The sequence below is a fragment of the Microbacterium sp. KUDC0406 genome, assembly GCF_021582875.1.
Taxonomy (GTDB): domain Bacteria; phylum Actinomycetota; class Actinomycetes; order Actinomycetales; family Microbacteriaceae; genus Microbacterium.
Genome location: NZ_CP091138.1, coordinates 3519199 through 3576869 on the forward strand (window position 1 = coordinate 3519199; position 57671 = coordinate 3576869).

47 protein-coding genes and 5 pseudogenes (2 of these 52 only partly in view) are annotated in these 57671 nt (G+C 68.9%); 35 read left to right on the top strand and 17 right to left on the bottom strand.

Going from position 1 to position 57671, the window contains the following annotated elements:
* The 4 genes in view from L2X99_RS17265 to L2X99_RS17280 are tightly spaced (at most 8 nt apart) and all read left to right on the top strand, a layout consistent with a single transcriptional unit that may run on beyond the window.
* A protein-coding gene (locus L2X99_RS17265; protein ID WP_236125679.1) for an ROK family transcriptional regulator crosses the window boundary here: on the top strand, window positions 1–990 show its 3' portion. Its footprint begins 147 nt before the window's first position; only the last 990 of its 1137 coding nucleotides appear in the window; its start codon lies off the left edge, out of view; the stop codon is at window positions 988–990.
* 8 nt (window positions 991–998) lie between these two features.
* Window positions 999–1679: a ChbG/HpnK family deacetylase gene (locus L2X99_RS17270; RefSeq protein ID WP_236125678.1), complete on the top strand. Its 681-nt coding sequence runs from the start codon at window positions 999–1001 to the stop codon at window positions 1677–1679.
* 4 nt (window positions 1680–1683) lie between these two features.
* Window positions 1684–1914 carry a hypothetical protein gene (locus tag L2X99_RS17275; RefSeq protein ID WP_236125677.1) on the top strand — a complete coding sequence of 77 codons (231 nt, stop codon included), beginning with the start codon at window positions 1684–1686 and terminating at the stop codon, window positions 1912–1914.
* Complete coding sequence (locus L2X99_RS17280) at window positions 1911–3254, top strand: MFS transporter (RefSeq protein ID WP_236135452.1); 1344 nt, start codon at window positions 1911–1913, stop codon at window positions 3252–3254. Before L2X99_RS17275 ends, L2X99_RS17280 begins: the two co-directional genes overlap by 4 nt.
* Before the next feature lie 325 nt (window positions 3255–3579).
* Here the strand turns inward: L2X99_RS17280 and L2X99_RS17285 are convergent, their stop codons facing one another.
* The 3 genes from L2X99_RS17285 to galT form a co-directional block, all read right to left on the bottom strand.
* Window positions 3580–4101: a GNAT family N-acetyltransferase gene (locus L2X99_RS17285; protein WP_236125676.1), complete on the bottom strand. Its 522-nt coding sequence runs from the start codon at window positions 4099–4101 to the stop codon at window positions 3580–3582.
* A 248-nt stretch (window positions 4102–4349) separates the two neighbouring features.
* Window positions 4350–5528 (bottom strand): galactokinase, encoded by a 1179-nt coding sequence (gene galK, locus L2X99_RS17290; protein WP_236125675.1) that lies wholly within the window; start codon window positions 5526–5528, stop codon window positions 4350–4352.
* Window positions 5529–5622: 94 nt separating this feature from the next.
* The gene (galT, locus tag L2X99_RS17295; protein ID WP_236125674.1) at window positions 5623–6768 is read right to left on the bottom strand and encodes a galactose-1-phosphate uridylyltransferase; all 1146 of its coding nucleotides are present in this window, start codon (window positions 6766–6768) and stop codon (window positions 5623–5625) included.
* Window positions 6769–6942: 174 nt separating this feature from the next.
* Here galT and L2X99_RS18730 point away from each other — a divergent pair.
* Window positions 6943–7892 (top strand): annotated as a pseudogene (locus L2X99_RS18730) (LacI family DNA-binding transcriptional regulator).
* Between the two features lie 313 nt (window positions 7893–8205).
* Here L2X99_RS18730 and L2X99_RS17315 read toward each other — a convergent pair.
* On the bottom strand, window positions 8206–9228 hold the full coding sequence (locus L2X99_RS17315) for a zinc-binding dehydrogenase (RefSeq protein ID WP_236125672.1): 1023 nt from the start codon (window positions 9226–9228) through the stop codon (window positions 8206–8208).
* Window positions 9229–9449: 221 nt separating this feature from the next.
* On the opposite strand from L2X99_RS17315, the gene L2X99_RS17320 reads away from it, so the two are divergent.
* From L2X99_RS17320 to L2X99_RS17330, 3 genes are read left to right on the top strand one after another with little or no spacing between them, the layout of a single operon-like run.
* Complete coding sequence (locus tag L2X99_RS17320) at window positions 9450–13751, top strand: extracellular solute-binding protein (RefSeq protein ID WP_236135455.1); 4302 nt, start codon at window positions 9450–9452, stop codon at window positions 13749–13751.
* Window positions 13751–14671, top strand: coding sequence for a carbohydrate ABC transporter permease (locus L2X99_RS17325; RefSeq protein ID WP_236125668.1), 921 nt, complete (start codon window positions 13751–13753; stop codon window positions 14669–14671). The genes L2X99_RS17320 and L2X99_RS17325 overlap by 1 nt, the downstream gene beginning before the upstream one ends.
* Window positions 14672–14675: 4 nt before the next feature.
* The gene (locus L2X99_RS17330) at window positions 14676–15359 is read left to right on the top strand and encodes a DUF624 domain-containing protein (protein WP_236125667.1); all 684 of its coding nucleotides are present in this window, start codon (window positions 14676–14678) and stop codon (window positions 15357–15359) included.
* A 163-nt stretch (window positions 15360–15522) separates the two neighbouring features.
* Here the strand turns inward: L2X99_RS17330 and L2X99_RS17335 are convergent, their stop codons facing one another.
* Entirely contained in the window at window positions 15523–16506 is a 984-nt protein-coding gene (locus L2X99_RS17335; RefSeq protein ID WP_236135456.1) for a hydroxyacid dehydrogenase, read from the bottom strand.
* A 171-nt stretch (window positions 16507–16677) separates the two neighbouring features.
* Here L2X99_RS17335 and L2X99_RS17340 point away from each other — a divergent pair, with 171 nt between their 5' ends.
* The 5 genes from L2X99_RS17340 (at window position 16678) to L2X99_RS17360 (ending at window position 22557) form a co-directional block, all read left to right on the top strand.
* Window positions 16678–18612 carry a heparinase II/III family protein gene (locus tag L2X99_RS17340; protein WP_236125665.1) on the top strand — a complete coding sequence of 645 codons (1935 nt, stop codon included), beginning with the start codon at window positions 16678–16680 and terminating at the stop codon, window positions 18610–18612.
* Window positions 18609–19715 carry a substrate-binding domain-containing protein gene (locus L2X99_RS17345; RefSeq protein WP_236125664.1) on the top strand — a complete coding sequence of 369 codons (1107 nt, stop codon included), beginning with the start codon at window positions 18609–18611 and terminating at the stop codon, window positions 19713–19715. Before L2X99_RS17340 ends, L2X99_RS17345 begins: the two co-directional genes overlap by 4 nt.
* Before the next feature lie 93 nt (window positions 19716–19808).
* Entirely contained in the window at window positions 19809–21518 is a 1710-nt protein-coding gene (locus L2X99_RS17350; protein ID WP_236125663.1) for an MDR family MFS transporter, read from the top strand.
* A gap of 1 nt (window position 21519) precedes the next feature.
* The gene (locus L2X99_RS17355) at window positions 21520–21975 is read left to right on the top strand and encodes a MarR family transcriptional regulator (protein WP_236125662.1); all 456 of its coding nucleotides are present in this window, start codon (window positions 21520–21522) and stop codon (window positions 21973–21975) included.
* 123 nt (window positions 21976–22098) lie between these two features.
* Window positions 22099–22557 (top strand): MarR family winged helix-turn-helix transcriptional regulator, encoded by a 459-nt coding sequence (locus L2X99_RS17360; protein ID WP_236125661.1) that lies wholly within the window; start codon window positions 22099–22101, stop codon window positions 22555–22557.
* Window positions 22558–22594: 37 nt separating this feature from the next.
* Here L2X99_RS17360 and L2X99_RS17365 read toward each other — a convergent pair whose 3' ends face one another.
* Complete coding sequence (locus L2X99_RS17365) at window positions 22595–23188, bottom strand: TetR/AcrR family transcriptional regulator (protein ID WP_236135457.1); 594 nt, start codon at window positions 23186–23188, stop codon at window positions 22595–22597.
* Between the two features lie 74 nt (window positions 23189–23262).
* Between L2X99_RS17365 and L2X99_RS17370 the strand changes: the two genes are divergently transcribed.
* From L2X99_RS17370 to L2X99_RS17420, 11 genes and pseudogenes are all read left to right on the top strand, one after another.
* Window positions 23263–24444 carry a hypothetical protein gene (locus L2X99_RS17370; protein WP_236125658.1) on the top strand — a complete coding sequence of 394 codons (1182 nt, stop codon included), beginning with the start codon at window positions 23263–23265 and terminating at the stop codon, window positions 24442–24444.
* Window positions 24445–24639: 195 nt separating this feature from the next.
* Window positions 24640–25791, top strand: a complete 1152-nt coding sequence (locus tag L2X99_RS17375; protein WP_236135458.1) for a Gfo/Idh/MocA family protein — start codon at window positions 24640–24642, stop codon at window positions 25789–25791.
* The gene (locus L2X99_RS17380; protein WP_236125657.1) at window positions 25791–26999 is read left to right on the top strand and encodes a dihydrodipicolinate synthase family protein; all 1209 of its coding nucleotides are present in this window, start codon (window positions 25791–25793) and stop codon (window positions 26997–26999) included. The genes L2X99_RS17375 and L2X99_RS17380 overlap by 1 nt, the downstream gene beginning before the upstream one ends.
* A 90-nt stretch (window positions 27000–27089) precedes the next feature.
* Window positions 27090–27950 carry a sugar phosphate isomerase/epimerase family protein gene (locus L2X99_RS17385; protein ID WP_236125656.1) on the top strand — a complete coding sequence of 287 codons (861 nt, stop codon included), beginning with the start codon at window positions 27090–27092 and terminating at the stop codon, window positions 27948–27950.
* Between the two features lie 79 nt (window positions 27951–28029).
* Window positions 28030–28785: a sugar phosphate isomerase/epimerase family protein gene (locus L2X99_RS17390; RefSeq protein ID WP_236125655.1), complete on the top strand. Its 756-nt coding sequence runs from the start codon at window positions 28030–28032 to the stop codon at window positions 28783–28785.
* A gap of 208 nt (window positions 28786–28993) precedes the next feature.
* Entirely contained in the window at window positions 28994–30019 is a 1026-nt protein-coding gene (locus tag L2X99_RS17395) for a LacI family DNA-binding transcriptional regulator (RefSeq protein ID WP_236135459.1), read from the top strand.
* A pseudogene (locus L2X99_RS17400) lies at window positions 30019–31114 on the top strand (glycerate kinase). Before L2X99_RS17395 ends, L2X99_RS17400 begins: the two are co-directional and overlap by 1 nt.
* Before the next feature lie 101 nt (window positions 31115–31215).
* Window positions 31216–32070 carry an ABC transporter permease gene (locus tag L2X99_RS17405; RefSeq protein ID WP_236125654.1) on the top strand — a complete coding sequence of 285 codons (855 nt, stop codon included), beginning with the start codon at window positions 31216–31218 and terminating at the stop codon, window positions 32068–32070.
* Between the two features lie 35 nt (window positions 32071–32105).
* Window positions 32106–32252: a hypothetical protein gene (locus L2X99_RS17410; RefSeq protein WP_236125653.1), complete on the top strand. Its 147-nt coding sequence runs from the start codon at window positions 32106–32108 to the stop codon at window positions 32250–32252.
* Window positions 32246–33142: an ABC transporter substrate-binding protein gene (locus L2X99_RS17415; protein ID WP_236135460.1), complete on the top strand. Its 897-nt coding sequence runs from the start codon at window positions 32246–32248 to the stop codon at window positions 33140–33142. Before L2X99_RS17410 ends, L2X99_RS17415 begins: the two co-directional genes overlap by 7 nt.
* A gap of 28 nt (window positions 33143–33170) precedes the next feature.
* Complete coding sequence (locus L2X99_RS17420; RefSeq protein WP_236135461.1) at window positions 33171–33956, top strand: ABC transporter ATP-binding protein; 786 nt, start codon at window positions 33171–33173, stop codon at window positions 33954–33956.
* A gap of 118 nt (window positions 33957–34074) precedes the next feature.
* Here the strand turns inward: L2X99_RS17420 and pgm are convergent, their stop codons facing one another.
* Entirely contained in the window at window positions 34075–35745 is a 1671-nt protein-coding gene (gene pgm / locus L2X99_RS17425) for a phosphoglucomutase (alpha-D-glucose-1,6-bisphosphate-dependent) (RefSeq protein WP_236135462.1), read from the bottom strand.
* Window positions 35746–35830: 85 nt separating this feature from the next.
* Here pgm and pheA point away from each other — a divergent pair, with 85 nt between their 5' ends.
* Window positions 35831–36772 (top strand): prephenate dehydratase, encoded by a 942-nt coding sequence (gene pheA, locus L2X99_RS17430; RefSeq protein WP_236125651.1) that lies wholly within the window; start codon window positions 35831–35833, stop codon window positions 36770–36772.
* Between the two features lie 125 nt (window positions 36773–36897).
* Here pheA and L2X99_RS17435 read toward each other — a convergent pair whose 3' ends face one another.
* On the bottom strand, window positions 36898–37827 hold the full coding sequence (locus L2X99_RS17435; protein ID WP_236125650.1) for an endonuclease domain-containing protein: 930 nt from the start codon (window positions 37825–37827) through the stop codon (window positions 36898–36900).
* 237 nt (window positions 37828–38064) lie between these two features.
* Window positions 38065–39108, bottom strand: coding sequence for an LLM class flavin-dependent oxidoreductase (locus L2X99_RS17440; protein WP_236125649.1), 1044 nt, complete (start codon window positions 39106–39108; stop codon window positions 38065–38067).
* Window positions 39109–39500: 392 nt separating this feature from the next.
* Here L2X99_RS17440 and L2X99_RS17445 point away from each other — a divergent pair, with 392 nt between their 5' ends.
* The 3 genes and pseudogenes from L2X99_RS17445 (at window position 39501) to L2X99_RS18060 (ending at window position 41819) form a co-directional block, all read left to right on the top strand.
* Window positions 39501–40022, top strand: coding sequence for a phosphoribosyltransferase (locus tag L2X99_RS17445; protein ID WP_236125648.1), 522 nt, complete (start codon window positions 39501–39503; stop codon window positions 40020–40022).
* Between the two features lie 38 nt (window positions 40023–40060).
* Window positions 40061–40507: pseudogene (locus tag L2X99_RS18055) on the top strand (cation:proton antiporter domain-containing protein); the annotation flags it as partial.
* Between the two features lie 85 nt (window positions 40508–40592).
* Window positions 40593–41819 carry a cation:proton antiporter domain-containing protein gene (locus L2X99_RS18060; RefSeq protein ID WP_268928583.1) on the top strand — a complete coding sequence of 409 codons (1227 nt, stop codon included), beginning with the start codon at window positions 40593–40595 and terminating at the stop codon, window positions 41817–41819.
* 341 nt (window positions 41820–42160) lie between these two features.
* Here the strand turns inward: L2X99_RS18060 and L2X99_RS17460 are convergent.
* The 3 genes and pseudogenes from L2X99_RS17460 to L2X99_RS17470 all read right to left on the bottom strand — a co-directional run.
* Window positions 42161–43560, bottom strand: a pseudogene (locus tag L2X99_RS17460) (dicarboxylate/amino acid:cation symporter); the annotation flags it as partial.
* Window positions 43561–43712: 152 nt separating this feature from the next.
* Window positions 43713–44030, bottom strand: a complete 318-nt coding sequence (locus L2X99_RS17465) for a hypothetical protein (RefSeq protein WP_236125647.1) — start codon at window positions 44028–44030, stop codon at window positions 43713–43715.
* 148 nt (window positions 44031–44178) lie between these two features.
* Entirely contained in the window at window positions 44179–44454 is a 276-nt protein-coding gene (locus tag L2X99_RS17470) for a helix-turn-helix domain-containing protein (RefSeq protein WP_236125646.1), read from the bottom strand.
* Between the two features lie 87 nt (window positions 44455–44541).
* Between L2X99_RS17470 and L2X99_RS17475 the strand changes: the two genes are divergently transcribed.
* Genes L2X99_RS17475 through L2X99_RS17500 form a run of 6 tightly spaced genes read left to right on the top strand, consistent with a single transcriptional unit; the run spans window position 44542 to window position 53979 of the window.
* Window positions 44542–45204: an N-6 DNA methylase gene (locus L2X99_RS17475; RefSeq protein ID WP_236125645.1), complete on the top strand. Its 663-nt coding sequence runs from the start codon at window positions 44542–44544 to the stop codon at window positions 45202–45204.
* Complete coding sequence (locus tag L2X99_RS17480) at window positions 45201–46895, top strand: Eco57I restriction-modification methylase domain-containing protein (RefSeq protein ID WP_236135463.1); 1695 nt, start codon at window positions 45201–45203, stop codon at window positions 46893–46895. The genes L2X99_RS17475 and L2X99_RS17480 overlap by 4 nt, the downstream gene beginning before the upstream one ends.
* A 39-nt stretch (window positions 46896–46934) precedes the next feature.
* Complete coding sequence (locus tag L2X99_RS17485) at window positions 46935–49415, top strand: DEAD/DEAH box helicase family protein (protein ID WP_329608192.1); 2481 nt, start codon at window positions 46935–46937, stop codon at window positions 49413–49415.
* Window positions 49415–50497, top strand: a complete 1083-nt coding sequence (locus L2X99_RS17490) for a TY-Chap2 family putative peptide chaperone (RefSeq protein ID WP_236125641.1) — start codon at window positions 49415–49417, stop codon at window positions 50495–50497. Before L2X99_RS17485 ends, L2X99_RS17490 begins: the two co-directional genes overlap by 1 nt.
* A 45-nt stretch (window positions 50498–50542) precedes the next feature.
* Complete coding sequence (locus tag L2X99_RS17495) at window positions 50543–52750, top strand: GmrSD restriction endonuclease domain-containing protein (protein WP_236125640.1); 2208 nt, start codon at window positions 50543–50545, stop codon at window positions 52748–52750.
* Window positions 52747–53979, top strand: a complete 1233-nt coding sequence (locus tag L2X99_RS17500) for a M20 metallopeptidase family protein (RefSeq protein WP_236135464.1) — start codon at window positions 52747–52749, stop codon at window positions 53977–53979. The genes L2X99_RS17495 and L2X99_RS17500 overlap by 4 nt, the downstream gene beginning before the upstream one ends.
* Before the next feature lie 170 nt (window positions 53980–54149).
* Here the strand turns inward: L2X99_RS17500 and L2X99_RS17505 are convergent, their stop codons facing one another.
* Genes L2X99_RS17505 through L2X99_RS17525 form a run of 5 tightly spaced genes read right to left on the bottom strand, consistent with a single transcriptional unit; the run spans window position 54150 to window position 57076 of the window.
* Window positions 54150–54389 carry a helix-turn-helix domain-containing protein gene (locus tag L2X99_RS17505; protein ID WP_236125638.1) on the bottom strand — a complete coding sequence of 80 codons (240 nt, stop codon included), beginning with the start codon at window positions 54387–54389 and terminating at the stop codon, window positions 54150–54152.
* Window positions 54386–55129 (bottom strand): hypothetical protein, encoded by a 744-nt coding sequence (locus L2X99_RS17510; protein ID WP_236135465.1) that lies wholly within the window; start codon window positions 55127–55129, stop codon window positions 54386–54388. The genes L2X99_RS17505 and L2X99_RS17510 overlap by 4 nt, the downstream gene beginning before the upstream one ends.
* Complete coding sequence (locus L2X99_RS17515) at window positions 55126–55734, bottom strand: hypothetical protein (protein WP_236125636.1); 609 nt, start codon at window positions 55732–55734, stop codon at window positions 55126–55128. Before L2X99_RS17515 ends, L2X99_RS17510 begins: the two co-directional genes overlap by 4 nt.
* Window positions 55734–56465, bottom strand: coding sequence for a hypothetical protein (locus L2X99_RS17520; RefSeq protein ID WP_236135466.1), 732 nt, complete (start codon window positions 56463–56465; stop codon window positions 55734–55736). Before L2X99_RS17520 ends, L2X99_RS17515 begins: the two co-directional genes overlap by 1 nt.
* Window positions 56465–57076, bottom strand: coding sequence for a hypothetical protein (locus L2X99_RS17525; RefSeq protein ID WP_236125634.1), 612 nt, complete (start codon window positions 57074–57076; stop codon window positions 56465–56467). The genes L2X99_RS17520 and L2X99_RS17525 overlap by 1 nt, the downstream gene beginning before the upstream one ends.
* A 192-nt stretch (window positions 57077–57268) precedes the next feature.
* Between L2X99_RS17525 and L2X99_RS17530 the strand changes: the two are divergent.
* Window positions 57269–57671 (top strand): annotated as a pseudogene (locus L2X99_RS17530) (ATP-dependent Clp protease ATP-binding subunit) (it continues 2124 nt past the right edge of the window).

Consider the following 57671-nt stretch of genomic DNA (forward strand, 5'->3'; position numbering starts at 1 on the left):
CTGCGAATGCTGGAGTCGCGCGACGCCGTGGCATCCGCCGGGGTGGACCGGGCGACCAGGGGACCGGTCGCGACGCGTGTCGGGCTGAATCCTCGGCTGGGACTCGCCGCCGCGATCCACGTCGACCATCACGATATCCACGTCGTGCTCCTCGACGCGACCGGGGCGATCAGGGCCGAGGAGCACGGACCGCTGCCTCTGGTCGACGGACGAGCCGAGGCGATCGCAGGGCTGATCGAGCGCTGCCGTTCCTCGGCGGGCGCGCCGGTGCTGGTCGCCACCGTCGCGGTGCCGGGGATCGTGCGCGGCGACGGCGAGATCCGTGATGACCAGGGGCCCGACGGCGGAGCGTTCCGTACCGCGCTCGCCGAGCGGCTCGGCTGCCCGGTGCGCATCGAGAACGACGTGAACCTGGCCGCGCTCGCCGAACTGTCCGGTCCGATCGGCACCGAGCGGCAGGCGTTCGCGCTGCTGCTGCTCGACGACGGGCTCGGTGCCGCATACATCGTCGACGGCGCGCTGCACCGGGGAGTGACCGGCATGGCCGGCGAGGTGAACTACCTGCCGCAGCCGCCGCTGCCGATCGGGGCGCCGGTGCTCGGGCACACGGTCACCGCCGATCTCGCGCTGGTGGCCGGTCGCGACCCCGCACTGCCGCTGCCCGTGCACCTCGATGCCGCCGCCGCAGGCGACGTGAGCGCGCGCGTGATGGCCGCCGAGGCCGCCCGGCGGCTGGTGCTCATCGCCGGGTCGATCACGCTCGTGCTCGACCCGGGACTGATCGTGCTCGCCGGCGACGCCGCGCACCCGGTGCTGTTCGAGGCGGTCGCCGCAGCCGCAGAGGAGTTCGCCGACCAGCTGCCGCTGTCGTTCGCGCGGTCCGCCTTCGGTGCCGAGGCGCCGCTCGTGGGCGCCGTGCACGAGGCGGCGGATGCGCTGCGCGCCACCCTGTTCACCCGCATCCTCACACCCGAATCCAGCAGAACGTAGAGAACACCGTGCCCGTACCCCTCACCGATCGCCTCGGCCTGCCGCCCGGCACCCGCGCGATCATCCTCAACGCCGACGACTTCGGCATGTGCCGTGCTGCGAACCGGGCCATCACCGGCCTGCTCTCGGACGGCCACCTCGACTCGGCCACCCTCATGATGCCGTGCGCCTGGGCTCCGGCCGCCGCCGCGTTCGCAGCATCCCGCACCGACCTCGATGTGGGCGTGCACCTGGTGCTCACCAGCGAGTGGAGCGGATACCGGTGGCGGCCGCTGACCGGCATCCGCTCTTCACTCACCGACGCCGACGGGTACTTCCCGCGCACCTGCCTCGAGGTCGAGCAGAACGCGACGGAGGAGGAGGTCGCGGCGGAGCTCGCCGCACAGCTCGAGGCGGCGCTCGCCGCCGGCATCGACGTCACCCACCTGGACAACCACATGGGCTCGGTGTACGGGCTCGAGACCGGGCGGGACTTCCTCGCCCAGGTGCTGCCGCTCGCCGCGCGGCACGGGCTGCCCTTCCGGCTGCCGCGCCACGGCACCGAGACGGAGCCGGATGCCGCGATGCAGGCGCTGCTCGCGCAGGCGGCGGCCGTCGCGGATGCCGCGGGCGTGGTCATCCCGGATCGCAGCTGGACGCACCCGTTCCCGCTCGCCGGCGAGGGCACCGACGGAAGAGGAGACCTATGAGCAGGTGGTCTCCGGTTTTCTGGATCTGCTGCGCGCGGTCCCCGCCGGGGTGACCGAGATCTTCCTGCATCCGATGGTCTGTGACGACGAGCTGCGGGCCACGGTGGACTTCGGGGCGACCAAGCGCGGTCACGAGCTGCGGCTGCTCACCGACCCTCTCGTCGCGCAGACGATCGCGGATGAGGGCCTGGTGCGTCTCGGATGGCGCGATCTGCGGGATGTGCAGCGGGCATGAGCCTCATCGCCGGCATCCGGAACCGCCGTCTCGACGGCGCGCCGACACGGGCGCAGAGCATCGCCTTCGGGGCATCCGGCTTCCCCATCCAGCTGATGACGCAGACGTTCTCGGCGTTCGTCGTGTACTTCTACGTCGCGCACCTCGGCGTGCCGGCCGGCTGGGTGGCGGGGGCGATGATCGCGCACGGCATCCTGAACGCCGTGCTGAATCCGGTGGTCGGTGCGCTGTCGGACCGGCTGCGCACGCCGTGGGGGCGCCGGGTGCCGTGGATCGGGCTGGGCATCGTGCCGCTCGTGGTCGCGTTCGCGCTGATCTGGATGCCGCCGGCGCTGTCCGCCGGCGGCCTGATCGCGTGGTTCGTCGTGATCGTGGCCGTGTACGACGTGGCCTTCGTCGTCGTGGTGCTGAACATCTCCGCACTGTTCCCCGAGATCTTCCGCACGACCGGGGAGCGGGCCGCCGGCAACGTGCCGCGGCAGATCTTCGGCATCCTCGGGATGGTGCTGGGCACCGCGATCGCGCCGCTGATCTACGGGTCGCTGGGCTGGCCGGCGATGGCTCTCCTCCTGGGTGCCGTGTGCCTGGGTGTGCTCACCTGGTCGCTCGGGGGCGGGATGATCGAGCGGGTCTCGGGGGTCTCCCCATCGGATGCGGCGATGCCGTGGCGCGCGCAGCTGAAGCACACGTTCACGAACCGGGCGTTCGTGCCGTACGTGATCGGGTCGCTGATGGTGCAGACCTCCGTGGCGATCATCATCGCGGCGATCCCGTTCTACGTGCGGTACTCGCTGCACGCGGCGGAGGGGGACGCCAGCATCCTGCTCGGGGCGATCTTCGTGGCCGCGATCCCGTCGATCGTGGGGTGGAGCGCCTTCGTGCGGCGCACCTCGCCGCGCACCGCGGTGCTGACGGGCGTGGCGATCTTCGGGGTCGCGGTGCTCTGCTTCCTGTGGCCCGCATCCGTGCTCGGCGCCGCCCTGGTCGGGCTCGGTGTCGGTGTCGGCGTCGGCGGCCTGCTGCAGCTGCTCGAGATCATGCTCGGACAGATCATCGACGACGACGCGGCGCGCACCGGGCATCAGCGCGAGGGCGTGTACTTCGGCGTGAACGGCTTCATCGTGCGCGGGGCGGTGGTGCTGCAGGCCGTGGTCGCCGCCTGGGTGCTGACGGCGTCGGGCTTCGACGCCTCGCTCGGAGATGCGCAGCCGTCGTCGGTCGACGCGGGTGTGCGGGTGATGCTCGCGGTCGTGCCGCTGGGCTTCACGGCCCTGGCCTGGCTGTGCTTCTGGCTCTACCCGATCCGCACCGCGGACGTCGTGCGGCCAGTCGCCTCCTGACTCTTCGTCGGGCTTGTCCGGATCCGCATGCCTCTCCAGTTCCGGTCTCACTGGTTGTGGGTGTCAGGGCGGGGCGAACCCGCATCCGTTGACATCGGAGTCAGCGATGCAGCCTGCGTGCTGCCAGTGCAGGGCGTTGTGTCATGCGCTCCACACTGGTGCGCACTGGCCTGGTTCGAAGCCGTTCTCCACAGCCTCTTTCGTGGCTCCGGTCTCGACCGATGCGGGTAATACCCGGGGAGCACCCGCAACGAGTGAGACCGGAGCAGAAGAAGGTCCGACTTCTGTGGAGGACGAGTCGCCAGAGGGGATACGAGGCAGACACTCAACCGAACTGCTTGAGGCGGCGGCGCTCGAAGAGGCGCAGGTGCGGGCGCTCCTCGACCTTCGTCGCGCCGTCGGCGATCCAGCCGTGCCGCTCGTAGAACGTCGCGGCGCGCTCGTTGCCGTCCAGCACCCAGAGGTACGCGACCGGATGCCCGGCATCCTGCAGCGACTGCTCGACGGTGCTCATCAGTGCGTGTCCGACGCCGGCCCCGAAGGCATCCGGATGCGCGTAGATGCCCCACAGCTCGCCGGCATCCGCGATCTCGTCCTCGCGCGGATCGCCGAACGACGCCCAGCCCAGGATGCGGTCCTCGTCCTCTGCGACTATCGTGCGGGACGCCGGGCCGTCGCTTCGCCGGTGCGGCTCCAGCAGGCGTCGCCAGCCCTTCGCACGCTCGGTGATCGACAGATCGTCGAGCACCGGCTGCGGCAGCAGCCCGCGGTACGCCGCCTGCCAGGACCGGACGTGCACCACGGCGATGCCGTGCGCGTCGTCGGGTGTGGCGGGGCGGATCAGCATCCCGTCATCCTATGGCCGTCGCCCGGGGCCGCCGAGGCGGGAAGGCGCCGCGAGGCTCCAGTCGCAACGGGTGAGGGTCAGTCACCGGATGCACCCGCGGGGAGCGAGACCGGAGCAGGGAGATGTCCGCTCGACTGGGCGCCGGTCCGTCTCCCCGCCGCTCCGGTCGCAACGGATGCGGGTTATCTGGAGGGAACACCCGCAAGGAGTGAGACCGGAACGGAGGAGCGCCCGGGCGCGCGGGCGGATCAGGCGTCGCGGCGCGGGCCTGCGGACGGGGCGACCGTGAAGATGTGCGGAGCCGCAAAGCCGGCATCCGAGAACGCCCCCTCCACGGCATCCGTCACCGTGGCGACGTCCGCGTGCGCGACCAGCGCGATCGCTGCGCCGCCGAAACCGCCACCGGTCATCCGCGCGCCGATCGCCCCGGCGCGCAGCGCGGCGTCGACGGCGGTGTCGAGCTCGGCGACCGAGATCTCGAAGTCGTCGCGCATCGAGGCGTGCGAGGCGGTGAGCAGGTCGCCGATCGCCTGCGGACCGTCCGTCCGCAGCGCGGCGACCGTGTCGAGCACGCGCTGATTCTCGGTGACGATGTGCCGCACCCGGCGGAAGGTGGTCTCGTCCATCAGCGCGGCCGCCCGCGGCAGGTCCTCGACAGACACATCGCGAAGCGCCGGCGCACCCAGCCGCGCCGCGCCGCGCTCGCAGGCGTCCCTCCGATCGCGGTACCCGCCGGTGGAGTGCGCATGCTTCACACGGGTGTCGATCACGAGCAGTTCGAGTCCGGCATCCGAGAATCCGGTCGGAACGGACTGCGTCTCGAGCGAGCGGCAGTCCAGGAAGGTCGCGGCGTCGGCGACGCCGAGCATCGACGCCATCTGGTCCATGATGCCCGTGGGAGCACCGACCGCCTCATTCTCGGCGCGACGTCCGGCGCGCGCGAGGGTGACGGGGCCGAGGTCCAGGTTCCAGAGATCGTTCAGAGCGGATGCCACGGCGCCCTCGATCGCGGCGGAGGACGACAGCCCGGCGCCGACCGGCACGTCGGAGGCGATCGCAAGATCGACGCCCCGGATGCCGGGAGCCGACGCATCCAGTTCGCGCAGCGCCCAGGCGACCCCGAGCGCGTACGCCGACCACTCGGGCACCCGCAGGTCGCCGTCGGAGGGGAACAGCGAGGACAGATCGTCCAGCGCGACCTCGACCGCCTCGTCGGCGAACGTCGACGCGACCCGGATGCGGTCGTCGTCGCGCCGTCGCGCCGCGGCGTAGGTGCGATGCGGGATGGCGAAGGGCAGCACGAAGCCCTCGTTGTAGTCAGTGTGCTCGCCGATGAGGTTCACCCGGCCCGGCGCCGACCAGATGCCGTCGGGCGCGGTGCCGGTCAGTTCGCCGAGCAGGTCGCGGGCGGCGGACAGTGCGGTCATGTTCTTCTCCTTCGCTCCGAGATCTGCAGAGTTTCCGAGCCGGATGCCGGAGAGCATCCGGGTCTCTGCAGACCTCCGAGATCTTGCGCCGGGGTCAGGGGGCGGGAACAGACGAGATCGCGTCGCGCAGGCGGGCGGCGGCGTCCTCGGGCAGGATCTCGGCGCTCCAGGCGTTCATGCCGGCCTCGGTTCCGGCAAGGAACTTCAGCTTGTCCACGCCGCGGCGCGGACTGATCAGTTCGAGGTGCAGCCGGGCGGTGTCGCGGCCGACGTGCACGGGCGCCTGATGCCAGCCGGCGATGTACGCGGTCGGTGAGTCGTAGAGAGCGTCGACGCCGCCGAGCAGCCGCAGGTACAGCGGCGCGAGCTCGTCGCGCTCGGCGACTGTCAGCTCGGCGAAGTCGGCGGCGTGCCGGTGCGGCACGAGGTGCACCTCGAGCGGCCAGCGTGCGGCGAACGGCACGAACGCGGTCCAGTGCTGGCCCTGCAGCACGACACGGGAGGACGCCTGCTCGAACTCGAGGATGCGGTCGAACAGGCCGGGAGTCCCATGCGCGAGCAGCTGCTGCGTGCGCGGGGTGACGTACGGGTAGGAGTAGATCTGCCCGTGCGGGTGCGGCAGCGAGACGCCGATCGCCTCGCCGCGGTTCTCGAACGGGAACACCTGCTCGATGCCGGGCAGCGCCGAGAGCGCTGAGGTGCGGTCGGCCCACGCCTCGATCACGGTGCGGGCGCGGGTGGGCGAGAGCGTGCCGAACGACCCGGCGTGCTCGGGGCTGAAGCAGACCACCTCGCAGCGACCCACGCTGGTGCGGCTGCGGCCGATTCCCACCCGCGCCATGTCGTCGAGGCCCTGCGGGGGGTCGATCGCGGCGGGGGCGGTGCCGACGGCGGATGCCAGGGCCGGACCGAACGCGGGGGAGCGGTTCTCGAACACGGCGACGTCGTACAGCGACGGCACCTCGGACGGATTCGCCGGAGTCTGCGGGGCGAGCGGATCGGCGTCGGCGCCCGGCATGAGCACCCTGTTCTGACGCTTCGTGGCGAAGGTGATCCAATCGCCGGTGAGCACGTCCTGCCGCATGATCGCGGTCTCGGGCCGCGGGTCGAGGTCGCGGGCGTCGATGCTGCGCTCGACGGGCAGGGTCGTGTCCGAGTCGTCGTAGTAGATCAGCTCGCGGCCGTCTGCGAGGCGTGTGTCGCGGGCGATGACGCCGGCGCCGAGAGTGCGGATGTTCACGTCAACACGGTACCCGCCCTCCGTGGTAACGTCAACATCGGAACACCTGCACGAGTCGGGAACGCGTGCACGACGGAATCCCGGTCTCGGCTGTGCACCTGTTCCGCGGTCGTGCAGCTGTCCCGAGAATCAGGGCGAAGGAGGACCCGGATGCCGCAGCAGGGACGCGTCTCGATGGCCATGGTCGCCGCCCGCGCGGGCGTCTCCGGCCAGACCGTCTCGCGCGTCGCCAACGACAGCCCGAAGGTCGACGCCGAGACCAGGGCCCGCGTGGAGCAGGCCATGGCCGAGCTCGGATACCGACCCAACCGCGCCGCCCGCGCGCTGCGCACCGGCCGCACGCACACCCTGGGGCTGGTCGCGCAGACGCTCGCCACGGTCGGCAACTCGCGGATGCTGCAGGCGGTCGCCGAATCCGGCGGCATCCCGCGGCTACGCCCTCACGGTCGTGACCCTCGGCCCCGGCGGCGACATCGGTGCGGCCTTCGACAGGCTGCACGACCAGGGCGTCGACGGCGCAGTCGTCCTGAACGAAGCCACTGCGCTCGCCCGCGATACGGCATCCGCGGGGCTCCGCCTGGTCGTCGTGGACTCCCCGCCCGACGACCGCTTCACGATCGTCGGCACCGACCACGCCGTCGGTGCCCGCGCTGCGACCGAGCACCTGCTCGCCGCCGGGCACGGGGCCGTGCACCACCTCGCGGGTCCGGTCGGTTCGTATGCGGCTTCCGAGCGCGAGCGGGGCTGGCGCGAGGCACTCGCCGCGGCGGGCATCGAGGCGCCGCCGGTCGTGCGCGGAGACTGGACCGTCGGCATCCGGTCATGAGCAGACTGCACGGCTGACGGACGCGACCGCGATATTCGCCGCCAACGACCAGATGGCACTCGGCGTCCTCCGCGCCCTGGCCGAGGCCGGCCGCCGCGTCCCCGAGGACGTCGCGGTGATCGGCTTCGACGACATCGCGGATGCCGCGGACTACAGCCCTCCGCTCAGCACGGTCCGCCAGGACTTCGACGCGCTCGGCGAGCAGGCTGTGCAGGCTCTCATCGCCGACATCGAAGGCGCCGCGGTGCCCGAACCCGGTCTTACGACGCCGGAGCTGATCCTGCGCACGAGCGCCTGACCCGGGACTCAGACAGCGAGGCCGCGACGTCGTCCGCGCAGCTGCGAGGAGGAGAATGCCGTGGCGCTGGGCCGCCCAGGGGCGTCTTCCTCCTTGCACTGCGGTGCCGTGGGCGGCGGGACGACACGATCCGGATGCAAGGAGGAAAGTGCCGATGCGGTTGGTCGCGCCGCGACGTTTTGCTCCTCGCACGGCACGGCACGGTAGGCACGGCAGGCAGGGCACGGCACGGCACGGTTCGCACGGCACGGCACGGTAGGCACGGCACGGCACGGCACGGCAGGCACGGCACTCCCCGTCCGGGCGGAACGGCTCAGAACTCGAGCAGCACCTTCGTCGCGCGGCGCTCGTCCATCGCGGGGTAGCCCTCGGCGGCATCGTCGAACGAGAGCGTCAGGTCGAAGACCGCGCCGGGGTCGATCCGGTCGCTCATGATCAGGTCGATGAGGTCGGGCAGGAAGCGGCGCACCGGCGCCGGACCGCCGTGCAGATGCACACCGGAGTAGAAGAGCTCGCTGCCGTCCAGCGTCACGCCGTGCGAGACGCCGACGACTCCGACGTGCCCACCGGCGCGCGTCGCACGAATCGCCTGCTCCATGGACTCCTGGGTGCCGACCGCCTCGATCGTGGAGTGCGCGCCGTAGCCGCCGGTCAGCTCCTTGATGCGCGCGACCCCGGCATCGCCGCGCTCCTCGACGATGTCGGTGGCGCCGAAGCTGCGGGCCAGGGCCTGCCGGTCGGCGTGACGCGACATCGCGATGATCCGTTCGGCGCCGAGTTCGCGCGCGGCGAGGATGCCGAGCAGCCCGACCGCCCCGTCCCCGACGACGGCGACGACCTTGCCCGGTCCGGCCTCGGCGGCGACCGCTGCGAACCATCCGGTGCCCAGAACGTCGGATGCCGCCAGCAGGCTGCGCGTCTGGGCATCAGTCGGCGTGCCGTCGACGCGCACGAGCGTTCCGTCCGCCCACGGGATGCGGGCGTACTCGGCCTGCGTGCCGATCGACCCCATGCCCACGACGTGGATGCAGCGCGACTGGTATCCGGCCCGGCAGATCTCGCAGACACCGTCGGAGGCCATGAAAGACCCGACGACGAAGTCGCCGACCCGGATGTCGCGGACGTCCGCGCCGATCTGCTCGACGATCCCGATGTACTCGTGTCCCATGCGGGTCGGCCGCTTCTGCTTCTCGATCCCGCGGTACGGCCACAGGTCCGATCCGCAGATGCAGGATGCCGTGATGCGGATGACGGCATCCGTCGGTTCGACGAGTGACGGCTCGGGGACATCCTCGACACGGACATCGCCTGGGCCGTGCATGATCACTGCGCGCATCGCTGCTCCTTCAGGTCGGTCTCGTTCCAGTCCACCACCGATCGGATGCCGACGACAGGTGCGACGCTGGTCTGGACAACGGTTTCCGCCCCAAATTCCAAAACAAACACAATCGATCACGTTAGAACGCAAATCGCCTTGAATGGAACACATCCCGTTGCTAACCTCCTGATCTAGACGCCCCGTTCAGCCGGGCCGTTACGACGTTCGAAGGAGATCCCGTGACCAGTCCGACATCGCCGTCGAGCAGCGCTCTGCGCAGCGGATCCCGCGATGCGCTGATCGCCTTCGCCGACCGGCTGCTGGACGGTGCCGCAGCCTGGGCGTCGCCGAACTTCGCCCGCATCACCCCGCCCGGAGACGCCGGCGGATACGGCACCGCCGTCGACGGGCTCGAGGGGTTCGCACGCACCTTCCTGCTCGCGGGATTCCGGATCGCCGGCGCACGCGGTGAAGGCGTCGACCATCTCATCCGTGACTACTCCCGGGGCATCGTGGCCGGCGTCGACCCCGAGGCCGAGGACCGCTGGGTGCGTCTCGACGAGCACCCGCAGGCCAAGGTCGAAGCGGCATCCATCGCCGTGATCCTCGATCTGACCCGTCCCTGGATCTGGGACGGCCTCGACGCCGTGACGCAGCGTCGCGTCATCGACTACCTCGCCCCGGCCGTCGGCGACGAGACCTATCCGCGCAACAACTGGCTGTGGTTCCGCATCGTCGTGCAGACCTTCCTGCGCTCGGTCGGCGGTCCGTGGAGCGCCGATGACATCGCCGCCGACCTCGCCCTGCACGAGTCGTTCGTGCGATCGGACGGCTGGCTGTCGGACGGCGACGACCGCGGATACGACCACTACGTCGGGTGGGCACTGCATCTGTATCCCGTGCTGTGGTCGCGGATGCAGGGGGCCGACGAGCTCGGCGCGACCGAGCGCATCGGCGGCGACGTCGCCGCGCTCGACCGCTATCTGCAGGACGCCGTGCACCTGGTCGGCGGGGGCGGCGCACCGCTCTTCGAGGGCCGCAGCCTGATCTACCGCTTCGCCGCCGCCGCGCCGTTCTGGGCCGGCGTGATCGCGGGTGTGCCGTCCACCCGCGCCGGAACGCTGCGCGACACCGCGATGGCCATCGCCGCGCACTTCGAGGAGCACGGCAGCCCCGACGACGACGACCTGCTGACGATGGGCTGGTTCGGTCCCTGGCGCCGCCTGGCCCAGAACTACTCGGGGCCATCATCGCCGTACTGGGCGTCGAAGGGCCTCCTCGGCGTGGCGCTGCCCGCCGACCACCCGGTGTGGTCCGAGTCCGCCCGGCCGCTCCCGGCGACCGTCGCCGACGACCTGCGGGTCGTCGACGCCGCGGGCTGGATCGTCTCCGGAACAGCGGACGACGGGATCGTGCGCGTGATCAACCACGGCACCGACCACGCATCGCCCGGATCGGTGGTGGGCGACTCCCCGCTGTACGCCAGGCTCGGGTACTCCACCGTCACCGCGCCGCTGCACGACGGTCGTGCGTGGTCAGAGCCGCTCGAGCAGTCCGTCGTGCTGGTCGACGCCACCGGCCGCGGCACTCATCGCGCCGGGATGGAGCTGCTCGCCGCTCGGACCGACGGCGAGACCGCGCTCGCCGGATCCGTCGCCCGCGCGCACTGGATCGCCCCGGACGCCGTCCAGGTGCGGCACGGATCGGGCATCACGGGTGAGGTCGTCGTCGCCGGCGGACTCACCACCTGGTCGATCGTCCGCGGCGCCTGGGAGATCCGCATCGCGACCGTGCATGATCTCGAGTCCGGCGCCGATGCCCTCGAGCTGCGCGTCGGCGGATGGGCCGTCGCGGCCGACGTCGTCGACGGGTCCACCGCGGATGCCCGATCCTGGGCGTCCGCCGACGGTGTCGCGAGCACGCTCGTCGCGCTCTCGGCCGACGGCGTCCCCGACCTCGTGCGGCGCGACGGCGCGAGCCCGCTCGGCGCGCAGGCGCTGGTCCCGGTCCTGCGCTTCCCCGTCCGCGTCGGAGAACCCGTCATCACCGCGGTCCACCTCGCGGCCTCGGTCGCGGCATCCGCTCCGGACGTCGTGCTCGACGCGGATCATGCGACCGTCACGTGGCCCGACGGCGCGCGCAGCGCGCACTCCCTCACCGCCGGCATCCGCCGGCTGACACCGGCGCCACGCCGACATCCCGAACCTCGACCCGAACACCGAACACCTCGCGGAACATCCGCCATCGCAAAGGAGCACCACAGCATGAACCGCAAGATCCTCGCCACCGGCAGCATCGCCGCTGCCGCGGCACTCGCCCTCAGCGGCTGCAGCGGGACGTCGGACACCCCCGACGAGCCGTCCGGCCCGGTCACCCTGAATCTGTCGGCATGGAGCATCGACACGACGCCCGAGTTCCAGGCACTCGCCGACGCGTTCCACGAGAAGAACCCCGACATCACGATCAAGCTCAAGGAGTACGACGCGGCCGAGTACAACACGCTGGTCACCGCCGACCTCGCTGCCGGCTCCGGCCCCGACATCATCACGCAGAAGGAGGTCAAGTTCCTGACCACCTTCCAGGAGGGCGGGCAGCTGCTCGACGTCTCCGACGTGAAGCTGCCCGACGGCATCGGCGGCGCCGACTCGTACAAGGTCGACGGCACGGCCTACGCGGTGCCCTACCGCCAGGACTCGTGGGTGCTGTACTACAACAAGGCGCTGTTCGACGCCGCCGGCGTCGACTACCCCGACGGCAGCTGGACCTGGGACGACTATGCCGACGCCGCGGTCAAGCTGACCAAGGGCGATGCCAAGGGCACCTACATGCATCGCTGGCAGTCGGTCGTACAGGGCTTCGCCAACGCGCAGGACGACGTCAGCGCCCTCGACGGCGACTACGAGCACATGAAGCCGTACTACGAGAGCGCGCTGAAGCTGCAGGACGACGGGGCCCAGGTCGACTTCAACACCTCCAGCGCCAACCAGCTCACCTACCAGGGCGAGTTCGGCAAGCAGAAGGCCGCCATGATGCCGATGGGCACCTGGTTCACCGCGACGCTGATCGCCCAGCAGGCCTCCGGTGAGGCGGACGACTTCGAGTGGGGCATCGCCCCCGCGCCGCAGAAGGATGCCTCGACCGCCGGCACCGACAACACCCCGGTGACCTTCGGAGACCCGACCGGCTTCGGCGTCAACGCCGCGCTCGACGGTGACGAGGCGGCCGCCGCGAAGAAGTTCCTCGGATTCGCCGCCAGCGCGGATGCCGCGAAGGTGCTGGCCGCCATCGGCATCACGCCGGCGCTGATCGACGACTCCATCATCGACACCTACTTCGGTGTCGAAGGCGCCCGACCGACGATCTCTCGAAGTTCGCCTGGTCGACGCACAAGGTCCTCGCCGAGAACCCGACCTCTCCCAAGACCGCCGCGATCCAGGGCATCCTGGGCGACATGCACACCGCGATCATGTCCGGCTCGACCGACGTGGACAAGGCCATCGAGGAGGCGCAGGACCGCGTCGCCAACGAGGTCGGCTGACCGCGGCATCCGACTCGGGGCCGGTCCGTCCGGGCCGGCCCCGCACCACGGCCCCGCACTACCCGAAAGAGTCATCATGACCGCCACAGTCACGCCGGATGCCGGCCAGGCCGCGGGTCCGAGGCGCCGCTCGGCTCTGCGCCGCCGCAACACCCTGATCGGCTGGACGTTCATCCTGCCGAACTTCGCCGGTTTCGCGGCATTCACCCTGATCCCGGTGATCGTGCTGTTCTACATGGCGTTCACGAGCTGGAACATCTTCGGCAAGGCCGACTGGGTGGGCTTCGCGAACTTCCAGCGGCTGTTCGGCGACGGCAGCTTCCGGATCGCGTTCTGGAACACCATCTACTACTCGGCGATGCACATCCCGCTCACCATCGTCGTCTCGCTGGGTCTTGCCCTGTTGCTGAACAACAAGCTCCGCGGGGTGGCCTTCTTCCGCACTGCGGCGTTCTTCCCCTACATCACCTCCATCGTCGCGATCGCGGTGGTGTGGAACCTGCTCTTCAGCCCCGACTACGGTCCGATCAACGCCGTCCTGCGCGCGATCGGCGTCGACAACCCGCCCGGGTGGCTCACCTCGAAGGAGTGGGCGATGCCCGCCGTCGTGATCGTCAGCACCTGGCGGGACATGGGCTACTACATGATCCTGTTCCTGGCGGGCCTGCAGACCGTGCCGCGCGAGCTGCACGAGGCCGCCAGGATGGACGGCGCGAACACCTGGCAGCGCTTCACCAACGTGACCCTGCCGAGCCTGCGTCCCACGATGTTCTTCGTCACCGTCATGCTGACCATCAACTCGCTGAAGATCTTCGACCTGATCCTGGTCATGACCAACGGAGGCCCTGGCCAGGCGACTCTGGTGCTCTCGCAGTTCATCTACCGCAAGGGCTTCGGTGAGAACCAGTTCGGATACGCCTCTGCGGCGGCGGTCGTGCTGTTCTTCATCTGCATCCTGGTCACGATCGTGCAGTTCCTCTGGAACAAGAGGAGGAGCGCCTGATGACCGAGACCCAGCTCATGGTGACCGGGCAGCGCCGGCTGCGCCGGCTGTCCGACCCCGCGCCCGTCCCGTCCCGCCGCGCCGGGGAGCCGACCACCCGCCGCCGGATCGGCCGGCTCTTCGGATACGTCGCCCTCATCGTGTTCGCGATCGGCCTGCTGATGCCGTTCGCGTGGATGGTGCTCAGCTCGCTGAAGAACGCCAACGAGGTCTTCTCCGTGCCGGTGGTGTGGTGGCCCGAGACCTTCGTCTGGCAGAACTACGTCGACATCTGGTCGAAGTCCGACATGCTCACCTGGATCCGCAACACCCTGCTGCTGTCGGTCGTGGTGACCTTCCTGCAGGTGCTCACCGGATCGTTCGCCGCCTACGGCTTCGCCCGGATGCGCTTCCGCGGTCGCGACATCCTGTTCCTCGCCTACATCGGCACCATCGCGGTGCCGTGGCAGTCGTACATGATCCCGCAGTTCATCCTGCTGTCGAACCTGAAGGTGTCGAACACGCTGTGGGCGATCATCCTGATCCAGGCGTTCGGAGCGTTCGGGGTGTTCCTGATGAAGCAGTACTACGAGACGATCCCGGAGGAGCTCAGCGAGGCGGCCCGCCTGGACGGGCTCAGCGAGTACGGCATCTGGCGGCGCATCATGATCCCCCTGTCGGTGCCCGCGATCGCGAGCCTGACCCTGCTGACGTTCGTGAACACCTGGAACGACTACCTCGGTCCGCTCATCTACCTGCGCGACCCGAACCTGTGGACGATCCAGCTCGGTCTGAAGAGCTTCGTCTCGAACCTCTTCGACACCAACTACGCCCTGCTCTTCGCCGGACTGACGATCTCGGTCATCCCGATCGCGATCATCTTCCTGCTCGGCCAGAAGTACTTCGTCGAGGGCATTGCGACCAGCGGCATGAAGGGATGACGGCATGAGGAGGGTCGCGCACGACACCTGGGCGTCCATCCTCGGGGTGCTCTACCTCGGGCTGATGGTCAACCTGCTCGTGCTCATCGCCGCCCTGCCGCTGGTCGTGCTGCTGATGACCACCGACCCGGTGCACTCCTGGCCGCTGATGGCCGCGGCTGCGCCGCTGGCGGCCCCGGCGCTGACCGCCGCGTTCGGTGCGTTCCGCGCGCACGACGAGGGCGAGACGCACGTGGTCCGCGCGTTCTGGCGGGCCTGGCGGGCCACCGTGCGGCCGGCGCTGCTGATCGGTGCGATCGTGGTCGCCGTGGCGGTCGTGCTGCTGGTCGACGTGCGGATGCTGGCGGACACGGATGCCGCCGTGGTGGTCGTGCCGCTGCTCCTGCTGCTCGTCGCGCTCGCGGCGATCAGCGGGCTGCTCGGTCTCGCCGCGGTCGCCGAGGTGCCGGATGCCCGGCTGCGCGACGTGCTGCGCGCGTCGGTGGTCCTGGGGGTGCGGCGCTGGTACCTCCAGCTGCTGTCGTTCGCCGTGCTGGGCGTGCAGTTCGGCGTGTTCACCACCATGCCGGCCATCGCGATCGGCATCACTGCGGCGCCGGCGCTGTACGTCGTGTGGGCCAACAGTCGGCACTGCCTGCGTCCGGTGCTCGATCTCGACGAGGAGCCGGCGACCGTCCCTGCTCGTTGAGCGTGGGAGCCTGCGACCGAGACGGAACGCCCTCCCTGCCGGGTCGTTGAGCCCGCCGGGTCGTTGAGCGGAGCGACGAAGGAGCGAAGACGAAACGCAGAAGACGAAACGCCTCAAGGTCGGCAGGGGCGTTTCGTCTCGCTTCGTCGGCGCCCCGAAGGGCTCAGGCGCTGCGGACCAGGTCGACGGCGCGCACCGGATCGCGCGGCGGCTCACCGGTGACGTACGCCTGCAGCTCATCGAGGGCCGCGTCGGTGAGCCGGCGGGTCTCGGTGCCGAGCGAGCCGGCCAGATGCGGCGTGATCGCCACGTTCGGCAGACCGCGCAGCCCGGATTCGGCAGGGAGCGGTTCGGGGTCGGTCACGTCGAGGATCGCGTCCAGACGCCCCGTGCGGCACTCGGCGAGGAGGGCGTCATGGTCGAGGATCGCCCCGCGGGCGGTGTTGATGACGGTGGCGCCGTCCGGCAGCTTCGCGAGCTGCTCCGCGGCGATCATGCGGAAGGTCGAGGGCAGGTCCGGTGCGTGCAGCGAGAGCACGTCCGCCTGCGGCAGCAGCTCGTCGAGCGGTACGAGCCGGGCGCCGGCTGCCGCGACGGCCTCGGCATCGGCGAACGGGTCGGCGACGAGCACGCGGACCCCCTCGAGCGAGCGGAGCAGATCGACGACCCGGCGGCCGATGCGCGAGTAGCCCACGACGCCGACGGTGCGGTCGAGGTTGCCGATCGATCGCCGCTGCAGCTGGCCGCCCCAGCCGGTGCCGTCCGGATCGGGTGCGCACAGGCCGGGCAGCACGCGCTTGCCCGCGAAGATCACGGCCGCGAGTGTGAATTCCGCGACGGGCACGGCGTTCGCCTCGGCTGCGGTGGTGATGAGGATGCCGCGATCCCAGAACTCCTCCGAGACGTGGTGGCGCACGCTGCCGGCGGCGTGGAACACGGCGCGCAGGCGGGGCAGACGCTGCAGCAGCGCGGCGTCGAAGCGCGGCGCGCCCCACGACGTGATGAGCACCTCGGCGTCGTCGAGCTCGGCGCTCAGCGCGGGGTCGGAGAGGTCAGCGATGTGCATCGGCGACCGAACGTCCGCCAGGGCGGCGAAGCGCTCGCGCCGGCTGTCGTCGAACAGCAGCTCGAAGGCCTCGTTGCTCATGACCGCGTGTGCCCGGGGCCGAGTTGTGGCCATGTGTTTCTCTCCATCGAGTGGCGTAGGAAGCCGCTTGCGTAGTGCGGTCATCTCAGTGAAGACTGAATCTCGAACATTTGCAACCAGTTCGAACGCGTTAGTGCCCAATCGAACATTCCTGAACATTCCGGGAGACGCATGCTGATCCGACGCGGGACTCTGCGCGAACTGTGGCGCCGACACGGTCGTCCGCACGGACGGCCGCGCCTGGCCGCGGCATCCGATCGTGAGTTCTGGCAGGGCGCGGATGCCGGCATCCGCGCGACGATCCTGGGCGAGTCCGACCGGATGCGGGCGGACGCCTGGCCGCAGCCGCTGCTGTCGCAGTGGGCGGCCTATGTCCGCACCGGAGACAGAGCCGCGTACGAGGCGGCGAACTTCACGCGCAATCGCCGCGTGCGCCTCGCCGTGCTCGCCGCCGCACTCGACGCGACCCCGAAGCGTCTCTCCGAGGCGGCGGATGGACTGTGGTTCAAGGCGGAACAGACCACCTGGTGCTGGCCCGCGCACGACGACGCGTTCGCGCGCGGACTGATGGTGCCCGACACGGCGCGCCCCTGCGTCGATCTCGGCGCCGGCGAGGATGCCGCGCTCATCGCCTGGTCGGTACTGGTGCTGGGGGAGCGGCTGGACGAGTTCTCGCCCGGACTGCGCGATCGTCTCGCGGCGGAGGTGCGCACGCGTGTGCTGGAGCCGTTCGTCGTCCGCCGCGACTGGCCGTGGGAGGGCACCGAGGAGCACGTCCACAACTGGGCCCCCTGGATCCACAGCAACCTGCTGCCCGCCGCCGTCGCCTTCGCCGATGACGAGCTCCGCGCGCAGGTCTTCGCGCTGTGCGTGGACGGCCTGGACCGGTACCTCGCACAGCTGCCCGCGGACGGGGCGATCGACGAGGGCTTCGGATACTGGTGGCAGGGAGCCGCACGCGCCTTCGACGCGCTGGCGCTGCTCGACGACCTCAGCGACGGCGCCATCCGTCGTGCGCTGCCGTCGCAGCTCGGCGGGCTCGCCGAACTCGCCCGGTTCCCGCAGCGGATGCGGCTCGGTCACGGCTGGTTCGCGAGCTTCTCCGATGCCGAGGCGCGTGCCGACGCGGGCGTCGCCTGGCACGCGCTCTTCCGCGCGGCCCGGCTGTGCGGGCTGGACGACGTGGCGGCGTTCGCCGCCGCCGAGCGCTCCGGGCCGCTGTGCGGCCTCGATGACGGCGTGCACGCCGGACTGGGGCGCATGCTCGCGGAGCTCGCAGACCGGGAATGGGCCGCCGCCGCGACCGTCTCCTTGGCTGCTGAGCCTGTCTCCTGGGTCGCTGAGCCTGTCTCCTGGGCCGCTGAGCCTGTCTCTGGGGTCGCTGAGCCTGTCGAAGCGCCGGAACCGGGGTCCCTCGACGGGCTCGGGACCCCGCATGCGTCGGAGCCGGTGCTGCTGAGCTCAATCGGTCTCGGGATCCGCTCCTCCGAGGGGATCACCGTCGTCGCCAAGGGCGGACACAACGGCGAGAACCACAACCACAACGACCTCGGCTCCATCGCGGTCGCCGTCGGCGGCATCCCGCTGCTGCCCGATCTGGGTCGGGCGGAGTACACCGCGCAGACGTTCTCCGATCGCCGGTGGGAGCTGTGGAACGTGCGCAGCGACTGGCACTCCGCGCCGATGCCGCGCGGGGCGCGTCAGCTGCCCGGCGCGCAGTGGCGGGCCGAGCTGACCGCGATCGAGGCCGGCTGGACGATCGAACTCGCCGACGCTTATCCGGAAGCGGACCCCTGGAAGCGCACCGTCGTGCTGGCTGACGGGATGCTCCGCGTTGTGGACGAGGGCGCGGCGGTCGCGGACCCCGCGACCCGCATCGTGGTCGTCTGCACCGGCGTGCCGGCATCCGTCGAAGGAGGCCTGCTCGTGCCGGGCAGGGAAGGGTCGCCGGACCTGCTGCTGACGCACGACACGGCAGGCGTCGAGATCGAGACCGTCGAGGTGGTCGATCCGCACCTGCGCACATCCTGGGGCGACACGGTGTCGCGCATCCTGTTCGCTCCCGAGTGCGGGAGCCGGTGGGAGATGAGAGGGGAGATCCGATGACCGATGACGCATCGAAGCCCGTGTTCGGCATAGCCCGGCGCGAGCGGATCATGGATGAGCTGCGCGTTTCCGGAGCGGTGCGCGTGGCCGACCTGGCCCGTGAGTTCGACGTGTCCGAGCTGACCATCCGGCGCGACATCGGCGAGCTCGCCGATCGCGGACTGGTCACCCGTGTGCACGGCGGCGCGACTTTGCGCAGCCGCCTGGACACGACTGTGACCCCGCGCGCCGCGCTCGACGCGCCCCGGTATCGCGTGGGCATGATCGTTCCGTCGCTGAGCTACTACTGGCCCCAGGTCGTCATCGGCGCGCGCGCCGCCGCGACCGAGCTCGGGGTGCAGCTGGTGCTGCGCGGGGCGAGCTACGAGGCCGCGGATCAGCGCCGCCAGATCGCCTCACTGATCGACTCCGGAGGGTTCCACGGCCTCATCGTCGCGCCCGAGAACCAGGGGCCGGACGGGTACGCGCTGCTGAACTGGCTGGAGAGCCTGCCGATCCCCGTCGTGCTCGCCGAGCGGCGCGCTCCCACCTCGCTGGCGCTGACCAGCCTGGAATGGGTGACCACCGATCACGTCTTCGGCGGTGCTCTCGCGGCATCGCACCTGGCATCCCTCGGGCATCGGAGGGTGGGCATCCTGACGTCGCGCCAGTCCCCGACGTCGTGGCAGCTGCGCCGGGGCTGGGCGAGGGCGGTCGAGGAGCTCGGGCTCGAATCCGTGATCGATCTGGATGCGTCGCTGGACTACATGGAGGGTCCCGAGCGCGCCCGCTTCGCCGACGACCTGATCGAGCAGGTGAAGACCACGGGCGTCACGGGCATGATGATCCACTCCGACCCGCAGGCACTGCTCGTCGAGCAGCACCTGATCGACAGCGGACTGTCGGTGCCGGACGACCTGTCGATCATCGCCTACGACGACGAGGTCGCCGAGAACGCCTCGCCGCCGATCACGGCGCTGGCCCCGCCGAAACCCCACGTCGGACGCCGCGCTGTCGAGGTGATGCTCGCCCGCCTCACCGAGGGGCCGGAACGGCCGGTGGAGCGGGTGCAGGTGGTGCCGGTGCTGCACGAGAGGGAGTCGACGGCGCCCCTGCAGCGCTGAGTCGGAGATGGTTGACGTGTGGCAATAGTTGAGGAAGCGCAACTATTGGTGTATCGTTGACGAAGATCAACTTTCTATGCAGGAGAATCCCCTTTGAACTCCACTACACACTCCACGGCCGAGAAGCGCTCGGCCCGCGAGATCTTCACCGCGATCTCCGGCCTCATCGTCGGAATGTTCGTGGCCGTGCTCTCGGGCACGGTCGTGTCGACCTCGCTTCCCGTCATCGTCGCCGACCTCGGCGGCACGCAGGCCCAGTACACCTGGGTCATCACCGCGAGCCTGCTCGCCACCGCGATCTCCACGCCGATCTGGGGCAAGCTCTCCGATCTGCTCGATCGCAAGGTGCTCGTGCAGCTGTCGCTCGTCCTGTTCACGGTCGGAACCGTGATCGCGGGCTTCTCGCAGGACATCAACATGCTCATCGCGATGCGCGTGGTGCAGGGTCTCGGCGTCGGCGGCCTGATGTCGCTGGTGATGGTCGCGGTCGCGCTGATCATCTCTCCCCGTGAACGAGGCAAGTACATGGGCGTCGTCGGCGGCATCATGGCCTTCGCGACCATCGGCGGTCCGCTGCTCGGCGGCTTCCTCACCGACGTGTGGGGCTGGCGCTCCAACTTCTGGATCGGCGTGCCGTTCGCGATCGTCGCCCTGATCCTGCTGCAGTTCACGCTGCACCTGCCCAAGCCGCAGGCCAAGAAGGTCTCCATCGACTACTTCGGCGTCGTGCTTCTCGCGGTCGGCGTCGCCGGCCTGCTGATCTGGGTCTCCATGGGCGGCCAGCAGTTCGACTGGGGCTCGATGACCAGCTACGTCCTCGCCATCGGCTCCGCAGTGGTGCTCGTCGCGTTCGTGATCGTCGAGTTCTTCGTCAAGGAGCCGATCGTTCCGATGACGCTGTTCCGCAACCGCACCTTCACGCTGTCGGTCCTGGCGTCGATCGCGATCGGCGTCTCGATGTTCGCCACCTCGGTGTTCCTCGCGCAGTACTTCCAGCTGGCGCGTGGCGCCACGCCGACCGAGTCGGGTCTGATGACGATCCCGATGATCGTCGGCCAGATGGGCGCGTCGATCATCATCGGCCAGCTGGTCAGCCGGTTCGGCAAGTGGAAGGGCTGGATGATGCTGGGCTCGGTGCTCGCCCTCGTCGGCGTGTACCTGATGTCCACGCTGAAGTACGACACCCCTTACGCCCTCGTCGCGGTCTTCATGTTCGTGCTCGGCGCGGGCCTCGGCATGGTCATGCAGAACCTGACCCTGATCGTGCAGAACGACACCCCGCCGCAGCAGCTCGGCGCCGCCTCGTCGGGCGTGAACTTCTTCCGCACGATCGCCGGCACCATTGGCGTGACCATCATGGGCTCGGTGCTGGCCACCAACGTCACCGCGTACATCAAGGACGGCTTCGCCGGCTTCACGCCCACCTCTCCGGAGGAGCTCGAGGCGTTGAAGGCGCTCGGCTCGGGTGATGTGCCGAAGATGTCGTCGCTGCCGGAATCGATCCGCAACATCGTCGAGTCGGCCTACGGCAGCGGCATCGCGGATGCGTTCTTCCTGGCCGTCCCGCTGGCCGTGCTCGGCATCATCGCGATCGCGTTCATCAAGAACAAGCCGCTGTCGACCAAGAACGCCGCCGAGGAGCTGCGTGACCGGGCGGAGGAGTCGGCGATCGAGGTCGCGGATGCCGAGGTCGGGGCGTACACCCCCACGGGCAGCATCCGCACGGTCTCCGCGCAGGACGCGGCGCCGTCGACGGGTTCCGTGGCCGTCCTCGAGCGCGAGGACGAGGAGCGGGGCCGCTGACATGGCCGCCACCGGCACGGCGGCCGCGGCCGACGTCGACGAGGCACTCGCGGAGTTCCAGGGTCAGCTGAACCTGATGTTCGCGAAGGCCCGCACGCTGTGGAAGGAGTCTGCGGCTCGAGTGCATCCCGAGCTGCAGCCCTCCGGCTACAAGCTGCTGACATTCGTCGCCCGCTCGGAAGGCACGAATGCGCATCAGCTCGCGGAGTGCTTCGAGATGGACAAGTCGGTCGTCAGCCGTCAGGTGCGGATGCTGGAGGACCTGGGTCTTCTGGAGTCGCGCCCCGACGAGCACGACGGCCGGCTGCGGGTGCTGACGGCGACCGCTGAGGCTTCGGCGGCGCTCGCCGCCGTCCGTGCCGATCACGCCGAGCGAATGCGTGCGGCGATGATCGAGCTGGAGCCCGGCGAGATCGAGGTGGCCTCGAAGGTGTTCCGCGTCCTCGCGGAGGCGTGACCTCGGCACCTTCGAGACCGCAAGCCCGCGCCGAGACCTGGGTGTTCCACCCACGTCTCGGCGCGGGCTTGCAGGTTCACGGGCGGCAGGGTTCCGTCGCGTCCGGCAAATAGACTGGGCGGCATGAGCCTCCCCTCCGATGCGCCAGACGAGCGACCCGAGCTCGACCAGGCCGTCGCCCGCGTCGAGCATGAGCTCGGCCGCCTGTTCGCACGCATCCGGGTGGGCTGGCGCGAGGCCGCAGCGACCGTGCATCCCGATCTGCCGCCGCTGGGCTACCAGGTGCTCACCTCGATCGCGAGCGGCAAGGCGAACACGGCGAGTGCGCTCGTCGAGCGGCTGCAGACCGACAAGTCCGGTGTGAGCCGGCTGGTGCGGCAGCTCGAGGAGCTGGGACTGGTCGAGAGCGTGCGCGATCCGGACGACGGCCGTGCCCGACTGCTCGTGGCGACCGACCTCGCCAGGGACCGCATCGCGATCGCGCGCGCGAAGTACGAGGGCCGGCTCGGCGAGCGGCTGCGCGGCTGGTCCGCCGCGGACCTCGATCACTTCGCAGAGCTGCTCGACGCCCTGGGGCGCTGACCGCACGGCGGTCGGCTGTCGTCCGGACGCCGACCGGTCAGCGCCGAAGCAGCTCCGTGACGCCGACGAGGTAGCGCTCCTCGTCGAAGTCGTCGAACATCGTGCGCTGCAGGGCGAACCCGGGGATGAGCGCGAGCACGACCGGTGTCACGTCGCGTGCCCATGCCGCCGGGTCGGCGCCCTCCGGCAGCCGCTCAGGATGCTGCTCAGCCCACGGCTCGAGGGTGGTCGCGATGGTGTCGCGCATGCCGCCGATGGTCTCCTGGATGAGTCCGCGCAGCTCGGCGTCGACCGTCGCCTCCGACCAGACCTGCACGAGCGCCTGTACGGGGGCGTGCTTGCGCACGCCGTCGATGAGCAGCTTCGCGATCTCGGCGGGTCCGACAGGATGCTCGGATGCCGCGACCGCGAGCTCGGTCTGCCGGTCGCCGATGACGAGCACCGCGACGCCGCGGATGAGTTCGCGCTTGCTGGGGAAGTAGCTGTAGATCGCACCGGTCGACAGCCCCGATTCGGTGATGATGTCCGCCATCGACGTCTGCTGATAACCGGTGCGGACGAAGCACCGCAGCGCCGCTTCGAGGATCGTCCGGCGTCGTTCCTCGCGCCTGCTCTCGCTGATCTTCGGCATCCGCACCCTCCGTTGACAAGCCTAAAGCAGGAGGCGCATCATATAAAGAACGAACATTCGTTTTAGGAGGAATCATGTCCACGGCATCCGCCCCGGCGCGCACTCCCTGGCTGCGCGCGATCGCCCTCGGAGTCGGGCTCTCGCTGATCGTCGGCGGCATTCTGCTCGCGTTCGCCTGGCCGTCGCTGACGGCCTCGGCCGAGGATCTGCCTGTCGGCATCGTCGGGCCGGATGCCTCGGTCGCGCAGGTCGAGGAGGCTGTCGACGAGAAGGCCGACGGAGCCGTCGAGCTGATCAGGTACGACGATCGCGACGCGGCCGTCACCGCGATCGAGCACCGCGAGGCCTATGGGGAGATCGTGCTCGGCGACGCACCCACGGATGCGCCCGAAGTGCTCAAGGCCACAGCCGCGAGCACGCAGGTCGCCGGTGTCCTCGACGGTCTGGCCGCACAGCTGCAGAAGCAGATCGACGCGCAGATCCGCATCCAGGTCGAGCAGGGTGTGCAGCAGCTGCAGGCCACGATGGGGGCGGCTCTGCAGGCGGCGATGGCGGGTCAGCGACCACAGCTGCCGCAGACGCCCGAGACCTTCGAGATCCCGACCGTGACCGTCGTCGTGACCGACCTCGCGCCGTACTCGGACGCGGATCCGCAGGGTGTCGGCCTCACCGTCTCGATCTTCCCGCTCGTCATCGGAGGCGTGCTCGGCGGAGTCCTGCTCTCGCTCACGGTCACCGGAGTGTGGCGGAGGCTCGTCGGCGTGCTGGTGTACTCGGCATCTGCGGGGCTCGTGCTCACCGGCATCCTGCAGACTTGGGTCGGCGCACTGCAGGCGGACTTCTGGGCGGATGCCGCGGCCATCGCGCTCACGATCGCTGCGATCGCGTCGACCGTGACCGCGCTCTCGGGGCTGTTCGGCCGCCCGGGCGTCGCCGTCGGAGCGGTGTCGATGATCCTGTTCGCGAATCCGCTGTCGGCGGCGAACGTGCCGGTCGAGTTCCTGCTCGAGCCGTGGGGCACGATCGGGCAGTGGATGCCGCCGGGCGCCGGGGCGACACTGCTGCGCGAGCTGTCGTACTTCCCCGACGCGGATGTCTCGCAGCAGTGGCTGCTGCTCGGCGGGTGGGCGCTGGGCGGGCTCGTGCTCACGGCCCTCGATCCGGCCGGTCGCCGCGCGGCGCGCACAGCCGCGGCCGCTGGGCCTGAGCCGGCATCCGCCCCGGTCGCTCCGCCGGCGGTTCCGGCGTCCGTCTGACGCCTGCTTCTTCTGCTCCGGTCTCACTCGCTGCGGGTTCTTCGTCCGAACACCCGCAACGAGTGAGACCGGAGCGGGAGGCGGACTGAGACGCCGAGGCTTGCGCTCACGCCGCGAACCTGGTTTCATATGGGAAAGCGCTTACCCAGTCATTCCGACGCAGCGCACGACTTCCACTGAAGGCAGGACGGACACATGGCGACTCGCGAGATCGGCATCATCATGAACGGCGTCTCCGGACGCATGGGCTACCGGCAGCACCTGGTGCGCTCGATCCTCGCGATCCGCGACCAGGGCGGCATCGAGCTCTCGGACGGCACCCGTGTCACGGTCAAGCCGATCCTCGTCGGCCGCAGCGAGGCCAAGCTCGCCGAGCTCGCCGCGAAGCACGGCATCGACGACTACACCACCGACCTCGATGCGGCCCTCGCCGATCCGCAGTGGGAGATCTACGCGGACTTCCTCGTCACCAAGGCGCGCGCCACCGCCATCCGCAAGGCGATTGCCGCAGGCAAGGCGATCTACACCGAGAAGCCGACCGCCGAGTCGCTCGACGAGGCCGTCGAGCTGGCGCGCCTCGCTGACGAGGCCGGCGTGAAGACCGGTGTCGTGCACGACAAGCTCTACCTGCCCGGCCTTCAGAAGCTGAAGCGCCTGATCGACTCCGGCTTCTTCGGCCGCATCCTCTCGGTGCGCGGCGAGTTCGGCTACTGGGTCTTCGAGGGCGACTGGCAGCCCGCGCAGCGGCCCAGCTGGAACTACCGCACCGAGGACGGCGGCGGCATCATCACCGACATGTTCCCGCACTGGAACTACGTGCTCGAGAACCTGTTCGGCGAGGTGAAGAGCGTCTACGCCCAGGCCGCCGTGCACATCGCCGACCGCTGGGACGAGAAGGGCGAGCACTACACCGCCACCGCCGAGGACGCGGCGTACGGCATCTTCGAGCTGGACGGCGGCATCGTCGCTGAGATCAACTCCTCCTGGACCGTGCGCGTGAACCGCGATGAGCTGGTCGAGTTCCAGGTCGACGGCACGCACGGCTCGGCCGTGGTCGGCCTGTTCGGCGCGAAGATCCAGCCCCGCAACGCCACCCCGAAGCCGGTGTGGAACCCCGACCTCGAGGACACCCACGACTACGACGCCGACTGGCAGAACGTGCCCACCAACGACGTGTTCCTGAACGGGTTCCGTCAGCAGTGGGAGGAGTACCTGGAGTCGTATGTGCTGGGTACCGACTACCCGTTCGACCTGATGGCCGGCGCCCGCGGCGTGCAGTTCGCCGAGGCCGGCCTCGCGTCCAGCGCCGAGGGCCGCAAGGTCGCGATCGAGAAGCTGTCGCTCTGATGAGCACGCTCCGCCTGCTTGCCGCATCCGGCGAACTGTCGGATGCCGCGCTGAACGACTCCGGCGGCTACCGGCGCCCGACCGCGCCGCTGCGCAGCCGGGTCGCCTACGCCGCCGCGCACGTGGTGCCGAAGGTGCACGCCGATAACACGCCGGGTCAGCCGGCCGACATCGACTGGGATGCCACGCTGGCGTTCCGCCGCAACGTGTACTCCTGGGGCCTCGGCGTCGCCGACGCCATGGACACCGCGCAGCGGAACATGGGTCTGGATGCCGCGGCCACGCGCGAGCTCATCGCGCGCAGCGCCGAGGTCGCGCGTGAGGAGGGCGGTTCGGTCGTCGTCGGCGTCAACACCGACCACATCGAAGAGACGCACATCTCGCTCGACCAGGTCATCGACGCCTACGTCTCGCAGCTGGAGTTCACCGAGGAGCAGGGTGCCGGCCCGGTGCTGATGGCGTCCCGCCATCTCGCGCGGGTCGCGGCATCCGCCGACGACTACCGCCGGGTGTACCGTTCGGTGCTCGAGAAGGCGACCGTCCCCGTCGTGCTGCATTGGCTCGGCACGGCGTTCGACCCCGAGTTGGCCGGCTACTTCGGCGCTGACGACTGGCAGACAGCCTCGGGCGTGCTGCTCGACATCATCGCCGAGAACCCGGACAAGATCGCGGGCGTGAAGATGAGCCTGCTGAACGCCGAGAGCGAGATCTCGGTCCGTGAGCGCCTGCCCGAGGGTGTGCGGATGTTCACCGGCGACGACTTCAACTACGTCTCGCTCATCGGTGACTCACCGGTCGTTGAGCGAGGGAGCGAAGCGACTGAGACGAAACGCGCCGACATCCGCACCCACTCCGACGCCCTCCTCGGCGCGTTCGCCGCGATCACGCCGGTCGCGTCGGCCGCGATCCAGGCGCTGGATGCCGGGGACCACGACGCCTACCAGCGTATCCTCGGCCCGACCGAGGAGCTGAGCAGGCAGGTGTTCGCCGCGCCGACGTTCTACTACAAGACCGGCGTCGCCTTCCTCGCCTGGCTGAACGGGCACCAGCCCGCGTTCCAGATGGTCGGCGGCCTGCACTCCGCGCGCAGCCTGCCGCACCTCTCGCGCATCGTCGAGCTGGCCAATGCGTCGCTCGCGCTGGAGAACCCCGAGCTGGCGCGCGAGCGCTGGCACGGCATGCTGCGACTGAACGGATTGGATGCCTGAGCCCGGCGGACGGATCTGCACTTGGCGGACGATCCGCCGGCGATCCGTCCGCCATCCGTCGGAACGTCCGCCATCTGAAAGGGATCCACGATGTCTGCTGACCCGAGACTCTCCATCAACCAGGCCACCATCAAGTACGCCGACCTCGCGACCGCGCTGCGGGTCACCGCGGATGCCGGGGTGCAGTCGATCGGGCTCTGGCGCGAGCCGGTGAACGAGGTCGGCCTCGACACGGCGGCGAAGATGCTCGCCGACTCCGGGCTGCGCTTCTCGACGCACTGCCGCGGTGGGTTCTTCACGTTGCCAGAAGGGCCGGAGCGCTGGGCATCCATCGACGACAACCGCCGGGCGATCGACGAGACCGCGGCGCTCGCCGCGGCCGGCGCTGAGGGGTCGACGGCCGTGCTCGTACTCGTCGCGGGCGGGCTGCCGGAGGGGTCGCGCGACCTCGTCGGTGCGCGTTCCCGCGTGCACGACGCGCTCACCGAGCTCGCGCCCTACGCGCAGGACGCCGGGGTCACCTTGGCGATCGAGCCGCTGCATCCGATGTTCGGGTCGGACCGCTGCGTGGTCTCGACGCTCGGCCAGGCGCTGGATCTGGCCGCCGGCTTCCCGGCCGAGGTTGTCGGAGCCGCGGTGGACACCTTCCACATCTGGTGGGACCCGCAGGTGTATGAGCAGATCGCGCGCGCCGGCCGCGAGGGCCGGATCGCGACCTACCAGGTGTGCGACTGGAAGACCCCGCTGCCCGCCGACGTGCTGCTCTCGCGGCATTACATGGGCGACGGCGTGATCGACTTCGCCTCACTCACCCGCGCCGTGGTCGAGACCGGCTACGACCGCGACATCGAGGTCGAGATCTTCAATCAGGAGATCTGGGACACGGACCCGGCGACGGTTGTCGCCCGCACCGCGGCGTCCTTCGCCGCGACGGTGTCCCCGCACCTCTGAACTCACCTTCGAATCGCGCAACTTGCCGCTTTTCCTGGCCGGAAGCTGCCAGTTGCGCGATTCGAAACAGAATAGGAACATGACCATGCGACCTGGACTCTGCTCCGTGACCTTCCGGCAGCTGACGGCCGAGCAGGTCGTCGAGGCGTGCGCAGCCGCGGCACTCGAGGTGATCGAGTGGGGCGGCGACGTGCACGTGCCGCCCGGCGACACCGCCCGCGCCGCCGCGGTCGCGCGCGCGACGACGGATGCCGGACTCGCCGTCTGCTCGTACGGCTCGTACTTCCGCCCCGGCGTGCAGGACGACCTGGAGCCCGTGCTCGACAGCGCACAGGCCGTCGGCGCCGACCGGGTGCGCATCTGGGCCGGCGGCATCGGTTCGGCCGAGGCATCCGCCGAGCACTGGGCGTTCGTGATCGCCCGGCTGCAGGCTGCCGTGGAGCAGGCCTCGACACGCAGCATCACCCTCGCACTCGAGTACCACTCGCGCACGCTCACCGACACCGCGGCCACGACCAGGCGGCTGCTCGACGAAGTGCCGGGACTCTCCACGTACTGGCAGCCGAACGTCGCGGCCTCCGACGAGTCGGCGATCGCCGACTACATCGCTCTGGCCGACCGGGTCAGCGCCGCGCACGTCTTCTCGTGGTGGCCCGCCGCCGAGCGGCTGCGTCTGCGCGAGCGCGACAGCCTGTGGCGCGGCTTCTTCGCTGCGGCATCCGACTCGGCCGCGCCGCCGCGAGACGCCCTGCTGGAGTTCGTCCCCGATGACGATCCCGGCATTCTCGCCGCAGAGGCGGCGACGCTGCGCGGCTGGCTCGCCGGCGCGGCATGAGCGTCGTCTGCCGCGTCGGCCACCACTCGGGTCGCAGTCGGTCCCGCTTCGCGTCCCGCGATTCGGCCCAGGTCGCAGTTCGTCCCGCTTCTGGGCGGTCTTTCCGGGACGAATCGCGACCTGAGCGGAGCGGTGGGCGGCTTTGGGCGACGAATCGCGACCCGAAGAGACGATCGGACGCCACGGACGCGGCGGATAGGCTCAACGCATGACCGCTGAGGCCCGGCGCGCGGGGCGCGCCTCGACCCCGACGCTGCACGACGTCGCACGCGCGGCGGGGGTGTCACTCGCCACGGCGTCGCGCGTGCTGAACGGCTCGGAGCGCAAGGTCGCCGAATCGTTCCGCGAGCGCGTCGAGCAGGCCGCGGCCGAGCTCGGCTACACCGCCAATATCTCGGCTCAGGCGATCGCCCGGGGCACCTCGCCGGTGATCGCGCTGCTCGTCGCCGACATCGCCGACCCGTACTTCGGCCTGATCGCCTCCGGCGTCGCGCGCGGTGCGGACGAGCACGGCCTCATCGTCACCGTCGCGATCACCGAGCGCGACCCCGAGCGCGAGACCCGCATCCTGCGTGCGCTGCGCGGGCAGCGGCCACAGGGTGTCATCCTCGCCGCATCCCGCACCGGCGCCGATGACAAGGACGCGCTGGATGAGCTGGCGGCGTTCCCCGCGCTCGGCGCGCGCACCGTGACGTTCGGAACCGGCGGCGAACGCAGCCTGCAGATGGACAACCGCGACGGCGCCCAGCGGCTCGGTCGTGAGATGGCGGCGATCGGATACCGGAGGGCGATCGTTCTCGGCGCGGCCGAGGGCGTGCGCACGTCTGACGATCGTCTCGGCGGCTTCGAGGCCGGCTTCTCGTCGGGAGGCGGAGCCGTGGAGCGCACCTATCGCGGCGGATTCGCGCGCGAGTCCGGCGCGCAGTGCATGACCGCCGCGCTGGCCGATGGCATCGAACCCGGCACGCTCGTCTTCGCGCTCAGCGACGTGGTGGCCGTCGGTGCGATGACCGCCGTCCGTGACGCGGGCCGAGCGGTCGGTTCCGACATCGCCGTCTGCGGATTCGACGACGTGCCCGTGAGCAGGGACGTGACGCCGCAGCTCACGACGGTGCGCGTGCCGCTGAGCGAGCTCGGCTACCAGGCGTTCCGCGCCACCGTGGATGCCGAATGGCAGCAGCCCCCTCTCCAGCTCGAGGTCGTGGTACGCGAGAGCACTCCCGGACTCGGCTGATGCGCATCGTTCTCGCCCCCGACAGCTTCAAGGGCACGATCACCGCCGCGGACGCGGCATCCGCTCTCGCTGCGGGCTGGGGTGCCGCCGCGGAGTTCGTGATGCGCCCGATGGCGGACGGGAGAGGGCACGGTCGCCGCGTTCGCGGCGGCGGTGCCCGGAGCGGTGCGGATGCCGGTCACCGTGGACGGTCCGGCGGGCGAGCCGGTCGACACCGCCTGGCTGCTGCTGCCCGCGACGGAGGACGCCCCCGACGGCACCGCCGTGGTCGACCTCGCTTCGACGTCGGGTATCGAGCTGCTCGGCGAACTGCGCCCCTTCGATGCCGACTCGACCGGCTTCGGCCAGGCGATCGCCGCAGCGCTGGATCACGGGGTCTCCCGGCTGATCGTCGGGATCGGGTCGAGTGCGTCGACCGACGGCGGCACCGGAATGCTGCGCGCCCTGGGCGCGCGGTTCACGGATGCCGCGGGCGCAGCGGTGCCGAGGGGCGCGCGTGGCCTGAACACGATCGCGCAGGCCGACCTGCGCGGATTGCGCCCCGCGCCCGAGACGCTCGTGCTCACCGACGTCACGAATCCGCTCACGGGCCCGCGCGGGGCGGCCGAGGTGTTCGGCCCGCAGAAGGGTCTCACGAATGCTGCGGATCGTGCGCGAGCGGATGCCGGACTCGCGGCGCTCGCCGCGCTGCTCGGGCTGGACCCGGCGACCCCCGGCGCCGGCGCCGCCGGAGGTGTGGGAGGCGCACTCGTCGCCTGGAGTGCGCGGCTGCTGCCCGGGGCATCCGAGGTCGCCCGCCTGATCGGCCTCGCCGAGGCGATCGCCGACGCCGACCTCGTGATCACCGGCGAGGGCTCCTACGACGGGCAGTCCGGCGACGGCAAGGTGCCGTCGTTCGTCGCGGGTGTCGCGGCGGACGCCGGGGTGCCGGCTGCCGTGGTCGCCGGACGCATCGCCGCTGATGCCGACAGATCGCTCTTCGCCGCATCCGTCTCGCTGACGGAGCTGTCCGGCTCCGCGGACTCGGCCATGGCGGACACCGCCCGCTGGCTGCGGGCGGCCGGGGCAGAGCTGGCCCGCGGCTTCGTGCACTGACCTTCGCGACGGTGTTGCCATCCTGTCTGCAGGTGTTACTATCGAGGCAGTGGGAATACGCTTTCCAACCCTGATCCCGGACGAAGATGTCGAGGAACCGAATGTCGACGACAACGCAGAACGCGACCATGACGCTCGCGGTCGGCCAGCAGGCGAACGAGCCGAACGCCTTCGCACGCTGGTGGCTGCGCAACTGGCATCCCGTCGTCTTCGTGATCGTCGTGCTCATCGTGTGGTGGCTCGTCACCGCGCTGGGCTGGGTGCAGCCGTACATCATCCCCTCGCCGGCAGACACGTGGGCCGCCTTCGCCGACAACCCGGCCTACCTCATGCAGAACACCTGGGTCACCACCTACGAGACCCTGGTCGGCTTCGCGATCGCGGTCGTGGTCGGCCTGTTCGTCGCGGTGGTCATGGTGTACTCGCGGGGACTCGAGCAGACGCTCTACCCGGTCATCCTGTTCGCGCAGGTCATCCCCAAGATCGCGATCGCCCCCCTGTTCGTGGTCTGGCTGGGATTCGGGATGGGACCGAAGATCCTCGTCGCCGTCCTCATGGCGTTCTTCCCCGTGGTCATCTCGGGTCTCGCCGGACTCCGCACCGTGGACCCCGAGATCCTGCAGCTCACCTCGACGATGGGGGCGGGGCGCTTCAAGACGTTCACCAAGGTGCGTCTGCCCGCCGCGCTGCCCGAGCTGCTCTCCGGGCTCAAGGTCGCCGCGACCCTCGCCGTGACCGGTGCCGTCGTCGGCGAGTTCGTCGGCGCGAACGAGGGCCTCGGCTACGTCATCCTGCAGGCCAACGGCAACCTCGACACCGCGATGCTCTTCGCGGCGCTCATCATCATGTCGCTCATGGGAGTGCTGCTGTTCGCCATCATCCAGATCGCTGAGCGATTCCTCATCCCCTGGCACGCGTCCAAGCGCGATGTCGGCGCCGCGACCGTGCGGCTCTGAACCCACCTACCCTCACCAAGACACAAGGAGACCTGATGAAGAAGTCAGCATCCATCCTCGGCGGCCTCGCGCTCGTCACCGCATCCGTCCTCGCCCTCGCCGGGTGCAGCGGATCGCCCGCGCAGAGCGGGGTGACTCCGGCAGCGGCGACGGAGATCTCACCGACGTCACCCTCATGCTGAACTGGTACCCCTACGGCGAGCACGCGCCGTTCTACTACGGCGTCGACCAGGGAATCTTCGAGGACCACGGCATCAACCTCACGATCAAGGCGGGCCAGGGCTCGACGAAGACCGCGCAGGCCGTCGGCCAGAAGCAGGTCGACTTCGGCTGGGCGGACACCCCCGCTGTGCTGGCCAACATCGACAAGGGCGTGCCGATCAAGAGCGTCGGCGTGTTCCTCCAGACCACGCCGTCGGCCGTGCAGGTGTTCGCCGATTCCGGCATCGAGCAGCCGACCGATCTCAAGGGCAAGACCATCGCCGTCTCGGCCGGAGATGCTCCGACCACGACGTTCCCGATGTATCTCGAGGCGGTCGGCCTGAAGGAGTCCGACGTCAAGCAGCAGAACCTCGACCCCGCGGGCAAGATCGCCGCGGTCCTCTCGGGCAAGACCGACGGGCTGATCGGCTTCGCGCACGACCAGGGACCGACGATCGCCGCGAAGAGCGGCAAGGAGATGCGGTACCTGCGCTACTCGGATGCCGGCCTGAACTTCTTCAGCAACGGACTGATCGCGAACGACGAGACGATCAAGAACGACCCCGACCTGATCAAGGAGCTCGTCGCCGCGACCAGTGAGTCGTTCGCCGCGGCCGAGAAGGACCCGGAGGCCGCGGTCGGCGCCATGGACGGCAAGGACCCGCAGATGCCTGAGAAGGCCGTGCTGCTCGACCAGTGGAACGAGACGATCAAGCTCCTGACCACGGCGAACACCGAGGGACAGGCACCCGGCGTCAACGCCACCGAGGACTGGGAGTCGACGCTCGATGTGCTCTCTCAGGCCGGTCTGATCTCGGGTGACGGAAAGGTCGACACCTACTTCGACGCGTCCTTCGCCCCGGGCGAGTGACCGTCGGGCCGCAGAGGGAGACCAGCTGATGACCCAGACCCAGACCAGGACCGCCCTGGAGATCAACGACGTCGCGATCACCTTCGCCTCGAAGCGTCGGCAGGTGTCGGCGCTCGAGGGGGTGGATCTCACCGTCGAAGAGGGCGAGTTCATCACCATCGCCGGTCCCTCGGGCTGCGGCAAGTCGACGCTGCTGAAGGCGGTGGCGGGGCTCACGCTCCCGAGCGCGGGCAGTATCCGGCTCAACGGCGAGGATGTCACCGGTCCTCGGCAGGACATCGGATTCGTGTTCCAGCGCGCCGCCCTGCTGGAGTGGCGCAACGTCCGCGGCAACATCCTGCTGCAGGCCGAGATGCGCGGGATGGATTCGAAGAAGGCCAACGCCAGGGCGGACGAGCTCATCGAGATGACCGGGCTCACCGGGTTCGAGAAGGCGATGCCGTTCGAGCTGTCCGGCGGGATGCAGCAGCGCGTGTCGCTGTGCCGCGCGCTGCTGCACGAGCCGCGCGTGCTGCTCATGGACGAGCCCTTCGGAGCGCTTGACGCCCTCACTCGCGAGAAGATGAACGTCGAGCTGAACCGCATCTGGGCGCGCACCGGCACCACCGTGCTGCTCGTGACGCACTCGGTCGCCGAGGCCGTCTACCTCGCCAGCCGCGTGATCGTGATGAGCCCGCGGCCCGGGCGCATCCTCGAGGAGCACCGGGTCGACCTGCCCGCCGAGCGCGGCTACGCCGAGGTGCTCGAGACGCCGGAGTTCCACCGCATCTCCAGCCGGGTGCGCGAGCTGCTCGGCTCGCCCGGCGGCGACTGACGTCGACGGCTTACCGCTCGTTGAGCGAGCGAGGTACGTGGTCGTTGAGCGGAGCGACGAAGGAGCGAAGACGAAACGCTCTCAGGCCACCTGAAGCGTTTCGTCTCGCTGCGCTCGCTCAACGTCCGGAAGAGAGGGCTGCGCTCACCACCGCCCGCGCCTCCTCCTGCACCTTGGCCAGGTGCTCGGGTCCGCGCAGGCTCTCGGCGTAGAGCTTGTAGACGTCCTCGGTGCCTGAGGGGCGGGCGGCGAACCAGGCGTGCTCGGTCTGCACCTTCAGCCCGCCGATCGCGGCCCCGTTGCCCGGCGCGTGCGAGAGCTTGGCGGTGATCGGCTCACCGGCGAGTTCCGTCGCGGAGACGGCATCGGGGGCGAGCTTCGACAGCGTCGCCTTCTGCTCCGGGGTCGCCGGGGCGTCCACGCGCTGGTAGGCCGAAGCGCCGAACGCCTCCTCCAGCTCCCGGTACCGCTCCGACGGGCTCTTCCCAGTCACTGCGATGATCTCGGCGGCGAGCAGGCAGAGCAGGATGCCGTCCTTGTCCGTCGACCACACCGATCCGTCGCGACGCAGGAACGACCCTCCGGCCGACTCCTCCCCGCCGAAGGCCACCGAGCCGTCGAGCAGTCCGGGCACGAACCACTTGAAGCCCACCGGCACCTCGAGCAGCCGGCGGCCGAGTGACTCCGCGACCCGGTCGGTGATCATCGATGACACCAGGGTCTTGCCGATCGCCGCATCCAGCGGCCACTCCTCACGGTGCGAGAACAGGTAGTCGATCGCGACGGCCAGGTAGTGGTTGGGGTTCATCAGCCCGGCATCCGGGGTGACGATGCCGTGCCGGTCTGCGTCGGCGTCGTTGCCTGTGAGCACGTCGTAGTCGCCCTTCTTCGCGACCAGTGATGCCATCGCGCTGGGCGACGACGGGTCCATCCGGATCTTCTCGTCCCAGTCCAGCGTCATGAAGCGCCACGTCGGGTCGACCTCGGGATTGACCACGGTGAGGTCGAGGTCGTGCATCTCCTTGATCAGAGCCCAGTACTCGACGGATGCTCCGCCCAGAGGGTCTGCGCCGATCCGCACGCCCGCGCGCCTGATCGCCTCGACGTCGATGATCGAGGGCAGGTCGCGCACGTACGCGTCACGGAAGTCGTAGGTGCCGATGGTGGAGTCGTCGATGTCGGCGTGCTTGATGCGCTTCACACCTTCGAGGCCCGCGGCGATGAGCGCGTTGGCCCGCTCGGCGATCCAGCCCGTGGCATCCGTGTCGGCGGGTCCGCCGTTCGGCGGGTTGTACTTGAAGCCGCCGTCGCGCGGCGGGTTGTGCGAGGGGGTGACGACGATGCCGTCGGCACGGCCGGGATCGGATGCTGCGCCGGGTCCCTGAGCCTGTCGAAGTGCGCGGTTGTAGGTGAGGATGGCGTGGCTGAGGGCCGGCGTCGGCACCCACGACTCGCGGGAGTCGACGCGTACGTCGACGCCGTTGCCGATCAGCACCTCGATGGCGGTGCGCTCCGCCGGCAGCGACAGTGCGTGGGTGTCACGGCCGAGGAACAGCGGCCCGGCGATGCCCTGCCCGTTCCGGTAGTCGACGATCGCTTGCGTGGTCGCGAGGATGTGGTCCTCGTTGAAGCTCGATGACAGCGCCGAGCCGCGATGGCCGCTGGTGCCGAACACCACCCGCTCGGCGGACACGTTCGGATCGGGATGGCGATCGTAGTAGGCGGCGATCAGCTCGTCGACGTCGATCAGGTCGCTTTCCTCCGCGGGGAGGCCGGCACGGCTGCTCATGTGCATAGTCTGCCCCGCGTCGCCCGGATGCGCACCTTCGGTGACGAACCGTTCTCGGCGCTGGCGCCGGGACTAGGCTTGCCGGGTGACCGAACGCCGCACCTACAGCTACCTGGGCCCCGCTGGAACCTTCACGGAAGCGGCGCTGGACCAGGTGCCGGAGGCACGCGGCCACCACTGGAAGCCGGTGCACAACGTGGGTGAGGCGCTCGGCGACGTGCTGTCCGGTGTCTCGGATGCGGCGATGATCGCCATCGAGAACTCGATCGAGGGCGGGGTCTCCACGACTCTTGATGCTCTCGCGACGCAGCCGGGGCTGCGCATCGTCGGCGAGTACCTGGTGAAGGTGAACTTCGTGCTGGTCGCGGCACCGGGCACGACGCTCGACGACGTGTCGGTGATCGCCGCGCACCCGGTGGCCTACGCGCAGTGCCACAGCTGGCTCGGCGCCCACCTTCCGAAGCACTCGCACGTGCCGGCGGCCAGCAACGTGGCATCCGCCCTCGGCATCCTCGACGGGAGCCTGCCCGCGCAGGCAGCCATCGCGGCTCCCGGCATCGTGCAGCACCACGAGTTGGAGGTGCTGGCGGAGGACATCGGCGACAACGCCAACGCGGTCACCCGGTTCGTGCTCGTGACCCGCACGACCACGCCGGTGCCGCCGACCGGTGCCGACAAGACCTCGCTGATCGTCGAGCTGCCCGAGGACCACCCTGGCGCGCTGCTCGAACTGCTCGAGCAGTTCTCGACCCGTGGCATCAACCTGTCGCTGATCGAGTCGCGTCCGATCGGCGACGAGCTCGGCCGGTACCGGTTCGTGCTCGACGCCGACGGCCACGTCTACGACGAGCGGATGGCGGACGCCCTGCTCGGCATCCGCCGATTCAGCCCGCGCGTGGTGTTCCTCGGCTCCTACCCGCGCGCCGACCGCCGCATCGTGCAGTACCCCGAGCGCTACGCGGACGAGATCTTCGTCGAGGCGCGCGACTGGCTGCGCGGCCTGATCGGCGGCGAGCCGGAGGCCTGAGCCCCGCGCCGTCCGCCCCGCGCCCCGCTCGTCCGGCTTGGCGAGGGATGGGTTTCGCCGGTCCCAGGGCATCCTGGCACCGAAAAGCATCCTTGGGCCGTGCGGCGAATCCCTGAGGATCAGCGTCAGCGGGTGCGGGATGCGATCGCATTGCGCACCCGAGTGAGGAGGGCCTCCCGGCCGGACGCTTCCAGGTCGGCCTGGGTCAGGCGGATGACGATCCACCCACGATCCTCGAGGTCCCGCTGCCGGCGGATGTCGGTGCGCCACTGGTCCTTGCTTGTCCGATGCCCGTCGCCCTCGTACTCGATCGCGATCCCGAGTTCCGGGTATGCGAGATCGACGCGGGCGATGAACCTGCCGGCGTCGCGCACCTCGTGCTGGACGACGGGCTCAGGCAGGCCAGCTTCGATAAGCAGGAGTCGGGTCTCGGTCTCCTTCGGCGACTCGACGCCGACCCGCGCCAGGGACACGGCGGCGCGCACCCTGCCGCATCCTGTGAATCCGGCCCACTCCACGAGGCGCTGCTCGACCTCAGCGACAGTGATGAGCGGCTTCCCCGCGTAGAGGTCGGGATAGTGGTCGCACGTGGCGAGGATGGCATCGAGCGCGGTGACGAGCTGCGCGACCGTCAGTTCGTGGGCCGTGCTGAACACGGCCGCGATCGGGTCGATCACAGACATGCCGTGTACCCGCGAAGTCCGTGCACGATGCCTGTCGAGTCGCCGGCCTTTCACACCGGTGATCTTCGGCGGTGTCGTCTCGCGCGGCACAGCGATGTGGAGTGGCTCTTCCTTGGTCCAGCGCACCGGATGCGGGATGCCCCAGATGCGCATCGCGGTGCGTCCCACATAGCGGTGACTCGGCCGCATGCGCGGAGAGCAGCACTTCGCGGTTGCGAGGAAGGTCTCGGGAGCCTCCGTGGCGCGGACGCCGCGGAACGGGCGCGCCAGGTCCCGCGTGCTGCTGCGCCAGACGCCGACGCCTGCAGCCTGGGCTTCGCGCAGGCTGAACCGAGTGCCGAGGCGTGCGGGGAGCTCGATTCGATGGCGCATGCCGCCCATCGTGCCCGGCTGCGCTCGCCGCCGGCAGCGCCGTTCCCGGCACTGTGAGCACCTGCCGATGGTCCCGCGCCTGTGGACTGCGAGTCGGTGGGCGCCCCTGTGCACCTTGAGGGATGATTTTCGGCGGTTCGCGGGCGTCGGACCGCCGAAACGCATCCCCGAGCGGTCCCCGCGCGCGTCCCGGACGGGGCTCGGGGCGGTCGGTCGTGACCGAGCACTGACCGCGCCTCACCCGGCGAGCAGGTCCAGGGTCTGCATCCGGCCGGGTGCGGCATCCGTCGGCTCGGATTCGAACGAGCCGGACACCGGCGAGATCATGATCTCGTCCACACCGTGCTCCGCTGCGAACGCGGCCAGCCTCGCGCGCACGTCGGCGCCCTCGCCGACGAACCAGCCGGCGCCGATGGCGTCGAGCTGCTCGGCGGAGCCGACCTCATCGGCATCCCGCACGCCCTGCTGCGCCTGCTCGACGGTCTCGAGCGGCGTCAGCGGACGGCCGGAGCGGATCCGCGCCATCGCCCGCAGCTGCGGCAGCGCGCGGGCCTCGGCCTCCTCCGCCGTCGGCGCGGCGACGACGTTCGCGGTGAGGAAGGTGAGCGGTGCGTCCAGCCACTCCGAAGCCTTGAATCCACTGCGGTACAGGTCGAGGGCGCGCTGCAGGCCGTTCCCTGCGAAGTGGTTCGCGAACACGTACGGCAGGCCGAGCGACGCCGCGAGCTGCGCGGAGTAGTCGCTCGATCCGAGCAGCCACACCTGCGGCGCGCCGGATGCCTCGGGCGTGGAGCGCACGGAGTACTCCCCGCCGCTAGTGAAGCGCACGGTCGCGCCGTCGCGCTGCAGCATCAGCGCGATGTCCTGCACGTGCGATGGGAAGCGCTCCACGTCGCCCGCCGTGCCGGACTGCCGCAGCAGCTGCGTGATCACGGGATCGCTGCCGGGGGCGCGCCCGATGCCCAGGTCGATGCGTCCTGGCGCGATGGCTTCGAGCGCGGCGAACTGTTCGGCGACGATGAGCGGCGCGTGGTTGGGCAGCATCACGCCGCCGGATCCGACCCGGATGCGGCGAGTGCGGGAGGCCGCGGCCGCGATCAGCACCGGGGGAGTGGTGGATGCCACGGCCGGCATGTTGTGGTGCTCGGCGAACCAGTACCGTCGGTAGCCGAGATCGTCGGCGCGCTGGGCGAGCGCGAGCGAGGCTCCCACCGCCTCGGCGCTGGTCTGCCCGGTTCGCACCGGGACGAGGTCGAGGACGGAGAGCGCGGGAGTAGTCATCGAAGGATGCAACCCGCTTCGGGCCGAGAGCATTCCTGCGACTGCCCCGGCCCGATCCCTCGTCGCCCGACTCACTGCCTCTGCTGCTCCGATCTCAACAGTTGCGGGTGTTCGGGTGTGCGAACCCGCATCGGGTGAGACCGGAGCAGGCGGACCGTCGTCGTCAGGGCCGGATCCCGCTGTTCCGGTTCGGATGCTTGCGGGTGTTCGGGCGGGCGAGCCCGCATCCGGTGCGACCGGAGCGGAATCACGGTTGACCGATCGACGCCGGGAGCGTAGTCCGGAGGCATGGACAGGTTCCGGGATCGACGCGAGGCCGGGCGGATGCTCGGCGAGCGCTTGGCCGAGCAGCCTCGGCCGGATGCCGTGGTGCTGGGCCTCCGCGGGGCGGCGTGCCGGTCGCCGCGGAGGTCGCCGGCATCCTGCGTGCCCCGCTGGACGTACTCGTGGTGCGCAAGCTCGGTGCGCCGGGCTATTCCGAGTTCGCGATCGGTGCGGTCGGAGAGGACGGAGCGAGGGTGCTGAACGACGACGCGCACCACTACGCGGATGAGGCGGCGATCGCCGAGAGGATCGCACGAGAGTCCGCCGAGGTCGCCCGCCGGGTCGACCTCTTCCGGGAGGGGACGCCGGCTGTCGACCTGCACGGACGCACGGCCATCGTGGTCGACGACGGGGTGGCGACGGGAGCCACGGCCCGAGCCGGCTGCGCGATCGCACGGACGCGGGGAGCGGCATCCGTCGTCTTCGCAACACCTGTCGCCGCTCCGGACTCGCTCGCCGGCATCCCTGCCGACGAGATCGTGTGCCTCCGCACGCCGGCCGGGTTCATGGCCGTCGGCATGCACTACGTCGACTTCCGCCAGACCGCGGACGCCGAAGTCGTCGCGCTCCTGCGCGCCGCGCGGGACTGATCCTGCGCCGGCCGGGCTCCTCCCCGTAGCCTGACGGCATGGATGCCGAAGTCTTCTACGTGCTCGTGGGCGCCGTGCTGGTCGCGGCGATCGCCCGGTGGAAGGGCTGGCCGGCACCGCTGCTGGTCACTGTCGTAGCGCTCGCCGCATCTCTGATACCCGCCGTGCCCGACCTCGAGATCGATGGTCACCTGCTGCTGATCCTGGTGCTGCCGCCGCTGCTGTACTCGGCGTCGCTGGATGTGTCGTTCGTGAGCTTCAAGCGCAGCCTGCCGCAGATCCGTCGCCTCGGCATCGGGCTGGTCCTGGTCACGACCGTCGTCGTGGGGCTGATCGCGTGGTGGATCATGCCCTCGCTCACACTGTTCGGTGCGCTGCTGCTGGGTGCCATCGTCGCTCCGCCGGATGCCGTGTCCGCGGCGTCCATCGGCCGTAAACTCGGCCTGCCGCGTCGGATCATGTCGGTGCTGTCGGGCGAGAGCCTGATCAACGACGCCACCTCGCTGACGCTGTTCCGGGTCTTCTCGGCGGCAGCCCTCACCGGCGGCGAGCTTCAGTGTCTGGGGCGGCATCTGGCAGTTCGCCGTCGCGGTCGTCGTAGGCGTCGCGATCGGAACGGTGTTCGGTGCCGTGCTGCACCTGGTGCGCATGCGCAGCGACGACCCGGTGATCAACGGCACGCTGGGACTGCTCGCCCCGTTCGGGGCCTATGCGATCGCCGAGCACCTGAACGGCTCCGGAGTGCTCGCGGTCGTCGCGATGGGGCTCTACGTCGGCTTCAACGCGCCGCGCACCAGCTACACGACCCGGCAGCAGGAGAAGCCGCTGTGGCTGTCGGCCGACTTCCTGCTGGAGTCGTTCGTGTTCGCCTACATCGGGCTGCAGCTGCCGCGGGCGATCGCCGAGCTCGGGTCGGGCAGCGTCGGCGGTGTGCTGTGGCTGTCGGCAGCAGTCCTCATCGCCACGCTGCTGGTGCGTCCCGCGTTCGTGTACCCGGCCAGCGCATGGGGGCAGTGGTGGCAGCGGCTCCGGATCCGCCGCTGGGAGCACGCCCTCGAGTCCGGCCAGGTCGCCGAGATGGAGCGCAGAGCGGATGCCGCCAAGGAGCGGGCTGATGCGGCCGCGGCCGCGAGCGGCCGCCCGGCCCGTCCGGTGCGTCCCGCCAAGTCGGCCGAGCAGATCCGAGCCGAGCTCACCGAGCCCGCGCTGTCGTGGCGCGACAACGCAGTCGTCTCGTGGGCGGGAATGCGCGGGGTGGTCACCCTCGCCACCGCACTCGCGGCCGCCGACCTGGCAGGTCTCGAGCCGGATGCTGCGCACGCGATCGTCGTGGTCGCCTTCGTCGTCACGGTCGGGACACTGCTGCTGCAGGGGCTCACGCTGCCGTGGCTGATCCGCCGGCTCGGCGTGGCAGACGGTGCAGAGGCCGTCGAGGACGCCGCGGAGATCGCCGCGGTCCGCTCCCGCAGCCGCGAGGCGGGCAAGGCCTATCTGCGAGAGGTGCGGAAGAACTGGGCGCGGGAGCACGGGGAGGACAGGCTCCCTGCGTTCGACGCGTTCGCGCAGCGCCTGGTGCGAGTGGAGAACAACACGGATCAGGCGCAGGCGGAGGCGGCGCGCCCGACGCACGCCGAGTTCATGGCGCTCTCGAAGGGCTGGCTCGACGTTCGCCGGCAGCTGCTCATCTCGGAGCGGGACGCCGGCAACCTCAGCGAGGAGGTCATGCGGGAGCTGATCACCGCGATCGATGCCGAGGAGCTCGCCCTGGACACGAGGGCGGACACCGCCGGGCGCTGAGCGAGCGACGATGGAGCTAGGCGGAAGGCTTCAGCTTCCGCCGGGCGCATCAGAGCGTTTCGTCTCGCTGGCGCTCGCTCAACGACCCGGGAAGCGCGAGGGAGCGCTGATTTCTCCCGGTCGTTGAGCGAGCGACGAAGGAGCGAGACGAAACGCCTTCACTTCCGCCGCGCACCTCGCGACGTTTCGTCTCGCTGGCGCTCGCTCAACGACCGAGAGCGGCGCCCCGGATGCTCCGGGGCGCCGCTCTCGTGTTCAGCTGTCAGCGCGCGGAGGCAGGCTCCGGCGGCATCCGCGGCCTCCTCGGCGGCTTCATGCTTCGCATCGGCGAGGGCGGCGTGCGCGGCGTCCTCGATGTCAGCGGCATCCGAGTCGTCCAGGTCCTCGGCGAACGGCAGGCCGTTGCGCGGCGCGTTGTAGAGGTCGAGGTCGAGTATGCCCTCTCGCTTAGCGACGATGGCCGGCACGAGCGCCTGGCCCGCGACGTTGACCGCGGTGCGGCCCATGTCGAGGATCGGGTCGATCGCGAGCAGCAGGCCGACGCCCTCGAGCGGCAGGCCCAGGGTCGACAGGGTCAGCGTGAGCATCACGACCGCGCCGGTGGTGCCGGCCGTCGCCGCCGAGCCGACGACCGAGACGATCACGATCAGCAGGTACTGGAAGACGTTCAGATCGATGCCGAAGAACTGCGCGACGAAGATCGCGGCGATGGCCGGGTAGATCGCGGCGCAGCCGTCCATCTTGGTGGTGGCGCCGAGCGGCACGGCGAAGGAGGCGTAGGCACGGGGCACGCCGAGGTTGCGCTCGGTGACGCGCTCGGTGAGCGGCAGAGTGCCGATCGAGGAGCGGCTGACGAAGCCGAGCTGCACGGCCGGCCACACACCCGAGAAGTACTGCTTGATCGACAGGCCGTGCGTCTTGATCAGCACCGGGTAGACCACGAAGATCACCAGGGCGAGACCGATGTAGATCGCGCCGGCGAACCAGGCGAGCGAGGTGAGCCGGTCCCAGCCGTACTTGATGACGGCCGATCCGATGAGGCCGAAGGTGCCGATCGGGGCGATGCGGATGATCCACCACAGCACGCGCTGGATGACCTTCAGCAGCGACTCGGTGAAGGCGAGGAACGGCTCTGCCCTCTTCCGGCCTTCAGCGCGGCGATGCCGACGACGGCGGCGACGACGATGACCTGGAGGATGTTGAAGCCGACGCTCGAGGAGAATGCGCCGGTCGTCGGGTCCTGTCCGGTCGAGACGCTCAGGCCGAGGAAGTTCTGCGGGATGAGGCCGAGCAGGAAGTTCCACCAGGTGCCGACCGCGTACGGGTCGCCGGTCTCGAGGTCCTGACCGGCGCGGGCACCGGGCTGGATCACGAGGCCGAGCACGATGCCGATCGTCACGGCGATGAAAGCGGTGATCGCGAACCACAGGATGGTCTGGCCGGCCAGACGGGCCGCGTTCTGCACGCGGCGCAGGTTGGCGATGCTCGCGACGATCGCCGTGAAGATCAGCGGCACGACCGCGGCCTTCAGGATCGTGACGTACGAGCTGCCGATCCTGTCCAGCGTGTCGGACAGGACTGTCGGGTTCGTGGCGCTCGCGCCGAGGCCGCGGCCGATGAGGCCGGCCACGATGCCGAGGACCAGGGCTGCGATGATCTGGAAGCCGAACGAGGTCAGCAGCTTGCGGACGGGACCGCGGGTGTCTGGCGCCTTCTCGCGGCGGGTCGTCGTGGTGCTCATCAGGACTCCAAGTAGTGTGCGCGCCGGGTGCGCGCCATGGGAGTCAACGCTAGGGGCGGCATTCCATTCCCGGTGGTTCGTGACGTTGGATGACGACCCGTTCTGGTCGTTGAGCGAGCGACGAAGGAGCGAGACGAAACGCGGTGACGTGCCTACTCAGACGTCGCGCAGGTCTTCGAGGCGTCCTCGAGCTCCTTGGTGATGAGCTTCTGATCCTCTGCTCCGGAGGGCTCCTTGCCCTCGGCGATGGTGGCGAGGGCTCCGTCGGAGACCTTCGAGTCGAGCAGCTCCTTAGCGATGCAGTCCGAGATCGCGTCGGTGAAGACGTCGCCGCTGCCGACGGAGGTCGCGATCTTCTGAATGCCACCGGAGAGCTCGTCGACGCTCGGTCGCGCCGGTGCGCTGCAGGCGGCCAGAGAGAACGCGATGGCCGCGGCGGGCAGGGCGAGAAGAAGGCGCTTGGTGCTCATGCGGACCAGGGTACGGAATGACACTGGACGGGCCTCCCAGGCGGGTCGCCTCCTGGTCGCCTTCCCGGGTCGTTGAGCGCACCTGCTTCGTCTCCCGGGTCGTTGAGCGAGGGAGCTTGCGACCGAGACGAAACGGTCTCAGCTGCCCTCAGGCGCTCCTTCGCCGGGCATCCGGCTTCGGCGCGGGGAGCATCTCGACGGTGACGCCGTCGAGCAGGAATCCGGGTTCGACGCGGAGCGCGTCCGCGATGCGGATGAGGGTCGGGATGTTCATCAGCGAGCGCCCCTTCTCATAGCCGCGGATGTTGGCCGAGTCGATCTGGCTGAGCACGGCCAGTTCGTCCTGGGTGATGCCTCGTCTCACGCGTTCCGCCGAGATCAGCTCGCCGATGCGGGCGGCGGCTGGAGAGGGGACGCGGGGCACTCATCAAGCGTCATGAATGTCCGCGACTTGTGCCAGGGTTAACAAACCCGGGTACTAGTACCACCCTGGGTTCGCCTGGGAGGGTGGATGGCAGAGAAGCTGGTCAAGTCGCGGCAGCGAGTGGCTGATCACGGTGAGGTGTTCACGCCTCGGTGGCTCGTCGACGACATGCTCGACCTGGTCAAGCGAGAGGCCGAGCGGATCGACTCGCGGTTCCTGGAGCCGGCCTGCGGATCGGGGAACTTCCTCGTTCCGGTGCTTGAGCGCAAGCTCGCCGCCGTCGAGGCTCGCTACGGCAGGAGCGACTTCGAGAAGCGGCATTACGCGCTCTTCGCGCTGATGTGCGTCTATGGCATCGAGTTGCTCCCGGATAACGCTGCCGAGTGTCGCGAGAACCTGCAGGGTACTTTCGCTCGGGTGCTGAAGTTGGATGCCGATGATGCTCTGCTGCTCGCGGCACGTGCGCTGCTCGAGGCGAACATCGTGCAGGGCGATGCGCTGGCGATGACGGACGCCAAGGGCGAACCGATCGTCTTCCCCGAGTGGGGGTACCTCGGGCGCGGCAAGTATCAGCGCCGTGACTTCCGCTTCGACGCGTTGACCCAGCGGTCCGCGGCCTCGGGGACTCTCTTCGACGCCTTCGAAGAGCACGAGATCTTCACGCCGGTGCGCACGTATGCGGCCATGTCCGTCGACCAGATCGCACACCTCTCGGTCGTTGAGCGAGCGAAGCGAGACGAAACGCCATGACGACACCGGTTCTCGAAGGCAAGGCCAGCTTTGCGCTGCGCGGTCACAACCCCGACGTTCTCACCTGCATCGCGAACCTCTCGAACGACGAGGTGTTCACTCCGCCGGAGTTCGCGAACAAGATGCTCGACACCCTCGAGCAGGCGTGGGCGCAGTCGAATGACGGCGCATCGATCTGGGCCGACCCGAGCGTCACCTTCCTCGACCCGTTCACGAAGTCAGGGGTCTTCCTTCGAGAGATCACGCGCCGGCTCACGCTCGGGCTCGAGGATGCGATCCCAGATCTGGCAGATCGCGTCGATCACATCCTGACGAAACAGGTCTTCGGCATCGGGATCACCCGGCTCACTTCGCTGCTCGCGCGGCGCAGCGTGTACTGCTCGAAGGATGCGATCGGCAAGCACTCCATCGCGAGGAGCTTCGACCGGGCTTGGGGCAACATCTGGTTCGAACGGACCGAGCACACCTGGGTGGGTCGCAAGAAGGTGCGACGCGCTCATCCGCTCACCGGCGACGAAGAGCTGATCGAGGCGGACGGCACAGGGCGATGCGAGTTCTGTGGCGCAGTCGAGTCGGAGTACGGCCGAAACTCTGAACTCGAGAGCCACGCGTACGCGCTCATCCATTCACATGACATCAAGGCTCGAGTCACTGAGCTGTTCGGAGCAGACATGCAGTTCGACGTCATCATCGGGAACCCGCCGTACCAGCTCAGCGACGGCGGCTTCGGAACTTCTGCTGCCCCGATCTATCAGCTCTTCGTTGAGAAGGCACTCGAACTCGACCCGCGCTACGGCGTGTTCGTCACGCCGTCCCGGTGGTTCGCGGGTGGCAAGGGGCTCGACGCATATCGCGAAAGAATGCTCAGCGACCACCGCCTGCACGACATCGTCGACTACCCCAAGCTCTATGAGGCTTTCCCAGGGGTGAAGATCCGTGGCGGTGTCTCCTACTTCCTCTGGGATCGGGAGTACGACGGACCTTGCACCATCCAAACGATGTGGGATGGTCAGCCCGTCGGAGAGCCGGTCGCGAGGTACCTCGATCAATTCGACGTCCTTGTGCGATGGAACGCGGCGGTTCCGATTCTGGAGAAGGTTCGAGCGAAGGGTGAGCCGACGCTCGATGCGCGAGTGTCCACAGGCAAGCCGTTCGGCCTTCGTACGTTCGTGCATGGCGCGACGACATCAGAGGGGATTGCCGATCCAGTGCAGTTGTACGGCTCCAGAAAGGTCAGCTGGATCGGTCGGGAAGACGTGCCGGGGAACATCGAATGGGTCGACCAGTGGAAGGTATTGATGACCGCCGTCCAGGGGACCAGTGCAGCGGTGGAGACGAAGTTCCTCTCTCGACCGATCGTCGCTGGCCCGGGAACTGCGTGCACCGAGACCTATCTCGTGGCAGGTCTCTTCGATTCAGAAGGAGCAGCACTGCGGCTCTCTTCGTACCTCAGCACCCGCTTCGTGCGCTTTCTAGTATCGCTTCGCAAGTCCACGCAGCACGCGACGCGAGATGTATATGCGTTCGTGCCGGATGTTCCTCTGGACCGTGTCTGGACGGACGAATCGCTATATGCACGCTATGGCCTGATTGCCGAAGAGATCGCGTTCATCGAGTCTCAGGTCGCCGCCCATGACTCCTCGTCGCACGAGTCGCGCGAGGACGAGCAGGCCGACGATGCCTCGGCCTGAGTCGGAACTACTCCCCCGAAGCCGGAGTCCCGCCTTCGCATCTACGCGTACTCGATCGATGACGAGGCACACGCCGGCCTGCTCAAGGTCGGACAGACGACGCAGAATGTGAAGGTCCGCGTTGCACAGCAGGTGAAGACCGCCGCCATTCAGAACTACGAGATCGTGCTCGATGAACCGGCCGATCGTCACGACGGCACGACCTTCAGCGACCACGACGTCCGCGCGCGGCTCAAGTCCAAGGGCTTCACCAATCCGACGCTCGAGTGGATGAAGTGTTCGCTCGATGACGTCCGCACGGCGATCGCCGAGTTGCGTACCGGGCAGCAGTTCGAAGGCACGCATCACCTGGACTTCCCGCCGCGCGCGGAGCAGCAGGCCGCGGTCGACAAGACCCTCGGCTATTACGAGTCGAGGTGGACCGAGGACGCCGATGCGGTTCCGGAGTTCCTCTGGAACGCGAAGATGCGCTTCGGCAAGACCTTCACCACCTATCAGCTCGCCAAGAAGCTCCGCGCGAAGCGCGTATTGGTCGTGACTTTCAAACCTGCGGTCGAGGATGCCTGGGAGACCGACCTCAGATCACACGTCGACTTCGACGGCTGGCAGTACATCTCGAAGTCCACCGGTGGGGACCCGGCAGAAGTCGATCCTCAGCATCCGCTCGTCTTCTTCGGCTCTTTCCAGGACCTCATGGGCCGCGATGCGGCCGGCAACTTCAAGGCGAAGCATGCCTGGCTCACCGAGCTCACTTGGGATCTCGTCGTCTTCGACGAGTATCACTTCGGCGCCTGGCGGGATGCGGCGAAGGAGCTGTTCGAGGGCGAGGACGACAAGGCGAAGAAGAAGGCGACCGACGACGAATTCGGCGCCGATCTCGAGAAGTTCGCCCAGGAACGCGAGGAGCAGGGCCTCGACGAGGACGACTTCGTGCCGATCAAAGCATCCGCCTACCTCTATCTCTCCGGCACCCCCTTCAAGGTTCTGAACGAAGGGCGGTTCATCGAGGAGCAGATCTACAACTGGACGTACACCGACGAGCAGAGGGCGAAGGCGGAGTTCGCGGCGCAGCATCCGGATCTCCCGAACCCGTACGCATCGTTGCCGGAGATGCGACTGCTGACCTATCAGATGCCTGAAGAGCTGCTCGCGATCGCCAGCCAGGGCGAGTTCGACGAGTTCGATCTGAATGCCTTCTTCGAGGCGAAGGGGACCGGCGCTGAAGCCGAGTTCGTGCACAAGACCGATGTGCAGAAGTGGCTCGACATCATCCGCGGCAACTACGCGCCCACCCAGGTCGACGCATTGAAGGCCGGCGCCCGCCCGCCGTTCCCGTACTCGGACACGCGCCTGCTCCCGTACCTGCAGCATTCGTTGTGGATGCTGCCGTACCGTGCGTCCTGCGATGCCATGGCGAACCTGCTGGCAGAACAGCACAACGTGTTCTGGCACGACTACACGGTAGTCAACGTGTCCGCCCCGGGCGTCGGCGTCGGTCTCGCGGCGCTACCGCCGGTGCGGGATGCTATCGGCAACGGGCACGATACGAAGACCATCACGCTGACGGTCGGCAAGCTCACGACTGGCGTCACCGTGCCGCAGTGGTCGTCGATCCTGATGCTGCGCAATCTTCACGCGCCGGAGACGTACTTCCAGGCCGCTTTCCGGGTGCAGTCGCCGTGGACCATCCGCAATCCTGAAGGTGACGACCCTTCGCGGATCGAGATCCTCAAGCCGGTATGCTTCGTGTTCGACTTCGCGCCGACCAGGGCGCTCCGGCAGATCAGCGAGTACGGTCGGGGGCTCGCACCAGAGAATCCGAACCCCGAGCGCGCGGTCGAGGAACTGGTGTCCTTCCTGCCGGTGCTCGCCTACGACGGCTCGCACATGACTCAGGTGGATGCTGCCGGCATTCTCGATATCGCCATGTCGGGTACCTCTGCGACGCTGCTGGCCCGCAAATGGGAGTCCGCGGTGCTCGTCAACGTCGACAACCTGACGCTGAAGAAGATCATGGCGTCGGACGCGGCGATGAATGCGGTGATGAACATCGAAGGCTTCCGTGCGCTGGGTGCAAGCGTGTTCGAGACCGTCGTCAACAAGAGCGAGGCCGTGTCGAAGACGAAGAAGGAGAAGGGCGACGAGATCACGCCCACCGAGAAGAAGGAGCTCTCGGAGGAGGAGAAGGAGTACAAGTCCAAGCGGAAGCAGATCCAGGAGAAGCTGATCAAGTTCGCCACCCGCATCCCGGCGTTCATGTATCTCACCGACTACCGCGAGAACACGCTCTACGACGTGATCACCAAGATTGAGCCCGACCTCTTCAAGGCCGTCACGGGACTCACCGTCGAGGACTTCAACCTGCTGGTCGGGCTCGGCGTGTTCAACGCCGTGCACATGAACCAGGCCGTGTTCGCTTTCCGTAGGTACGAGGACTCGTCGCTCTCATACACAGGCCTTGAGTCGCACAAGGGCCTGAGGCGGTACGGCTTGTACGACACCGTCGTAGCGGTCGACTGATGACCGTCATTCTGATTCATCGCGTTGCCATGTCGGAAGCTGCGGGGTTGCGACCCGTCGGAGTCTGGGCGATCGACGATGATCATGAGCGCCACCACTATCCGGACGGCCGCGAGAAGTACGAGTCGCGTGGGTTCAAGGCTCTGTTTCATCGTCCCGATATGCCGGCTACGCAGTGGGCGCTCTACAAGGCGGACACGTCGCCGAACTGGGAGATCCATCAGGCGGAGGCGTCGTTCGATTTCGGGATGGAACTCGACCTCGAACAGATCCTGGCCGATGCCGAGGTGAAAGCTGCGGCCGCGAGTGCGGCGAAGCAGGCCAAGGCGCGTCACCAGGCACGAGAAGCTGCGACGCAGGAGGTTGTCGACGCGGCCGGCTGGGGCGCCCCGCAGCGTGTGATCGCTCACTCATGGTGGGTCGCTTCGGAGCTTGCGCGTCGCCACCCTGAGCTCCTGGTGTACGAGGAACACCCGGGAGGCGGCATGTACGACGTGCTCGCCGTCGCACCGGTTCGACACTTCGCTCCGAACGCGCCGGTCGGGTTGGCAGCTGCGATGCTCAATCGCGTCGGAACGCTTCAGATCCATGCCGGAGGGGAGGCGACCGTCGTCTCCGACTGGGCTACAGCGTTGACGGCGCCGGCGCCGTTCGACACCGTTCTGCGGTTGGAGGCTGCTGCAGGGTGGAGCTCACCCGCCAGCACACCGAGCGCGACGCGACGGAGCCTCGCATACCGGTTCCTCGCTGCCTCGCTGAACGCGTTCGTCAATGACCGTCACGACTGGGATGCTCGATGCGAACTGCTGGACTCGTCGGACGGCATCGAACGAAACGGCTATCTCAAGGACTTTCCTGAGGCTCTTGCCGACCTGGACTTGATCCCGCGCATAGGCATTTTCGGCGAACCCCACAGCCATTTCTGGGCACTCATGCGCGACGGTCAGGCGATCGCGATCGTCTCCATCGACGGCCGCATCTACCCGCGAACCGGGGCCTCTTCCGATCTTCTCGTTGAATACGAGAAGCACGGGCGGCGGATCCGACGCCTGGCGACGGCGCGGCTTCGGGACTGGCTCTGAGAATCGCGCTACTGCCACATCTGCTGCAACATGATGTTGCAGTAGGTGTCGCAGCTCCAGCAGCCAAGGGCCCTCAGTCGACCCGGATCAGGAGATCACAGTATGAAGACCGACGTCGTCAAGCCGCAGGGCATCTTCTTCAACCCGGTGCGCATGGTCGTGCCCCTGTTCCAGCGGCCGTACGTGTGGTCCAAGGAGACGCAGTGGGAGCCGCTGTGGCAGGACATCGTCCGCCTGATCGAGGTCATCGAGCACCATGACCCCGCAGCGACCCACTTTCTCGGTGCGATCGTCATTCAGCAGGTTCCGGTGGGCCTGGGCAGCCTGCCCGCCTGGAACGTGATCGACGGCCAGCAGCGGCTGACGACCCTGCAGCTGCTGCTCGACGCATTGCATTCCGAGCTCGAGCGTCGCGGTTTCACGGGTCAGGCCAGCCGGGTGAGCTCGCTCGTGGAGAACCCGCCGGAGCACTGCGACGGTGCCGACGACCGGTTCAAGCTGTGGCCGACCAATCGCGATCGGCAGAGCTTCTCGACGGTGATGTCGGCGCCGACGCCCGTCGATTACGCGTCGCTCGATCCGACCCGGCTCCGCGATGCGCACCGCTACTTCGCCGAGTCGATCACTGCATGGCTCGGTGAAGGCGGGGATGCCGAGCGGCGTGCGCGCGTGCTCGTTGCGACGGTGACCGATCGGCTGGAGATCGCCAGCATCAGCCTGGACGCCAATGAAGACGCTCAGGCGATCTTCGAGACGCTGAACGCCCGCGGCACGCCACTGTCGGCTGCAGATCTCATCAAGAACTTTGTCTTCCAGCAGATCGAGGGCACCGCTGCCGAGCGCGCATACTTCGAGTACTGGGCGGACTTCGAGACGCCATGGTGGGAGACCGAAGTCACCACCGGACGAGTGAAGCACTCGCGGTCTTCGCTGTTCCTGTGGCAGTGGCTCGTCGCTCGCACGCTGAACGACTTCCCGATCCGTGAAGTCTTCACCCAGTTCAAGCACTATGTGAACACCGTCGCCAAGGACGTCGCCCTGCTGCTGCCGCAGATCAAGCGTGCCGCCGACCGGTACCGGGCGCTGGTCGAGGGGGCTGAGCGTCAGAGCGGGCCGCTCAGCCGCGATGAGCTGTTCGGCTACCGCATCGGCGTGCTGGACTCCGAGGTCGCGCGACCGTTGCTGATCTGGCTGGACGAGCCGGAACAGGAGGGCATCGCAGATGCTGATCGCCGACGCATCCTCGAAGTGCTGGAGAGCTGGTTCGTGCGCAGGGCGCTGGTGAAGGTGCAGTCCCAGGGGTCGAACCGCTTCATCGTCGACCTGCTGAAGTCTGTGGATGCGCGGCCCAAGGACGAGGTCGCGGCGGCCGTGGAGGAGTTTCTTGTCGCGAGCCAGAGCTCGGTCGGTTACTGGCCGGGCGATGACGAGGTGCGCGAAGCGCTCACCGGTGCGCCGGCGTACTGGCGCTATCTGCGGGGCAGGCTGCGCATGGTGCTCGAGGCTCTGGAGGACCACCGGCGCGGCTATCCGGACGGGCAGCGCCTGACGATGGGGCCGATCGTGCGCAGCAAGGCGACGATCGAGCATCTGATGCCGCAGGAGTGGCGCAAGAACTGGGACACCGGTCTCGATGAGGAGCAGGAGGCGGCTCGCGGTCGTGCGATCCAGCAGCTGGGAAACCTGACGATTGTCACGCAGACGCTGAACAGCAGAGTCTCGAACGGCGGGTGGGAGGCGAAGCGCTCTCACTTCCGCAAGTCGGACGACGTGCTTCTCACCCGCGACGCGATCGAACTCGCCGACGACAACGGCGGATGGGATGAGTCGGCGATCGAGGCGCGCACCGAACAGCTGATCGACGAGATCCTCGCTGTGTGGCCTGCCCCCGATGGACACCGGAGACAGCAGGAGGATGCCGCAGATGCTGTGCCGTCGGCGGCGATCGATCTCGCGCAACTCGTGTCATCCGGGTGGTTGGAGGCCGGCACGGAGCTCACCTCGCGCGAGGGCATGTACGGCGGAGCGCGTGCGGCGGTCGCGCAGGACGGGCGCGTGTACATCGGCGATGTCGCCTATGACACGCCCTCCGGAGCGGGCCGGGCCGTCGTAGGGCGAGGCGTCAAAGGCTGGCACTTCTGGCGTCTGGTCGCCACCGGGGATTCGCTCGCCGACATCCGGGATCGGTACATCGCGAGCCTGGGTGACGTCGGTGCGGATCTCGCGATCGACGACGAGGATGAGACCCGATGACTCCCACCCCCGACCTGACCGCACTCGCCACCCTCTGGACCACCGCCCTCGACGATGAGCTCCCCGCCGCGCGTGCCCTGCGCCGCGAGCTGCACGCCGACCCGCGGGTGTCGGGCCAGGAGGCGCCCACTCGCGACCGCATCGTTGCTGCGCTGAGCGACGTCCTGCCCTTCGAGCCGATGACGGATGCCGGTGCCGTGGGGCGCCTGGGCCCGGCATCCGGCCCGTCGATCGCGCTGCGCGCAGAACTGGACGCTCTCCCCGTCACAGAGCAGACCGGGGCATCCTTCGCCTCGCAGAACGGGGCGATGCACGCCTGCGGGCACGACGTGCACCAGGCCGCTCTCGTCGCTCTGATGCGCGCGGCGCGGCGCATCGACCTCCCGTTCGGCCTGGTCGGACTGCTCCAGCCGCGCGAGGAGACCTCTCCTCCGGGAGCGCGGGACATGATCGAGGCCGGTGTCATCGACCAGCACAGCATCGCGCACGTCATCGGTGCGCACGTGCATCCCGCAGTCGCGACGGGCGCGATCGCCTCGGCCGGAGGGTTCATCAACGCCGCCGCGGACGAGATCGACATCCGCATCAACGGCCGAGGCGGGCACGGCGCCTATCCGCACCTGGCCGGCGACACCGTCGCGGCCATCGCGCACATCGCACTCGGCATCCCCGAAGTCGTCCGCCGCACGGTCAGCCCGGTGCGGCCGGCGCTGATCAGCGTCGGCACGTTGAACGCGGGTCTCGGCGTCGCCAACGTCCTTCCGGCCCACGCGCACATCCGCGCCACGATGCGCACCACGGACATCGGTGACCGCGCCGCGCTCTTCGCCGCCGTCAGCACCATGGCCGAGCGCACCGCCGAGGCCTACGGCACGACCGCGACGGTCACGCTCGTCGAGGGGCAGCCGGCGCTCATCAACGACCACGACCTGGCATTCGGCATCAACGGATGGCTCACGCGGCTCGGCATCCCCGGTGACGATCCGATGCGGTCGCTCGGCGCGGACGACTTCGCCTACTTCTGCGAGGCTGTCCCCTCTGCCATGCTGTTCGTCGGCGTCGAGACCGCCGGGGAGGATCCGCAGCCCACTCTGCATCACGCGCGGTTCCTGCCCGGCGAGAGCGCTGTCGATCTCACCGCACGCGCACTGCTGGCCGGTTATCTTGCTGCGGCAGAGGGGCTGCTGCAGTCCGGCGCGACGCCCTCGCCGGCGTGGCGAGGGCGCTGACCATCCAACGGGCGCGGGTGATGCGGCAATAGATTCCAATGTCGGAGGCCAGTGCGACCATGAACTATGGCACTTTTCACCGATGTTGCGTCGCTGATCCCCGGCGCCGACCGCGCTGAACGCCGACCGCACGGGGCGCCGGCGCCGATGCCGATACCGGACGCCGATTCTCACCCGCGCGGCGCCAGCACCAGCAGCTCACCCACCTCGCACTTCAGCGCATCGCAGATCGCGCGCAGAGTCGAGTAGCGGATGGCCCGGGCCCGGTCGTTCTTCAGCACTGACAGGTTCACCACGCTCACGCCCACGCGCGCGCTCAGCTCAGTCAGCGTCATCCCGCGCGCGGCGAGCAGTTCGTCGAGCCGGCAGTGGATGCCGGTGTCCTCGTCGTCGGTGTCGGCAGGACTCATACCAGCCCCTCCGTCTCCTTCTGCAGCCGTCGCCCGTGCTGCAGCACCGCCGAGAAGGCGAACAGCGCGATCGCGACCCCGATCGGCCAGAACTCGAAGGGCACGAACACCGTAGCCTCGGGGAGCGCTTCGGTAGGGCTCCAGTCATCGGGGTACCCAGTCCAACTCGCACTCCGGATGAACAGGGCCTGATACGAGGCCATCGAACCGGCGATGCCCATCGCCACAGGGCCCGCAACCCCCGCGACGAGCACGATGACCGCGGATGCCCGAGTCGTGCGCACGAGCACAGGGGAGAACGGAGCGCCCCGCTCGAGCTCTCGGGCCGCCAGCGCCACGAGCACGGCGATCGCCGCGGGCAGCAGCAGCGAGACCAGATGTCCAAATGCCCACAGCAGTCGCGTCGGCCACGACACCCCGCTCAATGTGAGTTCAGCGAGGGCGACTCCAGAGGACTCGATCGTCGCTCCGCTCGGCTCGAGCTCCGCACCAGGCAGGGTGGGCCAGACATTCACCATCGGCACCGTCATCGTGACGGTTACGGGTATGAGATCGGCTGCCACCCATCCGAGAGCCGAGAGGAGCAGCACCAACGCGGCTGCAGAGGCGACCCGGCGAACGAACCGGTACGTCCTCTCGTCGTCAGCGAACAGACCCCGCGCGAGCTGCCACAGGAAGACCAGGATCACCGCGACGAGCAGCAGCACCACGGCCACCGCTGCGAGGTGGAACATGCTCATACCAGCCCCTCCGTCTCCTTCTGCAGCTGCACCCCGCGCCGGAACGCGATGCTCATCAGGCCACATACGATCGCGACCGCGAACATCGGCGCGTACCCCTGGAACCCGACGGACGGCGATGCGTCGGCATCGCCCAGCCCGACAGCCGCGAGCACGCCGTTGCCGCCGAGCGTGTCTCCGAACAGCATGAGCGCTCCGCCGCCGATGAGGGCACCCGCGATCACGTTCCACACCTGGATCGTGCCTTTGCGGAACAGGTCCCCGCGCAGGGCGCAGCGTGCAAGATAGACGACGCACGCGATCACGACGAGCGCGGTCAGCACGGATGCCACGACGGACACCGCGATCATCACCACCGAGACGACGTTCACCTGATCGGAGTAGACGACCCCCTCGCGCACGATCACATCGACCGATCCCGTCTCCGACCCGACCGTGACGTTCGCCGGCGTCTCGTCGACGGCGATGTTCCAGGCGACGCCGTCCGGCGAGCCGAAGGTCTGCCAGGCGCGCATCGCGCCCCAGTAGAGAGTGAACAGCGCGGCCAGGATCCCGACGCCCACCACCGTCGCGGCATCCCGGCGTTCACGTGTCGTCGTCGCCATCAGACCAACCCCTCCGTCTCACGCTGCAGTCGGTAACCGTGCCGGAACACGACTCCCACGGCGGCCAGGACCAGCGCCGCGCCGAACGGCCAGAGCTGCACGCTCAACTCGAACACGGGCGGGCCGCTCGGGTCTTCCTTCCCGAGAGCGGCATGGGCTGCCAGAGTCTGAGAGATCGGCAGCAGCAGATCATGCATGATGCCGAGGACCAGCACGATGATCGCAAGGATGCCCAGCCCCCGCGCCACTCGCGGATCGAAGGGCTCACCCGCTTCGGCGCGTGTGGTGACCAGTCGCACCGCTAAGCCGGGCACAGCGAACAGCACGAGACCGAGAAGTGCCGCGAAGAACAGCAGGGAGCGCAGGCCGAACGCCAGCCCGGCGATCTGCAGAGTGGTTCCGTCGGGCCAGCCGCACACCACGGTGGCCGTGTCGACCGGGGGGACGATGCCGCCGCATGTGCCGAACTCCGGTGGCTGAGTGCTGGTGACGTTCGCGCTGACGTCCACAGTCGGCGCGAACAGGTTCTGATACCCGATGAACAGCACACCGATGCCGCACAGCACGATCCATCCGAATGACACGGACGACGCGATCGTGAGGGCGATCGCGTTGTTGCCGGACTTCCGCGCCCGGATGCCGACGACTGATGCGATGAAGCCGAGGATGACCAGCACGAGCAGCACCTGTGACAGCCCTGCCGCGAGATCCTCAGTGCCGATGGTGAACATCAGACCAGCCCCTCCGTCTCGCGCTGCAGCCGCCGTCCGACCTCGAACGCGCTGACGACCAGCGCGAGCGCGATGCCCCAGCCGATCGGCGACGGGTCGAGTTCATAGAGGAAGGCATAGAACTCACCGTCGGATGCCGGAAGCTGCTGAACCGCCTCCGCTCGCGCGAAGGCTCCGAGGAGCGGACCGATCATCCCGGCGACGACCAGCGCGATCGCGGCGGTGCCGAGCACCGGCGCCATCGACTTCCGGAATGCGCGCTGCCGGATCAGCGACAGCCCCAGCCACCACAGTGACATGCACACGATGATCGTGGCCAGGGCAGGCAGAGCCTGCTCGCCCAGCAGCAGCCAGCGGATGCCGGCATCCAGCGTCTCGAACGACACGAGCGACTGCGTGTACGAAGCGGATGCCACTCCTGCGGCATCCGTGAGCGAACCCATCTCCGCGTCGTGCACGGGCAGAGCCACCGGCACCGGTGATCCGAAGATCTCGAATCCGGCACGGATCGCGCCCGTCAGGGCCGCGATCGCGATGCTCACGGCCCCCGTGGCGACGAGGCCGAGGGTGACGGCCTCGAGCATCGACGGCCTTCCGCTGCGACTGTTCATGAGAAACTCCATAACGACTATCGTTGTTATCGACTTTCGTTAACATAACGACTCTCGATATGCAGGTCAACACCTCTCGTGAATCCCTGTCCGTCGTGGAGTGCAACCCACTATGCCGACGGCGAACACGGGCTTACAGGCATCCTGCGGTCGTTACTCTCGGAGTACCGGCATCAGCAGGGGAGTACCAGCATGTTCGAGAGATTCACGGACCGAGCCCGTCGAGTGGTCGTCCTCGCCCAAGAAGAGGCGAAGATGCTCAACCACAACTACATCGGCACCGAGCACATCCTGCTCGGTCTCATCCACGAGGGCGAGGGCGTCGCCGCCAAGGCTCTGGAGAGCCTCGGCATCTCGCTCGAATCCGTGCGCGAGCAGGTGCAGGACATCATCGGCCAGGGCCAGCAGCAGCCCACCGGTCACATCCCGTTCACCCCGCGCGCGAAGAAGGTTCTCGAGCTCAGCCTGCGCGAAGCGCTGCAGCTCGGACACAACTACATCGGCACCGAGCACATCCTGCTCGGCCTCATCCGCGAGGGCGAGGGCGTCGCCGCCCAGGTGCTCGTCAAGCTCGGCGCCGACCTCAACAAGGTGC

Excerpts from the sequence above, each read along its gene's own strand:
- L2X99_RS17280 (WP_236135452.1), top strand. The coding sequence starts at position 1,911 with ATGAGCCTCATCGCCGGCATCCGGAACCGCCGTCTCGACGGCGCGCCG.
- L2X99_RS17285 (WP_236125676.1), bottom strand. The coding sequence starts at position 4,101 with ATGCTGATCCGCCCCGCCACACCCGACGACGCGCACGGCATCGCCGTG.
- galK (WP_236125675.1), bottom strand. The coding sequence starts at position 5,528 with ATGACCGCACTGTCCGCCGCCCGCGACCTGCTCGGCGAACTGACCGGC.
- L2X99_RS17315 (WP_236125672.1), bottom strand. The coding sequence starts at position 9,228 with ATGCGCGCAGTGATCATGCACGGCCCAGGCGATGTCCGTGTCGAGGAT.
- L2X99_RS17325 (WP_236125668.1), top strand. The coding sequence starts at position 13,751 with ATGACCGAGACCCAGCTCATGGTGACCGGGCAGCGCCGGCTGCGCCGG.
- L2X99_RS17330 (WP_236125667.1), top strand. The coding sequence starts at position 14,676 with ATGAGGAGGGTCGCGCACGACACCTGGGCGTCCATCCTCGGGGTGCTC.
- L2X99_RS17335 (WP_236135456.1), bottom strand. The coding sequence starts at position 16,506 with ATGAGCAACGAGGCCTTCGAGCTGCTGTTCGACGACAGCCGGCGCGAG.
- L2X99_RS17340 (WP_236125665.1), top strand. The coding sequence starts at position 16,678 with ATGCTGATCCGACGCGGGACTCTGCGCGAACTGTGGCGCCGACACGGT.
- L2X99_RS17345 (WP_236125664.1), top strand. The coding sequence starts at position 18,609 with ATGACCGATGACGCATCGAAGCCCGTGTTCGGCATAGCCCGGCGCGAG.
- L2X99_RS17355 (WP_236125662.1), top strand. The coding sequence starts at position 21,520 with ATGGCCGCCACCGGCACGGCGGCCGCGGCCGACGTCGACGAGGCACTC.
- L2X99_RS17360 (WP_236125661.1), top strand. The coding sequence starts at position 22,099 with ATGAGCCTCCCCTCCGATGCGCCAGACGAGCGACCCGAGCTCGACCAG.
- L2X99_RS17365 (WP_236135457.1), bottom strand. The coding sequence starts at position 23,188 with ATGCCGAAGATCAGCGAGAGCAGGCGCGAGGAACGACGCCGGACGATC.
- L2X99_RS17370 (WP_236125658.1), top strand. The coding sequence starts at position 23,263 with ATGTCCACGGCATCCGCCCCGGCGCGCACTCCCTGGCTGCGCGCGATC.
- L2X99_RS17375 (WP_236135458.1), top strand. The coding sequence starts at position 24,640 with ATGGCGACTCGCGAGATCGGCATCATCATGAACGGCGTCTCCGGACGC.
- L2X99_RS17380 (WP_236125657.1), top strand. The coding sequence starts at position 25,791 with ATGAGCACGCTCCGCCTGCTTGCCGCATCCGGCGAACTGTCGGATGCC.
- L2X99_RS17385 (WP_236125656.1), top strand. The coding sequence starts at position 27,090 with ATGTCTGCTGACCCGAGACTCTCCATCAACCAGGCCACCATCAAGTAC.
- L2X99_RS17390 (WP_236125655.1), top strand. The coding sequence starts at position 28,030 with ATGACCATGCGACCTGGACTCTGCTCCGTGACCTTCCGGCAGCTGACG.
- L2X99_RS17395 (WP_236135459.1), top strand. The coding sequence starts at position 28,994 with ATGACCGCTGAGGCCCGGCGCGCGGGGCGCGCCTCGACCCCGACGCTG.
- L2X99_RS17405 (WP_236125654.1), top strand. The coding sequence starts at position 31,216 with ATGTCGACGACAACGCAGAACGCGACCATGACGCTCGCGGTCGGCCAG.
- L2X99_RS17410 (WP_236125653.1), top strand. The coding sequence starts at position 32,106 with ATGAAGAAGTCAGCATCCATCCTCGGCGGCCTCGCGCTCGTCACCGCA.
- L2X99_RS17415 (WP_236135460.1), top strand. The coding sequence starts at position 32,246 with ATGCTGAACTGGTACCCCTACGGCGAGCACGCGCCGTTCTACTACGGC.
- L2X99_RS17420 (WP_236135461.1), top strand. The coding sequence starts at position 33,171 with ATGACCCAGACCCAGACCAGGACCGCCCTGGAGATCAACGACGTCGCG.
- pgm (WP_236135462.1), bottom strand. The coding sequence starts at position 35,745 with ATGAGCAGCCGTGCCGGCCTCCCCGCGGAGGAAAGCGACCTGATCGAC.
- L2X99_RS17435 (WP_236125650.1), bottom strand. The coding sequence starts at position 37,827 with ATGCGCCATCGAATCGAGCTCCCCGCACGCCTCGGCACTCGGTTCAGC.
- L2X99_RS17440 (WP_236125649.1), bottom strand. The coding sequence starts at position 39,108 with ATGACTACTCCCGCGCTCTCCGTCCTCGACCTCGTCCCGGTGCGAACC.
- L2X99_RS17465 (WP_236125647.1), bottom strand. The coding sequence starts at position 44,030 with ATGAGCACCAAGCGCCTTCTTCTCGCCCTGCCCGCCGCGGCCATCGCG.
- L2X99_RS17475 (WP_236125645.1), top strand. The coding sequence starts at position 44,542 with ATGGCAGAGAAGCTGGTCAAGTCGCGGCAGCGAGTGGCTGATCACGGT.
- L2X99_RS17480 (WP_236135463.1), top strand. The coding sequence starts at position 45,201 with ATGACGACACCGGTTCTCGAAGGCAAGGCCAGCTTTGCGCTGCGCGGT.
- L2X99_RS17490 (WP_236125641.1), top strand. The coding sequence starts at position 49,415 with ATGACCGTCATTCTGATTCATCGCGTTGCCATGTCGGAAGCTGCGGGG.
- L2X99_RS17500 (WP_236135464.1), top strand. The coding sequence starts at position 52,747 with ATGACTCCCACCCCCGACCTGACCGCACTCGCCACCCTCTGGACCACC.
- L2X99_RS17505 (WP_236125638.1), bottom strand. The coding sequence starts at position 54,389 with ATGAGTCCTGCCGACACCGACGACGAGGACACCGGCATCCACTGCCGG.
- L2X99_RS17510 (WP_236135465.1), bottom strand. The coding sequence starts at position 55,129 with ATGAGCATGTTCCACCTCGCAGCGGTGGCCGTGGTGCTGCTGCTCGTC.
- L2X99_RS17515 (WP_236125636.1), bottom strand. The coding sequence starts at position 55,734 with ATGGCGACGACGACACGTGAACGCCGGGATGCCGCGACGGTGGTGGGC.
- L2X99_RS17520 (WP_236135466.1), bottom strand. The coding sequence starts at position 56,465 with ATGTTCACCATCGGCACTGAGGATCTCGCGGCAGGGCTGTCACAGGTG.
- L2X99_RS17525 (WP_236125634.1), bottom strand. The coding sequence starts at position 57,076 with ATGAACAGTCGCAGCGGAAGGCCGTCGATGCTCGAGGCCGTCACCCTC.